We start from the raw sequence: 56,629 nt of genomic DNA on the forward strand, positions 1-56,629 counted from the left end.
ATTTAAGTATATAATTGGTCAAAATCCCTTTAATCTAATTCTTCAGTGTATTTTTATGACTAATATCTCTTCGTTTCGCCAAAAGCAAAGCGTTATTTTTGTTGCTTTTTTAGTCACTACATTTGTTGTTGGAATTGCTGGTGCTTTACAAGCCCCCACATTAAGTCGGTTTTTAACTTTCGATGTTAATGTTAATTCACGTCTGGTTGGGCTTTTTTTCTCGATTAATGCCTTAGCCAGTATTGTTGGGAGTTTTCTATTGGCTAAATATTCCGACACAAAAGGCGATAGGCGTTATATTGTTATCTTCTGCTGTTTAATGGGCGTAGCTAACAGTATCACTTTTGCGTTTACGCGCCATTATTTGATATTAATTACCTTGGGCGTTTTATTTGCGGCGTTATCGTCGGCTGCTATGCCACAAATTTTTGCATTAGCGCGCGAATATGCTGTTAAAACAGGGCGTAATGTTGTGGTATTTAATTCGCTTATTCGGGCTCAACTTTCACTGGCTTGGGTATTTGGTCCACCAATCTCATTTGGTTTGGCTATTAATTTTGGTTTTACGGCAATGTATTTAGCTGCCATGGGTATGTTTATGGTGGCGATGCTATTTGTTGCTGTATTTTTACCTTCAGTTGAAAAAAATCCTACCTCATCAATAAATAACAACCTAGATCTAAAAGTAGCAAATCAACCACTTTGGCAGAACAGAAATGTGCTATGTTTACTGTTATCTACTGTATTTATGTGGGCTGCGAATATGATGTATATCATCGATATGCCACTTTATGTTGATGAAGTCTTACATTTGCCTGATTCTTTACCTGGCGTATTAATGGGGCTAGCTGCGGGTATTGAAATTCCAGTAATGCTCATCGCTGGATATTTAGTGCCTTATTTAGGTAAACGAAATCTGTTTTTTATTGCGATTACTTGTGGGCTAATTTTTTATACTGGTTTGATTCTTTGCACTGATAAATATGCTTTATTAATACTACAACTTTTTAACGCATTATTTATTGGGATTGTTGCAAATATTGGTATTATTTACTTTCAGGATCTATTGCCAACTCGAATGGGGGTCGCATCGACTTTATTTAATAATGGTGTTATTTTTGGCGTCATTATAGCTGGAATGTTGCAAGGGGTGTTATCTGATATTTATGGGCATAAGATTATTTATTGGGTTGCATTGATTATGGTGGCAATATCGTTGTTATTTTGCATGTTGGTTAAAAAAGACACTGCTAGCCAAGTCAATTAAAGGCGAATGAGTAGCCAAAGTTAATAAGTAATCATTAACGCATAGCCTATTCGCCTTTTATTATCTATTTCGTAAAGGTATTGCATTGGTTTATTGCACCACTATCAAACCCACGTTTAAACCACGTGTAACGTTGTTCAGATGTGCCATGTGTAAAGCTATCGGGTACAATGCGCCCCTCGCTTTGCTGTTGTAAGCGGTCATCGCCAATGGCTTTTGCAGTGTTTAACGCTTGTTCAATATCGCCAACTTCAAGAATATTCTCTTTTTGCATGGCATTCCCCCACATCCCCGCATAGCAATCGGCTTGCAATTCTAACTTAACGGATAATTTATTATCGATATTTGCTTGGCCTTGTTTTAACCGCTCCACTTGGTCAAATGTTCCAAGCAAATTTTGCACATGATGGCCAATTTCGTGAGCGATTACGTAACCCTGTGCAAAATCACCTCCACCGCCCAGCCGTAGTTTTAACTCTTGATAGAACGAAGTATCAAGGTAAACAGTTTTATCAATACTACAATAAAATGGTCCCATAAAAGCTTTACCCATACCGCAAGATGTTTGGGTTGCGCCATTATAAAGCACTAATTTAGGAGGAGTGTAGGTTTTACCTAAATGTTGAAATTCTTGATGCCAATAATCTTCAGTGCTTGCTAAAATGATTGATGTAAATTTGGCAGCATCTTCATCAGTAATTGAATATTGGTTTAAGCTTTGTTCAGTGCTATTTGTGTCAATAAGATCTGAATTTAGTAGCCCTGTTAAATCAACACCATAATAGCCAGCAACTAATACCACCAGCAATAACGCAACTTTACCTTTACCACCAATAGGGATTCGAGCACCTGAATCACCAATCGATTGTGAGCGACGATCTTCAATATTATCGCTTTCTCTTTGGCCTCTCCAACGCATAGTCATTACCTTTGTCAGTTTTTATCCATTTTAGATGATAACAAGCAAGGATTCTAGATTAAACTGATGTTATCGTTGCAATTTGAAAAACTTAATAATAAATAACCTGCTTTACAATGAGTAAAGCGTTTGTTCTCAAAAAAGTTATTTCTTATTATTTTTAGGTATATAATATTACTATCACAGTTTTGTTTAACATTCAAAGGTATTATCATGCCATATTTATTGCTGACATTAGCGGCTTGTTTTTGGGGCGGTAATTATGTGGTGGGGCGAGTTTTAGTTACCCAAGCCGATCCCATGGTGATATCTGAAGGACGTTGGGTTATTACTGCGCTGTTACTATTGTGCCTTTATCATAGCCAAGTGCGTAGCGACTTATCCAAAATTAAAAAGTCAATCTGGCCAATATGTTTGCTGGCTATTTTTGGTCAAATTATATTTCCATTAGCGCTATATATTGGGCTTCAATATACCTCATCGCTCAATGCGTCAATTTATTTATCAGCCACACCTGGAATGGTTTTAGTAATGAATAAATTACTATTTAATGATGCAATTTCAAAAAATAATATTTTAGGTGTTTTGTTCAGTACTATGGGGGTTATTTATCTTATTCTGCAAGGAAATGTCGCCAATTTAAGTGAGCTCAGCAATATTAATAAAGGTGATTTATGGGCGATGGCATCAGCAATAAGCTGGGCTTGCTATAGCGCATTTTTACGGTTAAAAGATAAATCGATATCAGGTAATGCCTTTGTGACTGTGAGTGCCGTATTAGGCTCGGTTATGTTGTTGCCTATTGCGTTAGTCTATTTTTATTTTCATCCTATTGAGAACCTTGCTCATTATACGGATACGAGTTTTTTGCTTGGCTTATTGTATATTGCTGTTTTTGCATCTTGGCTTTCTTATTTATTTTGGAATAGAGGTATTGTGGCTATTGGCGCAACACGAGGGCAAATATATACTCACATTATTCCTTTGTCAGCAGGTATTTTCAGTATTGTCTTTTTACATACACAAGTTGCATATTTCCATATTGTTTCGATCATATTCATTGTAATTGGGATCTATTTTTGCTCAAAAAGATAAATCGCTAACTCAGCATAAAATAATGTGTGAAATATTTAGTATTGGCTGGCTAATTAGCCGAATATTTACAATATCGTGTTATTTTGCTATAATTAGTGCTCAATTTTCACGAAAAGGAATTGTTTTGTTGCTATTTAGTAGAAATCAAGATAGACAATAAAACATCGGTTTTTGCTTTTTTATTATCCTCATTTTTTATCTTTGCTGTATTTTTGCTTCAATTTTAATTAGCTGATAAGCACATTTCTTAATGTGTAATCTAAAAAGTACGTTCTTTGTGTATTAAAAGGTAACCGTTTACCTTGTTGCATCATTCCTTTTTTTATTCTTTGTATGTAAACAGGCGGTATTCTATGAAAAAGACAAAAAAATCCAAAAACAAACCATTAAATATTAACGATATTACCATAATTGATGATAACAAGTTAAAAAAAGCCATTACTGCAGCAGCGCTCGGTAATGCGATGGAGTGGTTCGATTTTGGTGTGTATGGCTTTTTAGCTTATGTGTTAGGGCAAGTGTTTTTTCCTGATGCATCGCCTAGTGTTCAAATGGTGGCGGCATTAGCCACATTTTCGGTACCGTTTTTGGTTAGACCGTTAGGCGGGGTGGTTTTTGGTATGCTTGGTGATAAATTTGGACGCCAAAAAGTACTATCCATCACTATCATCATTATGTCGTTAAGTACTTTTTGTATTGGCTTAATTCCTTCTTACGCTTCAATTGGCATTGTTGCACCGGTGTTATTACTGTTAGCTAAATTTGCGCAAGGCTTTTCAATTGGTGGAGAATATTCTGGCGCAGCGATATTTGTTGCCGAGTATTCGCCAGATCGCAAACGTGGTTTTATGGGGAGTTGGTTAGATTTTGGTTCTATTGCTGGTTTTTTAGTGGGTGCGGGTTTAGTGGTATTGTTATCAAGTATTCTTGGTAAAGAAGTGTTTCATGAATGGGGATGGCGAATTCCATTTTTATTTGCCCTACCATTAGGGTTGATTGGGCTTTATTTACGTCATGCATTAGATGAAACGCCTGCATTTCAACAACATACTGATTTAATGGATCACAATGATCGCAATCATATTGAAAATCAACCTAAAATGACATTTAAACAGATCATTACAAAATACTGGCGGAGTTTACTTATTTGTGTAGGGCTAGTGATTGTGACCAATGTGACTTATTACATGCTGTTAACCTATATGCCTAGTTATTTATCTCACAATTTAAATTATGATACAGATCATGGCGTGTTAATTATTATAACCATCATGATTGGTATGTTATTTGTGCAACCATTGATTGGTTTTATTAGCGACAAAATCGGTCGAAAGCCATTTATTATTGGCGGTAGCTTGGGGTTATTAATTCTTGCTTATCCTGCATTTGTTATGATCAACAGCGATATTATTGGGCTTATTTTTTTAGGGTTGTTGATTTTGGCTATATTACTTAACTGTTTTACTGGCGTTATGGCCTCTATTTTACCTGCTATCTTTCCAACCAGTATTCGTTACAGTGCGTTGGCTATATCTTTTAATATTTCGGTATTGGTGGCTGGTGCTACACCAACAGTTATCGCTTGGTTAGTTGCAGAAAGTCATAATTTATATATGCCAGCTTATTATCTAATGGCTGTGGCATTAGTTGGTTTACTTACTGGCATAAAAATGAAAGAAACCGCTAATCGACCATTGCGTGGCGGTACGCCTGCTGCATCTGATCGGTCAGAAGCAAAAGAAATTTTATCAGAACATTTTGATTCGATTGAACATAAGGTCGAAGATATTGATGAACAGATTGAAACATTGCAAGAACAGCGTCAGAATTTAGTCGATCAGCATCCTAAGTTAGATTGATTTTTGTTGCGTAATTTTAGTGCATCCGAGTTAGGACATTTTCAATAACTAACTCGGATTTTTTATAATGAGATTATTTAAGCATAACAAACCTAACACTTTACTCAATGATAACGACAAAATAGAGATAACAAAATAAATGGGTAAGCGTAAGATAAGATAGAAAATTAAATAAAATCAATGGCTTTTCTGAACGACTTTTATAAGTTTAAAACCTATTTTTTAAGTGTGAAAACGAGTATAAATTTAGTCTAAAAATAGCTATTTGCGGTGTTTTGTGTTGTGTCATTTTTGGCACTATCGTTGAATATCAAAAGTTTGGAAGTTAACAACAAATAGCTTATTCAATACTAATTTTATGCCAGCTTACTTCATCATTAGTTTACTATGATACTGCCGCCGATACTCAGTTGGGGTTCGCTCTGTCTTTTTTTTAAAAATCCGACAAAAATAATTACTATCTTTAAACCCCGATGCTAGAGCAATTTCTTTTATATTTAGCTCATAATCCTTTAATAGCAATTTGGCATATTCTAAGCGAATTTGATTAAGATATTCATTTAATCCTATTTTACCTTCGTGTTGAAATAGATGTGATAAGTAATTGGGCGAAATGTAAAACTTATCGGCTAAAAAATCACGCGTAACATCTTCACGAAAATGCGTATCAATGTATTGGCGAATCGCCTCAAAAAGACTGGTAGTTTTGGATGATGTTTTAATATCGACATTTAGCAAATCAAGGGTGTTGCTAAGTAAACTGTGAATAAGGTGATAAGCTGTTTTATTTTGTTTGCTCGGTTGGTTATACCGAGTTAACTCGGTCAATGCTTGAATAATAAATGAGCCAACCCGAGGACCGCGCCTTGGGATATTGACTTGCTCATGGGGAATCAATTGTCTGCCATCCCAATGTAATAGTGTTATAGCAATTTGCTGTTTGCCAAATAAAATAGTTAATAAGGTAGATGGGGCTTGCCAAATGGGTTTGTTCCAACTGTGAGCTGTGACATAAAGTAAATCGTTGGTTGAAAGTACTTTTTCAAGTACGTTACCGTCGTTATTAGCCCATAGCATTTTTTGTTTACCATCTAAGATGATCTCAATTCTAGGAAAATCGACTTGATAGGCATGTAAAGGGGCACAATTGCTGTTATTAGCGAAATAGATGTGATTGATTGTTAGCGGGTGATTGACTAACTTAGTTAATTTGTTGTTAATGAAATCTGTCATAAGATTAAATTGATGATAAATCAAGTTGTGCGCAATTGTTGAGATTATATACAGATATAAAAAATATGAAATCAACATAAATTATTTTTTATTTAATAGGGTATTTTTTAATTTATGATTGTGTGATCTAAGTCTAAATTTTTCATCTAGCGTATATAAATCCAGTAAATGGCAAAAACGTCTTCTAGGCGGTTGGGTGATTTTTTTTTACTATGTTTAGTATAAAAATGATGTTTAGTATAAAAATGTTGTTCTAAGTTAATAGATGATGATTGATCTGAATTAGGAGTGAACCATGGAACTATATCTAGATACCGCTGATGTTACGGCCATTAAGCGTTTAGCTAAAGTGTTGCCAATTAATGGTGTAACCACCAATCCTAGTATTGTGGCAAAAGCAGGTAAGTCTATTTTTTCATTATTGGCTGAATTACAAGACGTGCTGGGTGCTGATAAACTGTTATTTGCGCAAGTATTATCAAGCAATGCTAAAGAGATGATAAAAGAAGCGCATCAGCTAAGAAAAGCAGTGCCATCGATTGTGACAAAAATTCCCGTTAATGCGCAAGGGTTGATGGCAATCAAAGAACTCACCCTGCAAGGTATTCCAACCTTAGGTACTGCTGTTTATGGCGCAGGGCAGGGGTTTTTAGCAGCATTAGCGGGCGCTAAATATATTGCGCCTTATGTTAATCGTATTGATGCTCAAGGTGGAAGTAGCAAAGATACTGTACAAGAATTACAAAAATTGTTAGATTTGCATTGCCCACAGTCAATGGTATTAGCTGCCAGTTTTAGAACACCGAGACAAGCGTTAGATTGTATGCTGGCTGGATGCCAATCGATTACTTTGCCCATAGATGTGGCTGAACTGTTTATTTCTGATCCAGCAGTCGATGCGGCAATCACTAAGTTTGATGACGATTGGTGTAGTGCTTTTGGTGCACTAACGTTTTAACTTTGTTTACCTATTTTTGTTTACCTATTTTTTGACTTGAGCTTGTTTTGCTGCTTTGGCGTGGAACAAGCTGATCTGCCTTTTTCAATTGTAAAAATAGCATAACTCTAACATTTTTTATTGTATGATGATTCTTAATATTAATCACTATAAGGTGCAATGCTATGGATGAAAAAAATAATAAAATCAAAGTAAATAAAAAAGCTATTGTTAATGCATTACTCACAGTATTAAATGTTGAAAAAATCTCGCCTAGTTTTATTCGTGTCCAATTTAGTTGTAATAAGCAAGTTGATATTAATCCTTTATGGATTTGTCCTTACTTAAAATTGTTATTTCCTGATCCTTTAACTGGTAAAATAGACTTTCCCAAGTTTGATGATAATAATAAAATCGTTGTTGACGATAAATTACGCCGACTTATTCGTAGTTATAGTGTGCGTGAGTTTGAATGTGCTAATAATGAGTTTTTTGTCGATTTTGCTATTCATCAGACTGGTTTAGCGTCGGTTTGGTCACAAAAAGCTAAGATTGGGGATCAAATTGGTTTGATTGGTGCTGCCAGTAAATTGCAGTTTACTGATGATTGTTTGGTGTTAATGGGGGATGTTTCAGCCATGCCAGCGATCTGTTATACGCTTGAGCATCTACCTAAAAAGCATAAAGCTTTTGCCTTCATTGAAGTAAATCATAAAAATGATATTGTTTCATTATCAGACAATAAAAATATTGAAGTTTGTTGGCTAGTACAAAATCCAGATAATCCCCATCAATTAATTAATGCGGTAATCAACGCTAATTTATCAAGGCAAGGTAAACTGCTGTTTTGGGGAGGAATGGAGCGCTCGCTAGCACAAGCTCTTCGCCATGCGGTTAAGGATAAATATATACATTTACCGCCGGATGCTTTTCATATTACTAGCTATTGGCGAGAAGGTTTTGCCGAAGGTGAATTTAAACATCGTGAATAATTAGCGGTTTCTTTTTTATGAATATTCTTGCTCATTTACATTTGGCCACGTTAGCACATAGCTCATTAATTGGTAATACTGTGGCCGATTTTGTTAAAGGTGATCCGTATTTAATTTATGATACTGATATTGCTGATGGCATTATGTTGCACCGAAAAATTGATAGCTTGACTGATAACCTGCTTGAAGTTAAACAAGCTAAATTACTGTTCCGTCAATCGTATCAGCGCGTTGCTGCCATTACATTGGATATTGTATGGGATCATTTCTTGTCAAAGCATTGGGATAGTTATGGGCTGTTGCCTAGTGTAGCTCAATTTAATGAAGTAACCAAAGCGCATATCCAACCATATATTAGCGCTTATCCAGTTGATTATCAGCACTTTATGAATGCGATGTGGCGTGGATTGTGGCTCGAAAATTATGCATCTCTCGATTTTGTTGGCGACGTGTTAGCTGGTATGGCACAGCGGCGACCGAAATTATATTTGCTAGAAGAAACGATTATTGATATCAAACAACATTATGGCCAATTAGAGGCGCTGTTTTTTTTGTTATATCCTAAAATTTGTTTAACAGTAAAACAAGGCATTAACTAAGTTGGATTTAGTGCTATCGGTTTAAGTTTTATACACTGTAGCTTAAGCCGATAGCGGTGAGTATTTTTCGATTAATTAGGTAATATTAGTTTACCATCGTTTATTTGGATAACATCCTTACGATTTGGCAATTGGCTAATCGGTTTTAGATTTTTGTTTGTTACTTGTGGGGCATAGCCACTTTTACCACCTCGAGGTTTTGTGCGCACAACTTGGCTTACAGGTAATGTTGCTTTGTTGGTTAAGTTAGCCCATAACCATTCAATGGCGTCTTCACCATAATAATCAATCGGTAATAAGGTATTGTCAAACGGTGGCCTACCATCTAAGTAACTAGCGTTTTCAACTTCAATATATCGCAGTTGTGACTGACTTCCTTCAACTAAACTATTTAATGCCACATAAGGGCGCGATGTGTAGTTTGATAGTTGTTTAACATTATTACGTCCATGTATAATAAAGGTTTTTATGCCATGTAAGTTGCCAGAAGCGCTAACTTGTTTTATACCTTGTTCAACGCGTGGCTCTTGTGATTTTTTATAAACACAAATAGATCCTTTAGTACCATAATCAACTATCCCCTTCGTTTGAGAGCTAGAATAGAACTCTCGCCTTGGTGTATTGAGATCCTCGTTTTCAACAAGATCCAAAATAGTTGCATTCGGTCCATTCCACAGCGGTAAATGCCCGTTGGCCATTCCCCATATTTGCTGAAACGATATTTCCTCTAATGGTGCAACCTTACCTGTATAATTAATTGGATTTTGCTGAGTGCTTGCCACTGAAAAGTTACACATATTTTCGGTGACATCGTATTTACCATATGCGCTAATATATTGGTAAGGCAGTCCGATAGATTCAGTATAGTAAAAATACGGTAGCTGGATATCCATTTCTGGTGTCCAACCATATTTGTGTAGTTTTTCTAGTGCTTCTTTGGGCGTGCCTGTGGTGAGTAATTTTGCTTTTTTAAGGGCGTTACAGCGTTCTTGTGAATAAAGAAAGTAATCGGCATACGGCACGTAAGAATCATTTTTATGTGCTTTTATTGCTGGGATTGCACATGGTATATATAATGCGCCATAAGCACTGTAATTGGCAATGGATCTGGCTTGTAGTTTGTGTGATTTGCTATCGCCTATCTTGATCGAGACAGGGGTATTATCAAGTTTTGGTTGAATTTGTGGATTGACCGCAACAATACCATCAATCATATTTTGGTCATCTAATTCGCCGGCTTTTAATGCTGCTCCACCACCATCGCTTGCGCCATAGACTAAAACAAGGGTGTTATCTTTGTTAAAGATAGCTTGATCATTAGGTGAAAACATACTATTGAGTTCATAAAAGGCAAATTCTATGGATTTTAATACATGCTCACCCCAGCGGGCTTCGGCATTTAGTTTTGAGTGCAACTGTTTTACCGCATAGCGATGCGGGTATTTTTTTATGTATTTTTCTTTATTATCAATTGAAGTATAAAATAAGATATTACCAGTTTGTACTTCTCCCCATACGGTAAAGCCAACTTTGTGTTCCATATCATAAATACCGTTGCCTAATCCTTTGTCATTATAGACCACTGCGCAGTTGTGACGAAGTCCCCATAATCCACGAATTTGGACATCTTTGGCATTTAATATCCCGTCCGAATCACTAGCTGGAACTGCAACAATGCAGGGCTTATGTTTATTAAAATCAATTGGGATTTGTAATAACATACCTACGCCATCATTTCTTTGTACGGCTGTTATTTCGGTGCCTGCAAATTTGCCGTCAAATAAAGGTGTTAATTCTTGCTTCCTAAAACCAAATAGTGATCCTTCCCCAATTTTAGTATCAATATAGCGATTTAGCTTGGCTTGACGGCGTTCTTGAAAGTGTGGTTTGGTCGGAATTTCAACGTCAGGCGTGATACTACTGGTTGATAATGGCGTAAAACCGAGCCCAGCAGTAACAAGATCGTTGCTATCGCCATCATAATATGCCAAGGTACTGCGAACTAGCCATTTAGGTTTTACTATTGTATTGTCAATTTTTTTTGTGTTATGGCTCTGAGCATCTACATTCTCATTTACTACTTTCTCATTTACTGCTGATTCCATGCTCGCAACGGTATTGCTTGAATCAGGAGTTGTTTTATTGTCAGTATTGGTGATTTTGCTAGTATTTTCTTGAACTGTGTTCGTTTTTGCTGTTTCGCCCAATGAAGTTGATTTTGTTGGTTTTCCTTGTGCAATTAATGGCATGGCGACAAGGGCAAAAAATACCAATTTGACTAATGTTTTTATTTTTTTCTGTTTCATTTTTAATTCCGTTGCAATCACGTTTTAGCAGATATAATTATTATGGTTTATTGCAAAAATTAGATGGTTATTTATTGATTAATATACCTATTATGATAGTTTTAGTCTTTTACTATGTAATTATACACGAATTTTTGTTATTCGTTATTGAGTAAATTTAAATTACAAATTTTCCAAAAAGCGGCAATGATTTTTTCAGATAAGCGTCTTTTTTGCACACAAATCCCTACATCAAATGGCTCCATTAAATTGGTGGACCATTCTGTAATTCGTTCTCGGACTCTTTCTGGACTGTTGTCCATCACGACTTTTGGCAATAAGGCGACACCACAACCCAAAGCAACCATCGACACAATCGCTTCATGCCCTGCGACAGTAGCATAAATTTTGGGATTGGTTATTTTCTTTTGTTTAAACCATAAATCAATGCGGTGACGGCTTGGACCATGTTCTGGCAATATAAAAGGGATATTGTGCCAATCAGGTTTTTTTTGATGCAATTTATCGCTAAATGAGCTATTTAGTTTGGGAATCAACAAAACCATGTCAATTTCACCAAATTTTAAAAACTCAATGCCCGTAGGTAGCTGTTTAGGTTTTCCTGCAATGGCTAAATCGGCGGCATTGGATTGTATTTTTCCAACCGCATCGGCGGCATCGCCCGTTGATAGTTTGATTTCAACTAATGGGTAGTGGATCCTAAAACGATCAAGTATTTCAGGCAAATGGCTGTAGGCTGCAGTAACAGAGCAAAATAGAGTTAACTCCCCAACTAATTGTTGTTCTGATTGATCTAAATCCTGCCGTACTTGTTGGTGTAAATTGATCACTTGCTGGGCAAAACGCTTTACTTTTTCCCCTTCATGAGTTATTTGTACTTGCCGATTATCACGAATAAACAGTGCATGGCCAAAGTGTTCTTCTAAACGTTGAATTTGTCTCGATAACGTTGATGGGCTGACATGCATGGCATTAGCTGTCATGCCAAAATGACAAGTTTCACACAAATGTAAATACAATTTTAGATCTCGAATATTCATAACTAGTTCCGTTTTTATACTGAAAAGTTAGGTTTAGCCTGAAACTTTTTGGCAAAAAGACAAACAGTATTTAGCAATATTAAAGTCAAATATTATGCATAGATAAGCCAATAAGGCAAATAACAGCAATAATAACATCAATGGCAAAATAGATAGATACCTGCTAAAATAAATGATTATTTTGTGTGGATTAAAAAGTTAATTTTATGACAGAACAAGCGTATTTAGACGAAGTCAAAGCTCGTCGCACTTTTGCGATTATTTCTCATCCTGATGCGGGTAAAACAACGATTACCGAAAAGGTGCTATTATTTGGTCATGCTATACAAACTGCGGGTACCGTAAAAGGTCGTGGTGCCAATGCTCAACATGCTAAATCTGACTGGATGGAGATGGAAAAGCAACGTGGTATCTCAATAACAACCTCGGTCATGCAATTCCCATATAATGACTGTTTAGTCAATTTGCTTGATACCCCTGGACATGAGGATTTCTCAGAAGATACTTATCGCACGTTAACTGCGGTTGATAGTTGTTTGATGGTGATTGATGCGGCAAAAGGGGTTGAGGATCGCACACGTAAATTAATGGAAGTGACAAGGCTACGCAATACACCAATTTTAACGTTTATGAATAAATTAGATCGTGATATTCGCGATCCTATGGAACTGCTTGACGAAGTTGAAAACGAGCTAAATATTATGTGCGCACCCATTACTTGGCCTATCGGTTGTGGCAAGTTATTTAAAGGAGTTTATCATTTAGCGAAAGACGAGACTTACCTTTATCAAACAGGTCAAGGCCATACTATCCAAGAGATTCAAATTATTAAAGGGTTAACTAACCCCGATTTGGATTTAGCTGTTGGCGATGATTTAGCGCAACAACTACGTGAAGAACTTGAATTAGTACAAGGCGCGTCAAATGAATTTGATCTAGAGGCCTTTTTATCAGGTGATTTAACGCCCGTTTTTTTTGGTACGGCATTAGGCAATTTTGGTGTTGATCATATGCTTGATGGTCTAACAGCATGGGCACCAACGCCACAACCACGGCAAAGTGATAAGCGAGAAGTCAAATCTTCGGAAGAAAAATTCAGCGGTTTTGTGTTTAAAATTCAAGCCAATATGGATCCTAAGCATCGTGACCGAGTTGCATTTATGCGTATTGTGTCAGGTAAATATGAAAAAGGCATGAAGTTACGCCATGTTCGTATTGCTAAAGATATTAATATTTCTGACGCCTTAACGTTTATGGCTGGTGATCGTGAACATGTTGAAGAAGCCTATGCTGGCGATATTATTGGACTACACAATCATGGTACTATTCAAATCGGTGATACTTTTACTCAAGGGGAAGATTTGAAATTCACAGGTATCCCTAACTTTGCACCAGAATTGTTCCGCCGAATCCGCTTAAAAGATCCACTTAAACAAAAACAGTTATTAAAAGGACTAGTGCAATTGTCTGAAGAAGGCGCTGTACAAGTATTTCGCCCACTAGCTAATAATGACTTAATTGTGGGCGCTGTTGGGGTTCTTCAGTTTGATGTGGTTGTTGCACGTTTAAAATCAGAATATAACGTTGAGGCGATTTACGAATCAGTTAATGTCACAACCGCTCGCTGGGTAGAGTGTAGTGATGTAAAAAAACTAGAAGAGTTTAAACGTAAATGCGAGCAGAACCTTGCTTTAGATGGCGGAGATAACCTTTCTTATATTGCGCCAAGTATGGTTAATTTGAATTTGACTCAAGAACGGTATCCTGATGTTAAATTTAGGAAAACTCGTGAGCATTAATTTAGTCATCTACCAAATCACAGAGTTTATCAAGATGCTGTAGTATTATTGATAAATTTGTTGTTTTTATTTTTTGTTATTGCTATTAAAACTGAGTTGAGCGAGCAGAAATTATGATTTATAAGAATAGAAGAAAATTAGTTAATTTTATTATTAGTGGATTTATTGGGGCTTTACTTACCACTTCATATTCATCTTTTGCCATCGAAAACAAGCTTGCTAAACCAGTTTTGTTAGAAAAGGTACAACAAAGTGAGCGCGACAAGCGTCAATATGAAGTTATTGAACTGGCGAATAAAATGCGCGTTTTATTGGTTTCAGATCCTAAAGCGGTTAAATCGTTGGCGTCATTAGCATTACCTGTTGGTTCGTTGCAAGATCCCAAAGATCAGCAAGGTTTAGCTCATTATACTGAACATATGGTATTAGTGGGATCGAAAAAATACCCTGAACCAGCGAGTTTTTCGCAGTTTTTAAGCCGTCATGCTGGTAGTTATAATGCTAGCACTGCTGCGCATCGTACTGCGTTTTATTTTGAGGTCGAAAATAGCGCATTTGAAACAGCATTAGACCATTTGGCTAATGCTATTGCTCAGCCAAATTTAGATCCTAAATTTGCCGATAAAGAACGTAATGCGGTAAATGCAGAACTGACCATGGCGAGATCAAATGATGGTTTTCGTATTGGACAAATTGATTCGGAAACTATTAATCAAAACCACCCAGCTTCTCAATTTTCGGGCGGTAATTTACAGACATTGAGTGACAAAGAAAGCAGTAAACTACAAGATGCTTTAGTTAATTTCCATCAAGGCTATTATTCTGCCAACATTATGGTAGGAGTAATTTATAGTAATCAGTCTATTAATAAATTGGCAAAGTTAGCAGAAAGCACTTTTGGTCAAATTGTTAATAAAAATATTGATGCACCTAAAATTGATAAGCAAGCGCTGACCGCTGAGACATTAGGTAAACAAATTACGATGGTACCAGCGCAACCCAAAAAATTGTTATTATTGCAATTCCCTATTGAAAATAATGTGGCTAAGTTTGCTGACAAGAGTGATGAATATATTGGCTATTTAATTGGTAACCGTAGCAAAAATACATTAGTTGATCAGCTTCAAAAGCAAGGTTTGATTGAGAGCATTCAAGCGTCAAGTAATCCAATTAAATATGGCAATAGTGGGTTATTTAGTATTTACGTTAATTTAACAGAAGATGGTCTTGCCCAAAAAGATAAGGTTATTGCAGCTATTTTTAATTATTTACAATTAATTCAACACGAAGGGCTTTCTGACGCTTATTATAAAGAAATGCAAAAAGTGCTAGCGTTAGAGTTTAAATATCAAAATGTTGAACGTGATATGTCTTATGTGGAATGGCTGTCTGATCAAATGTTGTTATACCCTATTAAAAATGTGTTGAATTCTGATTATGTTGCTACGCATTTTGACAAAACAACGGTAGTTAATCGTTTAAAAAGTTTCACCGTTAATAATGCAAGGGTTTGGGTTATTTCTCCTAATCAATTGACGAATAAAACCGCTTATTTTGTTGATGCCCCGTATAAAATTGATAATATTACTAATGAAGAAAAAGTAAATTGGCTAAATTTAAGTAAAAGTTTTTCGTTTAGCTTGCCTGAACTCAACCCTTATATTCCAGATGATTTTACGATTTTGGGCCAAAACAGCAATCAATCACAACCAGCGGGATTCAGCAAGCGCGGAAACCATTTCCATTTCGTTAGTCAGTATTTTCGTCAAGAACCGAAAGCTGAAATTGTAGTTTCGTTACGAAATAATGAAGCTTTTATTGATGCGAAATCCAAAGTGGCGTTTGATTTACTCGATTACATTGTTAGCCGTCAATTAGCGCAATTACAATTTCAAGCAAGTATTGCTGGTATAGCCTTATCTACGGGTAGCGATGATGGTTTGATGATTACGGCTAGTGGCTTTAATCAACACTTACCTGAAATGATATTAGAAATACTTAATAGTTATCGCCAAGTAACGATTGATGAACAAAGCTTAGCTTTAGCCAAGTCATGGTATTTGCAAAAACTTGATGCAGCGGAACATACAAATAGTTACCAATTAGCTGTTAATCCTGTGAGTGCATTATCTTCTGTTCCTCATTATTATGAGCGAAGTGTCAGGCGTCAAATCACAGAAGATATGAGTATTAATGATATTTTAACTTATCGTGATAATCTAATGACTAATTCTGTACCTTATATGCTAAGCTTGGGAAATTTATCTAATGAGAATTCATTAGATCTTTATCATGCTATTCAAAAAATGCTTGCACGCAAAGCTGAATTTACCCCAATGAAAAGCATCAAAATTAAATCACCTTTATTGGCACAAATTACTCAGCAGGCCAAAAGTACTGATAACGCCTTGATGATGAGCTATATCCCAACGAATTATGATCGTATTACAAGTAGTATGTTAAGTTATACACTTTATAAAATAATCTCGCCATGGTTCTTCGATCAGTTGCGAACTAATGAGCAACTTGGTTATGCTGTATTTACAACACCGATTACGGTTGGGGATTCTACGGGGATGAGTTTTATTATCCAAAGTAATCAATATGATCCAGCTTATTTGCTTAAGCGTTATCAAGAATTTTACCCAATTATGTTAAGTAAGTTAGAAGCTTTATCAGAAAATGATATTGAGCAATACAAAAAGGCGATACTTGAGGAGCTGACAATGCCACCTCAAACATTGGATGAAGAATTAAGCCGTTATATGCCAGATTATCGTTTATCACGATTTGCCTTTGATTCACGCAGTAAAAAAATAGCGAAGGTAAAAAACATCAATAAACAAGATTTGATCGATTTTTATCGTTATTCAATAATCAATCAAAAAGGTTTAGTGCTTGCTTCGCAAGTGCTTGGTAAGCGTTCAGATGATATTAAACAGCCTAGTGCAATTTCAGAATTTACTGAATTTGAAAATGCATCAGCACTACAAGATATTTTATTAAAATAATATACTAAAATGTATATATTACCTGAAATATTTTTATAGAAAATTGGCAATGTAACTACCTTATGATACACTGCCAAAATTCGAATAATTTGAGTTAATTATGGTGAATGGAACAGTCGATTATTTGGCTATAGGACAGCGGTTACGTGCTTATCGCATCGCTGCTTCGCTTAAAGCTGAAGATGTAGCTCAAAGCCTGAAAATATCAAGAGCAGCGGTTTATCGTTTAGAAAAAGGCGAAATCGTTAAAATTGAGACATTAGCTCGTTTAGCCCTATTGTTGGATACTTCTTTAGCTAGTTTACTTGGTATAGATACTGAATATTACTCTAGTGGTGAAGGCTTTTTTGAGCGAATGCGTCAGCTAGAAGAGCAATCAACCCACATCTATTCCCATTTTGATCCATTTTCTTTTTTATTAACTTCTCCAAACTATCTATCTCATTTAGCCATGATGCTTGAAGAATCAAGTGAATCGGCTGAGATGAAAAAATACGCAGTCATTTTATCAATTTTAAAATATCGTAAAACACAGTTTTACCAATCAGTTCCTAAAGTAATTAATTTGATTAGTTTGCGGAATATAGAGCGGTTTTTGCACCTTGGCTTAGTCGGCGATTTAACCATTTCGCCGGGTAAAAAATCTGAAAGAATGTTGTTGGCACGCAAAGAGATTTACCATTTAATTGAACTATTAGAACAACAATCTTATGTGCCAACTATTGCAATTACGCAACAAGCAATTCCATCGATTGCTTTCCAAATTTTTTATCAAAGCGAGACTCCAATTTCGCTAGCAATTAGCCCATTTCGATTAGGTGAGTTACCAAATGTAACAACGGGCATTGCATCGATTACCTCATCGCCTGACGCAATTAAACGTTATCGTTCATTATTTGATAAACTATGGCAAAATAGCGCTAAAGAGCAACAAGCCATTGATTTGCTAAAAGCAACGTTAGATAAATTTTAAAGAATATTAAAGAGAGTCATTATGTTATCCTTAACAATACAACCCATAAAAAGATTTAATGGCACCATTAACTTGCCAGGATCAAAAAGTGTTTCTAATCGAGCACTATTACTATCCGCTTTGAGCCAAGGCGATACTCGCTTAACAAATTTACTCGATAGTGACGATGTTCGTTACATGCTTGATGCATTGACGGCTCTCGGTGTGAAATATCAATTATCCCATGATCGTACTATTTGTGATATTGAAGGTGTAGGCGGCAAACTATGCTCTTCACATGCATTAGAACTATTTTTAGGTAATGCAGGCACGGCAATGCGTCCTTTAGCAGCTGCGCTATGCCTTGGCCACAATAACATTGTATTAACTGGCGAGCCACGTATGAAAGAGCGCCCAATTGGTCATTTAGTGGATGCATTGCGTCAAGGAGGGGCTAAAATTGATTATCTTGAAAATGATGGTTATCCTCCGTTACATATTCATGGTGGTTTCATCGGAGGGAAAATTCAAGTTGATGGTTCTGTATCAAGCCAATTTCTAACAGCACTATTAATGGCTGCACCATTAGCTGAACAAGATACCGAGATAACTATTATTGGTGATTTGGTATCTAAACCTTATATCGATATTACTTTAAAAATGATGACGATATTTGGTGTTACAGTTGTTAATCAAAACTACCAAACTTTCATGATTAAAGCGAATCAAAGTTACCAATCCCCGAAAAATTACTTGGTTGAAGGCGACGCTTCTTCTGCATCTTATTTTCTAGCCGCAGCCGCCATTAAAGGTGGTACTGTAAGAGTAACAGGGATAGGTAAAGAAAGTTTACAAGGAGATACACAATTCGCTCATGTTTTAGAAAAAATGGGTGCTAAAGTGACTTGGGCTGATGATTATATAGAATGTTCGCATGGTCAATTAAATGGTATTGATATGGATATGAATCATATTCCTGATGCGGCAATGACGATTGCAACCACCGCTTTATTCGCTAAAGGGAAAACCACTATTCGTAATATTTATAATTGGCGAGTTAAAGAAACTGATCGTTTATACGCTATGGCAACAGAATTACGTAAGGTCGGAGCAATGGTTGAAGAGGGTCGAGATTATATTACTATTGAGCCACCGGCAAAATTAGCCCACGCTGAAATTGAAACTTATAATGATCACCGTATTGCCATGTGTTTTTCACTTGTTTCGCTATCCGATACACCTGTGACAATTTTGGATCCTAAATGCACCATGAAAACATTTCCAGATTACTTTGAACAATTTAAAAGATTAAGTGAATAATAGTATGAATAACACTATCCCAGTTATAGCCGTTGATGGACCCAGTGGAGTAGGAAAGGGTACACTTTGCCAAGCGTTAGCGAATCATTTTAATTGGCACCTTTTGGACTCGGGGGCAATTTATCGTGTACTGGCATTATCGGCGTTGGAAAAAAATATTGCACTAGATGATGAGAATCAGTTAGCTAACTTAGCATTAAATTTACCTTTATCTTTTGACACAAGTGATATTGAAGTTAAAGTGCGATTAAATGGGATTGATGTGTCTAAAAATATTCGCACAGAGCAAACAGGCGGGGCAGCATCAAAAGTGGCTTCGCTTAATCAAGTTAGAGTTGCGTTATTACAACGCCAGCGTGATTTTAGACAGGCTCCAGGATTGATTGCTGATGGTCGAGATATGGGTACGGTTGTTTTTGCTGATGCGCCAGTCAAAATCTTCCTTGATGCAAGCGCCCAGTCTCGTGCAGAAAGAAGGATGAAACAGTTGCAAGATAAGCAGAATCATGCTAAATTTGCCAACATTTTGCAGGAAATAACTGCGCGTGATGAACGCGATCGTAATCGAGCCATTGCACCGTTAAAGCCTGCTGTTGATGCGCTAATAATTGATACCACATCGCTGTCTATTCAAGATGTTTTTAATCAATCTATTACGTATATAAACGAAAAACTTGCGTTGTAAGCTAGCTTACGGCGTGAACTAAGCTCCATTATATGGATGAGTGGAGTATCGTAAACAACCCCACAAGACATGATGTAATGTGGACGTTAATATTAATTTAAGTATATAAATATGACTGAATCTTTTGCTCAACTCTTTGAAGAGTCTTTAAATCAGCTAGACACTCGTTCTGGTAATATGATCCGTGGTACTGTCGTTGCAATCGACAAAGATGTTGTTTTAGTTGATGCTGGATTAAAATCTGAATCAGCAATCCCAGTAGAGCAGTTTAAAAATGCCCAAGGCGAATTAGAAGTTCAAGTTGGCGACGTTGTTGACGTTGTACTTGACTCAATTGAAGATGGCTTTGGTGAAACCATCTTATCTCGTGAAAAAGCTAAACGCCATGAAGCGTGGTTAGTATTAGAAAAAGCAGTTGAAGATGCTGCAACAGTTTTAGGTGTTATCAATGGTAAAGTTAAAGGTGGCTTTACGGTTGATCTTAATGGCGTACGTGCGTTCCTTCCTGGTTCACTTGTTGATGTTCGTCCATTACGCGATACTTCTCATATCGAAAACAGAGAAATTGAATTAAAAGTTATTAAGTTAGATCAAAAACGCAACAACGTTGTTGTATCACGTCGTGCGGTTATTGAATCTGAAAATAGCGCAGAAAGAGAACAACTTCTTGAAAATCTACAAGAAGGTTCAGAAGTTAAAGGTATTATCAAAAATCTTACTGATTACGGTGCATTTGTTGATCTTGGTGGAGTTGACGGTTTACTTCATATCACTGATATGGCTTGGAAACGTGTTAAACACCCAAGTGAAGTGGTTGAAGTAGGACAAGAATTACTTGTTAAAGTACTTAAATTTGATAAAGACCGCTCACGTGTTTCTCTTGGCTTAAAACAATTAGGCGAAGATCCATGGGTTTCAATCGCTAAACGTTACCCAGAAGGTACTAAAGTAACAGGTAAAGTAACCAACTTAACTGATTATGGTTGCTTTGTTGAAATTGAAACTGGCGTTGAAGGTTTAGTACACGTTTCTGAAATGGATTGGACAAACAAAAACATTCATCCTTCTAAAGTTGTTAGCCTTGGTGATGAAGTTGAAGTTGTGGTACTTGAAATTGATGAAGAACGTCGTCGTATTTCTCTTGGCCTTAAACAATGTAAACCAAACCCATGGTTACAATTTGCTGATTCGCATAGCAAAGGCGATAAAGTTAGTGGTAAGATCAAATCAATCACTGATTTTGGTATCTTCATCGGCTTAGAAGGTGGTATTGATGGTTTAGTTCATCTTTCTGATATTTCTTGGAATATGCCAGGTGAAGAAGCCGTTAAAGCTTATAAGAAAGGCGATGATATCGAAGCTGTTGTACTACAAGTTGATGCAGAACGTGAGCGTATCTCTTTAGGTATTAAGCAACTAGAAGACGATCCATTTAGCAGTTTTGCTTCTAACTTCAAAAAAGGTGCAATTGTTAAAGGAAATGTGACTGCAGTTGATGCTAAAGGCGCAACCGTTGAAATTGCAGATGGTATTGAAGGTTATTTAAAAGCACAAGATATTGCTCGTGAGCGTATTGAAGATGCAACAACTGCATTAAAAGTTGGTGATGAAGTTGAAGCTAAAATTATCAATATCGATCGTAAAACTCGTGCAATTTCGTTATCAGTGCGTGCAAAAGATGAAGCTGACGAAAAAGAAGCACTTGCGGCTGTAAATAATTCTTCAACTCAAGAAGATGCATCATTTACTAATGCAATGGCTGAAGCATTCAAAGCTGCGTCAAAAACTGAGTAAAAAATGTTTATGTAAAGAGTAAAGAGGGCTTGCCCTCTTTTTCTTTTGTGGTATAGAATGGGTAAATTCCATGCCACATAAAAAATTAGGAGTGATCATGAACAGATCAGATTTAGTAGAACGAATTGTAAACTGGCGGACACACCTTCCTGTGCAACTAGTTGACGATTCGGTTAGAGATATCATCGAGCAGATCGCTTTAGCCATGGAAGGTAACGATCGTGTAGAAATTCGAGGCTTTGGTAGTTTTAGTTTAAATTATCGAGCTCCACGCAAAGCTAGAAATCCAAGAACTGGCGGTAATGTTGAAGTCAAACATAAGTACATTCCTCATTTCAAACCAGGTAAAGAGTTGCGTGAAAGAGTAAACAACGCTGCAAAAGCATAATCTCTAAATTCTATATTTAACTAAAAGCCTTTGAGTAAAATCAATGGCTTTTTTATTTTAAGTAATGCCATTACTGTTATTTAATTACACTCATCAGTTTAGTAAATTCATTTACTCCTATTGATTAACTAAGATCTTCTCATATTTTGCTCTTCATCATTATGAATTTTTTATAATTTTTAAAATTTGAAAGACCATTAACAATTTTAGTAAATTGTATCTGGTTTAATGATCAAATTGGAAGACTTCTCAAAAATTTCAAAACCATTTATTTTTTTATGATAGTAAGTGATAGGCTAGTTGTTAGTTTAGACTAACAATAGTAGGCACTAATGAGACAATGTTGTTCCCTTGATTTAATGGCTATTATGTTTTCATTAGGTTGCCTACCATTACTATTTTTACCACATTTATTCTCTGATTTTCAGTGGTATTTTATTGCTATTATCTTAGTTATTTTGTTGTTAGTGACCCCAGATAAATTTCGTTGGCTTTTATCTATTTTTATTATATTTTGTTTAGGTTTTTTATGGTCTATTGCTTATTCTAAACAATACTTAACCAATATCACGCCTTATATTGACAAAATATTAGTTGTTAAAGCCAAAGCAGTAAGTATCAATACACGCCAAATAACAACAAATGAGCCTTATCATTTGTCGTTTTCTATTTTTTCTGTTTCAGACCATATGCTTCCTAATAATATTCCAATCACGGTTTATTGGGATAAGTTAGCACTTCCTAAATCTGGCCAAATTTGGCAATTAACATTAAAAGTTAAAGTAGCACATGGTTACTTAAATGAGGGAGGATTTGATAGCCAACGTTTTTCTATTGTCAATCGAAGTTTATTATCAGCTAAATTAGTTGATGCAGAATTATTGGTAGATGAATCTAATGTAAAGCAAGCAATTACTGATTCGGCATTACCCTATATCAATTTGTTTCGTTATAAAGGCATTTTACTTGCTCTTGCTTTTGGCGATCGTTCCCAATTAGATAATTCACATCGTATAGTGATGATGCAAACTGGTATTGCCCATTTAATGGCAATATCGGGTATGCATATCTTAATAGTTTTTGGGATGAGTTGTTTTTTTATCAAAGTTTGCTTGTTTTTTATTCCAAAGCGTTTTATGCATTTTTTCTTTCCGATTATAGCAGGCTGGTTATGTGCATTTTTTTATGCATGGTTAACAGGCTTAAATCCGCCAGCTTTGCGCGCCATATTTGCTTTATCTATCTGGATTTATTTGCGTTATAAAAAAAAACAAATAAGTGCATGGCAAAAAGTCAATCGAATTATTGCGTTATTATTGTTATTTGATCCGTTAATGATTTTATCTGAAAGTTTTTGGTTATCTTGCTATGCGGTAATAAGCTTGATTTTTTGGTTTGACTGGTTACCACTCCCTAAAATAATGAAGTATAAAAAACGTTGGTATGTAATAAGGCTATTGCATTTGCAGTTTGGGTTAACCTTATTATTGCTACCTATTCAATTTTTTGTTTTTCAAGGAGTGAGTGCCGTCTCGATCTTAACTAATTTAATTGCGATTCCCATTATTTCACTATTTACATTTCCAATTATTTTAATTGCGTTAATATGTAGTGCAGTTGACTGTTTTTATATTGCATTATGGTTTTGGTTTATTGCTGATAAGTCTTTGGAATGGTTGTTTTTAAGTTTAGATTGGCTTAATTGGTTATGGATTAAAATTCCTTCCGACTTTTATTTATTAAGTTTTTTCAGCTGGATAATTATAGTTATAATACGCACCGGTGTTTGGCGCCGGTTTAGTATGACTTTGCTGGTAATTTTGCTGATGTTACTGTTGCCATTTTTTAAAGATCAGAACTATCGTTGGCGGCTAGATATGTTAGATGTTGGGCATGGATTGGCTATGGTTATTCATAATGGCAAATCAGCAATTTTATACGATACAGGTGCAAAATGGGATAAAGGTTCGGCTATGGAAAGGGTCATTATTCCTTTTCTACAGTGGCATAATTTGAACGTGGAAGGCATTATCATCAGTCATCAACATAATGATCATGCAGGCGGTTTGACTATGCTTCAACGTGTTTATCCAAAGGCATGGTTGATGAGCTCATCTTCTGATTACAATAATACTTATCCATGCTTAGCGGGTAATCGTATTATTTGGCATGATTTGACGTTTAATGTGCTGTGGCCGAAAAAATTGGTTGGTTATGCACAAAATGACGATTCCTGTGTGGTACAAGTTACTGATGGGCGATTTTCTGTATTATTAACTGGAGATTTAGAACGAAATCAGGAGTATCAATTAGTCACAACATATCGAAACCAGTTGGCATCTACCATCTTGCAAATTCCACATCATGGTAGTAGCACTTCATCAAGCTATGCATTTTTAAATCATGTTAAACCCGTAGTCTCGTTGGTATCAACGTCCCGTTATAATCCTTGGAAACTGCCATCTCATAAAGTAATGAAAAAATATCAAGATCTAAAGCTAAATCATTATATTACCGCAAGGACTGGGCAAATAAGCCTGTTTTTTGATAAACAAAAATGGAGCTTAAAAACCATGCGAAAAGAAATTACTCCTCGTTGGTATCATGATTGGTTTGGTAGTTTACCAATTTATGAGTAAAATAGGTTATCTTTCGCTATAGATAGCCGTTTTAATAATTGTTATATCGATATTAAGATATAAAACAATTTTACTAAATGTAATTGAGTGATGTTAAAGTTATGATTGAAAAACTATGGTATGGTAAAAATCGTTTATTTTGGTTATTCATACCATTTGCCTTGTTATATGGTTTGATTGCATTTATTCGTCGCTTTTTATATCGAGTTGGCGTGCTTAAGTCTTGGCACTCTCCAGTCCCGATTATCGTTGTTGGCAATTTATCCGTGGGTGGCAATGGTAAAACACCACTGGTTGTTGGTTTAATTGAAGCACTAAAACAAAAAGGATTACAAGTTGGCGTTGTTTCACGGGGTTATGGTGGTAAGTCTGATAACTATCCGCTTATATTGAATGATACCACCACAACGACGCAAGCGGGTGACGAACCTGTACTTATTTATCAACGCACTAATGTGCCTGTCGCGGTGGCTCCACATCGTTCGCAAGCTGTTCAAGCATTATTAAACCAGTACCAATTAGATGTTATTTTAACAGATGATGGATTGCAACATTATGCATTAGAGCGCGATATTGAAGTCGTCGTGGTTGATGGAAAGCACTTATTTGGTAATGGATGGTGGATGCCAGCAGGGCCAATGAGAGAGCGAGAAGGCCGTTTAAAATCAGTTGATTTAATTATCATAAATGGTGATAGCATAAATAATTTAGCAACGAAATATGCCCATAAAACCTATACAATGCAATTAGCGCCATTATATGCTGTGAACTTGCTTACTCAAGAAAAAAAGCCATTATCATCCTTGCAAAATATTTGTGCTATTGCGGGTATTAGCCATCCGAAACGCTTTTTTGATATGTTGGAAAAAATGCAAGCTAATGTGACTAAAACCGTTTCTTTTGCTGATCATCAAAAATTTACTTTGTCGTTATTAAATGATGTGGCAAGTTGTCAGCAAACCCTTTTAATGACAGAAAAAGATGCAGTTAAATGCAGGCAGTTTGCCCAACAAAATTGGTGGTACTTACCTATTGATGCACAGATACCAGCGCCAGCTATTGAGCAAATCTGTTTGCTATTAACGAAGATAGAATCCCAAAGAGAATAAAATATGAAAGAAATCCTTTTAAATGCACTTGCTTGTCCTAAATGCCATGGTCAGTTGCAATATGATGCCCATAATCAACAGTTAATCTGCTATGCTGATAATTTAATCTATTCAATCAAAGATAGCATTCCAGTATTGCTTGAATGTGAAGCCAAACCGCTTAACCGACCACAGCCTAACCAAGAATAAAAAATAAGGTATTAATTATGAATTTTTCGGTTATTATTCCCGCTAGATACGCATCAAGCCGCCTACCAGCTAAACCACTAGCGGATATTCATGGTAAACCTATGATTGTACGAGTAATGGAACAAGCAAAAAAATCATCAGCCAATCGTGTCATTATTGCAACCGATCACCAGCAAGTCTTTGATGTGGTCAAGGCGTATGGTGGTGAGGTCATACTTACTAGCGATAAACATAACTCTGGTACTGAACGGTTGGCCGAGGTGATAAATAGCTATCAGTTTGCTGATGATGAAATTATTGTCAATGTGCAAGGCGATGAACCTTTAATCCCGCCTATTGTTATTGATCAAGTGGCTGAGAATTTAGTGCAATATAAAACAGGAATGGCTACGTTAGCCGTGCCGATCCATTCTGCTCAGGAAGCGTTTGATACTGGTGCTGTTAAAGTTGTGACCGATAAAGATGGCTATGCGCTTTATTTTTCACGTGCTACAATTCCTTGGGAACGCGATCGTTTTGCTAAATCGACTGATCTATTAAAACAATCCAGTATTGGTGATTTTTATCTTCGTCATATTGGTATTTATGCTTATCGTGCAGGTTTTATTCGCCAGTATATTAATTGGATGCCAACTTCACTTGAACAAATTGAGATGTTAGAACAACTTAGAGTGCTTTGGTATGGCGAAAAAATTCATGTTGCTGTGGCAAAACAGCCTCCTGCAATTGGCGTTGATACGCTAGAAGATTTAGAAAAAGTAAGAACGTTATTTAAGGAATAAGCAATGGCAAACTTTACGGGGTTTACACCAGCTGGACTTAATTTTTTACAAGATGCTTGGATCAACAATAGCAAATCATGGTTTGAAGAACATCGTGCGATTTATGATAACGATTTAATTAGACCGTTTAGGCTATTGGTGGAACAGTTAACCCCCGAAATGCTCAAAATTGATGAATGGTTTGAAACTAAACCCTCTATAGGTAAAACCATTTCACGCATTCATCGAGATACACGTTTTTCAAATGACAAATCACTTTATCGTAGCCGCTTATGGTTAACCTTTAAACGACCTAATCAAGGTTGGAAAGAAGCACCAGCCTATTTTTTTGAAATCAGCCCAAGTAGTTATCAATATGGACTTGGCTATTACTGTTCATCCAAAAAAACGATGGATATTTTTCGAGAAGAAATTCTTAATGATACTAAAAAGTTTTTATCGATGACACGTTGTATTAAAAGACCATTTGAGCTTGTAGGTGAGAGCTATAAACGACCGTTAATCAAAGAACAAGATGCCCAAATAGCGACATGGTACAACCGTAAAAATCTTGCTGTTATGGTGACAAGCAATCATATTGAGGATATATTAAATGCTGATTTACCACAAAAATTGGTTAAAGGATTTAAGCAATTAGTTCCGCTTTATGATTATTTAATGCGGGTTGAGCTAATTAAAAACATACCCACATTTTAGTTTTGTAACATGAGCTTTAATATTAGATATTAGGAAAGTTTAATATTAATTCTTTAACACCATTGATAATAAATTGCGTTCCAACGCAAACCAATAAAAATCCTAAGATTCTTGTCGTGGCTTCAATGCCACTTTTCCCCATAAAACGCATGATGTTACCTGCGCTGCGCATACAGAACCAAAGAATAATACATAGCAGTAAAGGTACTAATATTGAAGCAGAGTAAATAACCCAAGTTGCAACATCATAACCACCGCTTTTTACTGTTGATGACATACTGATTATCATGGCAATGGTTCCTGGTCCTGCGGTACTTGGCATGGCGAGCGGAACAAAAGCAATATTATTTGACACTTCTTTCTTTTTGGCATCGGCTTCCAGCGTTTTATGCGCAGGCTGCTGAGGAAATAACATTCTAAAGCCAATAACGCCAACAATCATACCGCCTGCAATGCGTAATCCTGGAATTGATATACCAAATGTATTCATGACCAGTTGTCCACAATAAAACGATACCACCATAATCATAAACACATAAATACACGTGAGTTTCGATTGGTAATTGCGCTCCTCATTGGTCATATCGCCCGATAAACCTAACAACAGTACCACAGTGGTTAATGGGTTAGTTAATGGAATAAATAAAATTAAACCAAAACCGACAGTTTGTAAAAGTTCTAACATAAATTTGCTTGGTATCTAACAAAAACTGTAGCTAAGTATAATTGAAATATATAAAAAATGCTCGAAATAAAGTTATTTAAAAATAACTAAAAAATAGGATAAAGCAGTATTGGTTTTTATAAGGCATTGAAATAAAATTAAATAAAATCAATATCTTTTCTGACTGGTTTTTAGGGCGTAATCGCAGGTTGAAATGCTTTAGAAAAACAATTTATATAAATAAGAGGTAACAAAATGAGAAAGTGATCCTCGCAAAAAAATGGACAAATGTTACCTCTATGATATAACTAACAATCATAGGAGAACACATTATGGTCAAAAAATTCAGTGCAGGATTCAAACAACCAGCGGTGGATTATGCTTTATCTAATGTTCACTTTTCATTAGCTGAAATCGCTAACCATTTAGGAATAGGCAAATCAACACTGGATAAGTGGGGGTAGACAACTTAATCCTAACAAAACCAATAAAATTGAGCTAACTAGTGAGCAACAAAAAATTATTGCACTAAAAAGGAAAAAAAGAATTAAAAATGGCCAATGAAATTCTAAAAAAGGCGCATGTGTGCTTCATCAACAATCGGAGTCGGAGTTATTTTATAATTAAAAAAGGCGTGGCAGAAATGCATCAAACAGTTAGGAAATGTGCGACAGGCCTGTAAAGTGATGTAGTATAGTGGGGATAGCTATTATCGCTTCAAAAAAGTTTATAAGCAAAGCGGAGTGTTAGCGCTTCAGAAAATAATTCGTAAAAACTAATTTATAAACTTTATTTTAACTTCGAAGATGCAAAATACACCAAAACCAAAGTATACAGCTAACAGATAGATGAGATTGATGAACAATTTTATAAAACGATGAAAACCGAATGTTATGATGTGATGTTCAGATGTAAGATTTATAATGAATTATCTAAAATTCAATAGGATATTAAACAAAAGCTGAAATTTTATAATAAAGAAAGAGCGCATTTAGGCAAGTATTTTTGTGGCAAAACACTGTGGTAAACTTGGCTAAACACAAAGGCGTTAGTTAAAGAAAAGTAACTGGAGAATTTATTTTGTGCATTAGACATACATTTTGTTAAAATAAATTCTGGTGAATAATTGGTGTTCGTTAGTTTAAGTTTGAGCTACTATACGTAATTTATATGCCAAACGATTACAAGTAATATAAAAATATTATTCGGGTGAAATCCGACAATAAACTGTACGACTCGTGAAAAATACATGAAGATGAGCTAGATCAACTTTACATACACGGCAAGGTAATGTTAAGCCAATCAATGCTATTAAGAAAACACGGCTAGCAGCTTGAGTTTTTTGAATATAATAAAATAGATAATATAACCAGTTAGAAAGTAAGGAGAAAACAATGTTTCATATAGTAAATTTAAGATTAGGAATGAATGATATCAATGCATTAGTTAACACGTATGACAGCGATAAAAATCAAATTCTGCCGTTTATAAATACAAGAGGAGAATTAAAGGCGGATTACTTATTCAATAATTTTCTCCCGAATTGGGGTAATTATCCATTTATGATTGACGCTTCTTTTATTACTCCTGATATGTATGATGAGTATAATCAAGTTAATGGTTTATTAGATCATACTAATGCTTTTCAACATAAATACGAATTTTATGAAAGAATTGTTAATGTTAATAACAATTTAATCCCAGTTATCAGTATATTACCGTCTAGAACGAGAGATAATCTTCAATTTTTATTTAAACTTGAAAATAGACAATACAAAAAAATTGCATTAAGAATAACGGATTTGTCACAAAGCTCAATTAATAACTTATTTGCATTATTAGCGGCATCATATGATGTTAAGAAGATGCTAGTATTATGCGATATAGGATCAATAGTTGGTGAAAATATCAATGTAATTCAAAATAGATTGGACTATATTTTACAGAGGCTTTCAATTGAATATGAGGGTATTGATGTTTCAATAATCTCAACATCATTTCCATCACAAAAAACACCCAATCGAGATGTTGGGGAAGCAATGCCTCACTCTGAAACACCCAATCGAGATGTTTGGGATGTAATACCTAATCTTGACTTACTTCTATATTTTAACTTAAAAAGTTCATTTCAAGGAATAAACCTAATTTATGGAGACTATGGTGCAACTAACCCAACATCTCCAATTGAATATGTTTCTGGAATGCAAATAATACCATGTGTAACTTACTACGATAATTATAATTGGTATCAAATGAAAACGGGCAATAACCATGAATTTAGTAAATTTATTGATTTAGCTAATTGCCTTGTTTCTGAAAATTTTTATCACGGTAATTATTTTAGTTGGGGAGACACTCAAATTTATAACATTGCAAATAAAACCATTAATAATGGTCATTCAGGAACATGGGATGGCATAAGGATTAATCAACATATTACTTCTATTGCCAGAATGCCTTAAGCTTGATCCTGTAAATAAATTTGTGTATTTGCCTATTTTTAACTTATTCTAATGTACAAAAAATAGGTGAATAAAAATGGATGAAAAAATCAAGAGAGTTAGTGACTGAACTAGCCAAAAACATGGAAACTCAAGACGATTTAGGCGTAAAAAATGCATAATTCAGTATAAATATTACGACTGAACATTACATTGTAATATTCGGTGTTTATTGTCTTATGAAATCGTTCACAAATCCTATTCGTCTGCGGGCTATAAGCTTTGGTTTTGGTGTGTTCAATCTCTGCTGGTTAGGATAAAGTTCATAAGCATGGCTTTCCTTTATGTCCATTATATTCTGTGCCTAGGTTGGTATGCGTAATAGTGGTATCTGTTCACTATCAAAAAAAGGAAGTGTTTTATCAGTTACAATTAAACTATTTTTTCAGTATAGACTTTGGCAAAAGCCAGCCTTGAATAGGTATCAATAAACGTTTGTTAGCCTATTTTGAGTGAGTTACAAACTAAATACTTATCAATATACTTTATGTATTAGTCAGCACATCATAATGATAGGCTTGTAGCAAAAAGATTAATGTTATTATTTTTCATTATGTTATAAAATAAAAAATTGAATAAAATCAATAGCTTTTCTGAATGATTTTTATCATGCTCAGCTAATCTAATCTTTTATTATGATACATCCTAGCCCTTGTCCCTAATATTATGTACTAAGCTTGGTGCATCTAAACGAGCTTTATGTTGCCAATAAAGTGCTTTGATATTCTCAAATAGTTCATTTGATTTTGGTTCACGCTTTAGCCAAACATAATAACCTGATACGCTAACTTTTAACTGACGGCAGACTAGCGGTAATAGGTATGGCAACAAATGTTGCTTCATATATTGGTAATTCATCGACTTGGATGGTTGATAAAGTACACATGCGCCTTTTTTAGCATTTCATTGGCCATTTTTAGTGCTTTGTGTTTTTTCTAGCGCAATCATTTTTTGTTGCTCACAAGTTAGTTCAAGTTTACTAGTTTTGTTAGGATTAAGTTGCCTAAGCCATTTATCCAGCGTTGATTTATAAATACCTAAATAGTTAGCGGTTTTAGCCAATGAAAAATGCGCATTAGCTAATGCATAATCAACCGTTTGTTATTTGAACTCTGCGCTGAATTTTTTGACCACAATGTGTCCTCTTATGATTGTTAGTTATATCATAGAGGTGGCATTTACTCATCTTTTTGTGAGGATCATACCGGTTTCAGCTACTTTTAAAGGTTTAGCTACTTTTAAAATAGTTACGATTTGATGTTCAGTCATTTTTTTATCATTAAATCCCCTTTTACTTTTATCATAGAGAATTTTCTACTTTTTTGTTGCACTATTTTAGGAAGTTGTTACATAAAGCATGACCAAACAAATGTAAAAAAAGAGATGCACATTGATATTAAATGCATCTCTTGGTTTCTTTGTGTTTTATGTATAGTATTTAAAATGGAATATCGTCATCAAAATCCATTGGAGGCTCAGGTATAGCTGCGGGTTGAGGGGCTGAAGTTGGTGCACCTTGCATTGTTGGGCGAGATTGTGCTTCTGGCGCAGATGAATAATTATTGGCACTTTGTCCCCACGAACCGTTACTTGCTCCTTCGTTGTTATTGCGAGAACCTAAAATTTGTAATGTACCGCCTATTGGGTTAATAACAACTTCTGTTGTATAACGATCGTTACCTGATTGATCTTGCCACTTTCTTGTTTGTAATTGACCTTCAATATACACTTGAGTGCCTTTTTTTATGTACTCACCTGCAATTTCGGCTAATTTACCAAAAACAACAACTCGATGCCATTCAGTGCGCTCACGAGTTTCGCCAGTTTGTTTATCTTTCCAGGATTCTGATGTCGCTAAACTAAGATTAGCAACCGCGTTACCATTCGGCATGTAACGAACTTCTGGGTCTTGACCTAGGTTACCAACTAAAATGACTTTATTTATTCCTCGATTGGCCATTATTAACTCCTAAAAATTGCATAAGTATTTTAAACTATGTATTGTAGCATGAGACTATAGTAATATCAGCGAATTTAATTCTATTAATGGAATTTTGTTCACATTTTGTAAAGATATAGAAACATTAGTCTAATCATAGGAATTTGTTACTATAACGAGTATAATACCCGACATTTGTTGATGTATTGTTCTAAACATATTCCCCCTACTGGAGACCTTATGATTAATGCGTTTGGGTTGAAAAACAAACAATTAGTAAAAATTAATGAAGACGATATAAATAATGCGACTTGGATTGATTTAATAGAGCCAGAAGAGGCCGATCGTGATTTTGTTTTAACACATTTAGGACAAAACTTAGCAACGAGTATTGAATTAGATGATATTGAAGCGTCAGCTCGTTTTTTTGAGGATAATGAAGGATTACATGTTCACTCTTTCTTTTTTTATGCTGATGCAGAAGATCGAGCAGGCAATTCAACAGTAGCATTTACTGTGCATAATGGGCGACTATTTACATTGCGAGAACGTGATCTTCCCGCATTTCGTTTGTACCGAATGCGCTCACGTTATCAAACTATGATTGATGGTAATCCCTATGAAGTATTGCTTGATTTATTTGAAGTTAAAGTGGAACAATTAGCTGATCAAATCGAAAATATTTATAGTGAATTAGAAGAGCTAAGCTCAATTATTATGGATCGTTCTGCACAAGAACATTATGATGAAGCAATTACCTCATTGGCAGAGCTTGAAGATACTGCATGGAAAGTACGCTTATGTTTAATGGATAGCCAACGTGCGGTTAACTATTTAGTTCGTCGTGCCAAAATGCCGACCGATCAGCTTGAACAAGCACGTGAAGTTATTCGAGATATTGAGTCGCTTGTTCCTCATAATGAATCGTTATTTCAAAAAGTAAACTTTTTAATGCAAGCTGCGACTAGCTTCATCAATATAGAACAAAGCCGAATTATTAAGATTTTCTCGGTGGTGTCGGTTGTATTTTTACCGCCAACTGTGGTTGCCTCTGCTTATGGTATGAACTTTGAATTTATGCCCGAATTAAAATGGGAATATGGTTATCCATTTTCGTTACTATTAATGTTGTTAGCGGGGGTTGCACCTTATATTTATTTTAAACTAAAAAAATGGTTGTAGTTCTTGGTTATTTTAAATAATCTTTAAGACTTTTTCTCCGCTAAGCTAACTTAGCTTAGCGGAGCCTCGCCTAAGTAATATCATTAAGGTAAATTAGTTAAATGGTGATAAATAGTTCATAATATTACCTGTTGCACTTTGTGTAGCGGATAATATAAATACTGTTATTTGAATTAGTATAATTAATTTGTCACAGGAGGGAACAACATGAGTCAATATGCACTAGTTACTGATATTGGTGGAACCAATGCGCGATTTGCACTGTATGATTTAACAACTAATAAGTTATCGGCAATCACTAAAATTCTTATCTCAAAAAATGATGTTTTATTAACATTAATCAAAGATTATTTAGCATCCCAATCAGTAACTGTTAAAATGGCTTGTATTGCTATTGCTTGCCCAATTGATAGCGAGGATGTGATCAATCTGACAAACAATGATTTGTCATTTTCACGTTCTGAGTTGGTTCGAGTATTAAACCTTACAAAACTGGAAGTAATCAATGATTTTACCGCTGTGTCAATGTCGATTCCTCAATTATCGAAAAATGAATTAGTTAAAATTGAGGGGGGGGAGCCTGATTTAAATTATCCAATTGCAATTTATGGCGCTGGCACAGGGCTTGGTGTTTCTCATTTAATCAAAGTTAACCAACGCTGGGTTAGTTTATCTGGTGAGGGTGGGCATACAGAGCTACCGATGATTAGTGATGAAGAGGATCGTATTTTAGCTCAACTAAGAAAAAAATTTGGGCGAGTTTCGACCGAACGGTTTCTTTCAGGCAGTGGTATTGTTAATATTTATCAAGCTTTGTTACATATTAATAATAAACCTATAGAAGAGGTGACACCTGACATTATTGTCAACAAAGCTTTATCAAATAGTTGCCCACTTTGTTTGCAAACTTTAACTTATTTTTGTACCTTTATGGGTCGGTTTGGTGGTAATTTGGCTTTAACACTTAATACACAAGGTGGGGTTTATATTGCTGGAGGGATTGTACCGCGTTTTATTGAGTTTTTTAAAGCATCACCATTTAGAGAGGCATTTGAGCGTAAAGGCCGAATGTCATATTTAGTCAAAAAAATCCCCGTTTATGTAATAACTCATGAGGATCCTGGGTTATTGGGTGCAGGTGTTTATTTGCAAAATAGTCTTAAATAAAGATTTATTGATAAGGTTTTATTTTATGATGTGGTGTTATATTTATCGAAGTACCAAAAAAGAAAACTGTTATTTATATATGGAACATGAAAATAACTTTTCAAGCATTCCAGATAAGATACTTTCGATTTTTGGTACACCAGTATTTGTGATGAAAGTATTACTTGATGGCAAACGACGTTTTGTTGTTGGCACTTCAGATGAAATCGAACAAAAAATAAAAACAGATGGCTTTTTCTTGCAGATGTTAAAAGAAGATGATTTTAAAGTATGATTGAACCATTTTGGGAATATAAAACGTTAGAGCAAATGAGCGACGAAGAGTGGGAACAACTTTGTGATGGTTGTGGTCAGTGTTGCCTGAATAAACTTATGGATGAAGATACGGACGAAATCTTATACACCAACGTAGCTTGTAATTTGCTTGATTCTAATACTTGTCAGTGTAAACATTATTATAATCGCTTTGATTATGAACCAGATTGTATTAAGTTAACACGTGAAAATTTACTTACTATCGAATGGTTACCTGTTACTTGCACGTATCGTTATTTTTCTGAAAAAGGCACGCTACCTGATTGGCACCCACTTATTACAGGCAATAAGAAGCTTATGCATAAGCTAAAAATATCGGTTAAAAATCGCATTGTTTACGAAAAAGATGTGATCTGTTGGGAAGATCACATTATCTAATACAGACCAGCATTATTGCCTTCTTAAAACTGTGGTTAAACCTGCGTTTTTAATAGGTATTTCTATACTCAATTTGGTATGGATTGTTAATAACCTAAAGTGATTTCTTGTTGTTAAAAATCAGACAGATAGTCTCAATAAGAAGTAATTAATTTAGTCCTCAGTAGAAATAAAGGCATCAATAAATAGACCTCGAATTATATCGAGGTCTATTAACAATGAGCTAAGGCGCAATAAATGCCTTTTCTTATATATTTTTCTTATATATGAGGTTTATTTTTTAGCTTGCTCAGCGGCTTTAACAATTGCTGCAAAAGCATCTGCTTTTAGTGATGCCCCACCAACTAATGCTCCATCAATATCTGGTTGAGTAAATAGTTCAGCGGCATTTTTGTCATTAACAGAACCACCATATTGAATGATTACTTGCTCAGCAACTTTAGCATCTTGTTTAGCTATATGGTCACGAATAAATTTATGAACAGCTTGTGCTTGTGCTGGAGTTGCTGATTTGCCAGTTCCAATTGCCCAAACGGGTTCATAAGCAATAACCGCGCCGTTAAATGCTTGAACTCCAAGCGCTTTAATTACCGCATCAATTTGGCGAGCGCAAACAGCTTGTGTTTGTCCAGCTTCGTTTTCTGCTTCTGTTTCACCAATGCATAAAACAGGGACTAAACCAGCTTCTTTTATTACACCAAATTTTTTAGCAATAAATTCATCAGATTCTTTGTGGTAAGTTCGACGTTCTGAATGCCCAATAATTATATGACTAACGCCGATATCTTTTAGCATTTCAACAGAGACTTCACCTGTATAAGCACCAGACAGATTAATGCCGACATCTTGAGCTCCCAAAATAATATTAGAGCCATCTAACTGATGTTTTACCAAATCAAGGTAGACTACCGGTGGTGCAATTGCAATATTGCAAGCCGTGTTATTTGATAGCTCATTTCGTAGCCCTGCGACTAAGCTTTTAGCCATGTCGGTACTGCCATTGAGCTTCCAATTTCCCATAACAAGTGGTTTACGCATAATTTTCTCCAACTTAAAGTTTAAAATAGTGTTGATTTTAGAATGAATTCGGTATAATGATTAGCATTATACACCAAATAATTTGAGCTTGAGGAAAAATATGTCATTAGAAATATTGAATCAATTAGAGAGTAAAATCCAACATACTGTTAATACTATCACTACATTACAACAAGAGATTGCTACTTTAAAACAAGGCAATCAGGAGTTGGAACAGCTGATTAATGATAGTTCTGATGAAATGAAAGCGTTACGTGACGAAAACGACAAACTAAAACAAGATCAACAAATGTGGCAACAACGCATTCAGACTTTACTAACTAAAATAGGTGAAATTACCCAATAAGTTAGCTACGTTACCTGTAAACGCGACTTATGTCGCGTTTGTTTTATTTTTTACTAAATGCTATGACGAAACTTAAGTTTAATGCGAGAAGAGCTAAAATCATTATGGATCACTCAGACTATTCATTTAATTGAAAACGAATCTGGGCGGTTTGCAGATCAAGATATTAATAGACAAGTAAGAGCGATGCAGACATCACTTACTAATCGTATTGTGATGCGTGCTGTCATGTTGTCTAAAGAAAATGGTTTGCTTTCAGCGCAAAAAACATTATTACGTGCAGCAAAACTTTCTTTTATTATATTACTTTTTTTATCCACTATATTTGGGGCAACCTTGGCTTTTGGCGCTTTAAGCCAAGATCCGGTTAATTTGAATTGGGCTATTTTTAGCTTATTAGGCATGCATTTAGTTACCTTATTAGTTTGGTTACTTTCTTTTTTCTTTTTTTCAAATCTTGGTGGTAGTTTACTTGTTTATTGTTGGCTATGGCTGACTAAAAAATTTTCTCAGAAAAAGACAGTACAACAGCTTATTCCCGCTTTTGTTGAGTTATTTGGTGTACGTATCCGTTGGTTAATTGGTTTTGTTCTCAATCTTTTTTGGACCCTTATATTAAGTAGTGCGCTATTAGTATTAGTTGTTTTATTTTCAACTCAACATTATCGATTTGAATGGAAAACAACATTACTGAGTTCGGATGCTATTATTAATTTAACTCATTATTTAGGTTGGTTGCCTTCTTTAATCGGTTTTACCATTCCAAACAATGATATTATAAGACTCAGTGAACAAGCATTAAATACCAGTGACGCACGTTCAGCATGGGCAATTTGGCTACTTGGGGTTTTTTGTGTTTATGGGCTAATCATTCGATTGCTCTGTATGGTGATTTGTGGGCTTAACTGGGTAATAAGTTGTCGGCAAATTAAATTAAATACTCAAACTGCCTGTTACCAATTATTAGCTAATGACTTACAACCATTGTTAGTTAATGTTGAAGATGCGGATAGTAAAGGAAAAGATAAGGTATCTCACTTAACCAACCACTTTATAGAAGATGGGCAAGGCGCTTTTTTGGTCGCCATTGACATACAGGAAGATTGGTCTCCACCAGATTCAGTTACTTTTTTAGGTTTTTTAAATACACGCGAGCAACGCCGTAACATTTTAGATTATTTACAATTATCGCCAGCTAAAAAATTATTAATTGCTATTGATACTGATAGGGCTCCTGATAGGGGAATGTTAAATTTAATTGATCAATTGATGAATAAATCACAACAAAACCGAATTTGGTTTATTAATCAAGGTAAGCAACTTAATAATTGGCAGGATTTATCACTACAATCAGCTACACCAACATGGTTAAACGAGGAATTTTAACATGTTAACAACATTAAAATTAGCTGTGGTAGGGCATTCAAATGTAGGTAAAACTTCGTTATTACGAACTTTAACTCGGAATAGTCGCTTTGGTGATGTTTCTGATAAACCTGGAACAACTCGACATGTTGAGTCTATTAAAGTGCCTTTAGATAAGCAAAAGTCAATCATTTTCTATGATACGCCTGGATTAGAAGACAGCTTGGCATTATATGATTACATTAATCAAATAACGCCAGCAAATAGTAGGCTTGATGGCGTTGATAAATTAACAAATTTTTTACAAAGTCCTGAAGCAGAAAATTCTTTTGATCAAGAAGCCAAGGTCATTAGGCAGTTATTAAAAAGTGATGCAGCTATATATGTTATTGATGTGCGAGAACCTATTCTTGCTAAATATCATGATGAATTGGCTATTTTAGCAAGCGGTGATAAACCATTGTTAGCCGTGCTAAATTTTACTGCCCATGAGGAAAAAAATGAAAAGGAATGGAAAAAATTGCTTTCACGTGTGGGGATTCATGCTATCATAAAGTTTGATGCTATAGTGTCCCCCATAGACGGTGAGGAGCGGCTGTACAAAAGCCTAGCTTTATTAATTGAACCTGCAAAGGTTATTTTAGAACAATGGCTAGATCACATTGTGCAAATGCGCGAATCTCGCAATCACAGTGCCAATTTGATTATCGCAGAAGCATTAGTTGATGTCACTGCTTTTTATAAAATGGTAAAATCAGATGACAAACAAGCTATTGTAGATATGCAAAATCAAGTAAGAAAACGGGAACAATTAGCAATAAACGAATTGTTAAAACTTTATCAATTCAATTCTGTACTAGAGAGTGAAGAGCATTTACCTTTAATAAAAGGTCGTTATAATGCCGATCTATTTAATATAGATGCGCTAAAAACGATGAGCAAACATCTGACAAAAGGTTTTGTGTCAGGTGCAACTATTGGGGCAAGCATCGATTTAGCTACAGGCGGAATTACACTTGGCTCAGCAGCTTTAATTGGAGGCGCTGTTGGTAGTTTAATGCAAACAGCTAAACATTATGGCTCTAGAATGCGATATCAGCTTTCTGGGTATAGAAAATTAAGTATTGATGATGTGATTATTTGTTTTTTTTCTTTAAGGCTTATGAATCTTAAAGAAAGTTTAAATTATCGAAGCCATGCGAACACATCTCCTATTAAGTTATCAAAATTAGACAAGCAAGAATGGGAAAAAGGTGTGTTGCCTAAAAGTTTAAAGGTAGCTAGACGTTATTCGCATTGGTCGACTTTAAATAAAGGAACAAAAAGAAATGATAAAAAATGGCAATCGACTATTAGGAACGTTGCTGAGCAGTTGCATTAGCACGCAGAAATGTTTTTTAATAATTACATTTGTTTTGTCTATTTTTATGCTATTTGGCTGTAGTTCTAGCCAACCTCAGGTTTCAGGCAAGAAAACTAAATCTGATTCGATTATGTTAGCTAAAATAGACTCCCATTATAAAAAATGGCAAAATACACCCTATCGTTATGGAGGCACCACGTTAGCAGGTAGTGATTGTTCTGCATTGGTAATGAATTTTTTCAAAAACAAACTGTCAAAAAACTTACCAAGAAGTGCTGCTGAGCAAGCTCGATTAGGTGTTAAAGTTAATAAGCCTAAAGCAGGTGATTTGGTATTCTTTAAGACAGGCCGTAGCCGCAGTGGTTTACATGTTGGGATTTATTATGCTAATGGTAAATTTTTACATGCTTCAACATCAAAAGGTGTGATTTATTCAAGCTTGAATGATAGTTACTGGAAGAAGCATTATTGGATGGCACGCCGTTTAATAACTAGCAAAAGCTAAATCTATATGAAATTAAAGCACTCTAAATTCAATCTATTTAGAGTGCTTTAATGTTATTTTATTCTTTTCCTCTATAATTAAATCATTGATTTTTGTCTTAATTCACGCATTACTTTTGCTACATAAAGCATTTCTTCTGGAGTGCCAAGTGATATACGACACCAATCAGTGGCAGGGAAAAAATCTCGGCCAACTAATATAAATTTTTGTTTCATTAATTCCCGATAATCATTTAATGCAATAGGGGTTTTATGAAATATAAAATTGGTTTCTGATTTAAGATAATGAAATCCAAGCTCGGACAATACTTTTTCCATGATTTCACGTGATACATCAATTACTTTTTTACAATAAGCCAAATATTGAGTATCTTTTAGTGATGACAATGCCGCACAAACTCCACAATAATTAAGCTTTTCGCCTGCTACATACTGGGCTATGTTTTTAGTGTTTTCTTCTGTACTGACAATGTAACCTACTCGTAATCCAGCCATTGCATGAATTTTAGAAAATGTTTTAAGTAGTATAATATTTTCATACCCTTGGGTAATAAATTTGTCTGCTGATTCAAAAGCTGGATCATTGACAAACTCGGCATAAGCTTCATCGAAAATAAAAATGGTGTTTTTAGGTTTACTTTTTATCCATGATTCAATTTCATTTATGCCAAATACAGTAGAAGTAGGATTATTGGGATTAACTAAATAAACAATAGAAAATCCTTGATAATTTTCAACCGCTTTTCTTAAACCATTTATATCAATTTTCCAATCGGTTAAACATGGCACTTTAGTGATTTTTAAATGAAATATTTTGGCAAAATGTTCACCATCACTATAGGTGAGTTCGGGTATCACTAATTGAGCATCAGGTTTTACAAAAGCAGAAATAGTGCTACGGATCCCTTCTGATGAACCTGCTGTCAAAAGAATTTGTGTATCACTTACTTGATGGTATTGAGCTAATGCTTTATTTAAAAGTGGCATTTCAGCTTTTGCATATCTATTTGCTTTCCAAACGGCATCAATGGCTGCTTGTTTGGCTGATGATGACATGCCCAGCGCATTTTCGTTAAAATTGAGCCGAACAGGGCTAGTTGCATCTGGCACTACTGCTTTATCAAGCATCGGTAGTGAGAATGAAATCGAATTTTGTGCTTGTTGAGCATACGCTTTAGATAATAGCTGATTAACGGATAATCCTGCAATTGCTGCACTTGAAAATGTTAATAGTTTTCTTCTACTGATATGTAAGTTAGACACCATGATTCACCTCATTTTTAATTGTTTTTTATGTGGTCAATAATGAATTATGCAAAAATAATACCAAGTTTATAACAAGCACGAGAAAGGAAGCACTTTGTGAGATAAAAATAATAAAATAATGATTATTCTTGTTTAACATCTACATTATGTGCATCATGATGATTTAAGCGTGCACTAATCTGGCGCTTTATTGCGCAAAAAAGAGCGAGGGAAAGAACCGTTATCATCAACGGTTCTTTGAGGGATATGTTACCAACTATTCGTGGATAATAACGCTTAACTCTCTGCGGGTGTTTCTATGTCTGAATAGGTTGCCAGCATCTGTAAGAATTTATATTTAGAATTCACCATTTTAGTTGAACGTTCATGTAAGGTATTAGCAATTGTTGGTTCAAGTGTTTCTAAACGACGGAAACGCTGTTCTTTCAATAATATCCCAGATAATAAATCGCTATTCGGTGCTTTTGAGTCAAGTAATAAACCTGGCTTGCCTTCAGCCATGCGACGTGGATCGTAACGATACAGCGGCCAGAATCCTGACTTAACTAAATCTTTCATTTGTTCGTGTGATTTAGCAAGATCATAACCATGCTCTTCACACGGGCTATAAGCAATAACTAGCGATGGTCCATTATAGGCTTCGGCTTCTTGCAAAGCTTTAAGTGTTTGATTAAGTTGCGAGCCTAACGCAATTTGTGCGACATAGACATGACCATACATCATTATATTAACACCAAGATCTTTACGGGCTTTATGCTTACCTAAATCTGCAAATTTTGATACAGCGCCCATAGGGGTAGCTTTTGACTGTTGGCCACCAGTATTAGAATAACACTGAGTATCTAATACTAATATATTGACGTTATCCGTTAAGCTCATCACATGATCAAGCCCACCAAAACCAATATCGTAAGCCCAGCCATCGCCACCAATGGCCCAAACTGATTTATCAATCAAATAATTGGCATCTTCGATCAATTCTTGTGCTTGCGCAGAACCTAAATGGGCAAGCTGTTCACGTAACAAGGCGACTTGTTGGCGTTTTTCAGCAATTGATGTTTCTGATGATTTTAAAGCGATAACAATTTCAGGTGAAATGTCGCCTGCAACATAATCAAGCAAACGCAATGCTCGTTTTTTATGTTGATCATAAGTAATGCGATAACCTAATGCAAACTCAGCATTATCTTCAAATAGCGAATTTGCCCAAGCGGGCCCACGACCAGCATTATCAGTAGTGTAAGGTGATGATGGAAGATTACCGCCATAAATGGATGAACACCCAGTGGCATTAGCAATCGCTAAATGGTCGCCATAAAGTTGCGTTAACAATTTAATGTATGGTGTTTCACCACAACCAGCACAAGCACCAGAATATTCAAATAGTGGTGTAAGTAATTGTGATGTACGTACATCAATGCGTTCAAGCGTGTTGATATCACGATCTGGCAATGCGGTAAAGTATTCAAAATTAGCTCGCTGAGTATCAATATTGTCGATACGTGATTGCATATTGATGGCTTTAATTGCAAAATTATTGCGATCACGGGCAGGGCAAACTTCGACACACAAGTTACAGCCTGTACAATCTTCTGGTGCAACTTGCAACACATAGCGTTGACCTTTCATATCACGGGCTTTGACTTCAAGCGAGCTTAATGAGTCTGGTGCATTAGCCATATCATCGGGCGCAACAACTTTTGCACGAATGGCAGCATGTGGGCAAGCAACAGCACAATGATTACATTGGGTACACAGTTCGGGTTGCCAAATAGGAATTTCTTCAGCAATGTTACGTTTTTCCCATTTAGTTGTGCCGATCGGCCATGTGCCATCAGGTGGAAATGCTGATACAGGTAAGCTATCGCCCAAACCAGCTAACATAGCGGCAGTGACTGTTTTAACAAAATTAGGCGCGTTAGCTGGCACAATTGGTGGCATCATGGCACTGCTTTGATCAACGCAACTAAGAGGAATTTGCTCAAGTGAGGCTATAGCTAAATCCAGTGCTTTCCAGTTATTTTCGACCAAATTTTGCCCTTTACTACTATAACTTTTAGCAATGACTTCTTTTAATTGGCTGATATTAAAATCATTTTTGAAAATTTCAGCAAGGTGAAAAAATGCTGCCTGCATGACGGTATTTATTCTGGCACCTAAGTTACATTCACGAGCAATTTTGGCCGCATTTATGATATAAAAATGTACGCGTTTTTGAATTAATTGTACTTGCACTTCTTTGGGTAGGCGATGCCAAATCTCATCTTTACTATAGGGTGTGTTAAGCAAAAAGATGCCATCATCTTTTAGTTTATCCACAATCTGATATTTATCGATAAACTGATCTTGATGGCAACCAATAAAATGGGCGCTGGTAATTAAATAAGGTGAATCGATTGGATCTAAACTGACACGTAAGTGAGATGTAGTTAAACCGCCAGCCTTTTTAGAGTCATACACAAAATACCCTTGTACATAAAAAGGTGAGCTATCGCCAATAATTTTAATATTATTTTTGGTTGCTGAAACGGTGCCATCACTACCGAGCCCATAAAAAAGAGCTTCAAGTGCAGATTTTTGTGGGATAGAGCAGTTTGGTAATGGTAAAGAAAGACCTGTTATATCGTCATAAATACCAACGGTAAAACGAGGTTTTGGCTTATTCGCTCTTAACTCAGTAAAAATCGCAAGTACACAGCGAGGATCGAACTCTTTTGACGATAACCCATAACGCCCCCCGATAATCAGTGGCATGCATGTGCGCTCTCCACGTGATAAGCTTTCGGCAAAAGCAGTAATAATATCTAAATACAGAGGTTCGGCTTGCGCTCCTGGTTCTTTAGTTCTATCAAGAACTGCGATTTTTTGGGCAGTATTTGGGATCACTGCAAGTAAATGTTCGGCAGAAAAAGGGCGAAATAATCTAACGATCACAACACCAACTTTTTCATTTTGTTTAAGTAGCACATCAACCACTTCTTTGGCGGTGCTAGCTCCCGATCCCATAATCACAATAATGCGTTCGGCATCACTAGCGCCGTAATATTCAAAAGGCTGATATCTTCTGCCTGTTTCTATTGCAAAAGCATCCATAGCATTAACAACATGCTGATAAGCATTATCATAATAGGTATTTATTGCTTCTCGGCATTGAAAATAGGTATCAGGATTAGCTGATGTACCGCGTGTTACTGGTTTGTCAGGCGTTAAAGCTTGTGCTCGATAAGCTTTAATAGCCTTATGCGGTAATAAGTTATGGATCTGTTCATCACTCAGTGGATAGATTTTATTAACTTCGTGCGATGTTCTAAATCCATCAAAAAAGTGAGTAAAAGGAACACGACTATTTAAACTGGCCATTTGTGCAATTAAGGCAAAATCTTGTGCTTCTTGCACCGAACTTGAACAAAGCATGGCAAAACCAGTTTGCCTAATTGCCATGACATCAGAATGATCGCCAAAAATTGAAAGGGCATGCGTTGCAACTGTTCGTGCAGCAACATGCAAAACAAAAGGTGTAAGTTCACCAGCTATTTTATATAGCGATGGGATCATTAAAAGTAAGCCTTGTGACGAAGTAAACGAAGTCGCAAGCGCACCTGTCATTAATGCACCATGAACAGTAGCAATTGCGCCTGCTTCGGATTGCATTTCAATTACTCGTGGCGTATCACCAAATACATTGGGCTTATTAAATTCCGCCCATGTGCTAGCTTGTTCTGCCATTGTTGAGCTTGGCGTAATTGGATAAATAGCGATGACTTCGTTTGCACGATAAGCAACAGATGACACTGCACTATTAGCATCTGATATGATCATTAAAAAACCTTTAATTTTATAGCGTTATGACATTACTAACTTTTTAATTATTAATATATTGTAACAGAAACTAAGATAGCTTTTAGTTATTTTTATGTTAAACATTTTGCTATTGCCTTACAAAATAAAAACATAAAAAGACAAAATTAATTAATTCAATTAATTAAATTAATATATAACTAAATAACGATTATAAAAATGATATCAGCAAGCTAAAAAACTAAAATAAGAATAGAAAATAATGAGCATAAAAGCGCAAGGTAATCATTAATAGAATGACGTTGATATGTTTTAGATATGTTATGCTAAAATTCATCAATATGTTATGGGTAGATATATAGATTTTTAAAAACAAAAGCAATAGCCAAATTGATTGACAAAATATCAGATAAGCAAGTAACCGATATACTACAAGCTGGTGATACCTATTTCCAAGAGTGTTCAATATTCTGTGTCATTTCCTTTTTTACACCTAGTTAACCGAAATGACACAGAATTTTGAATACTCTCATCCTATGTGTAACTACTCAACTGCCATTTTCTTAGGCTTTTTTATCCATTTTGTATCTACTTATTTTTACTCATTCGCTTAGTTCAAAAATAGGCAAATACATAAATTTATTTACAGCGTCATTTTTCTCGTTGCTTAGCAAGGTCAATAAGTTTGTCTAGGCTAATTAAAGAATTCATTACATCATTTTGACAAACACTTTCATCATTTTGATAGATATCTTCATCATCTTGATATGTATCTTCTCTTGTAATCCATATTAGCCAAGCTTTAACTGCTAAATATTCTTCAATGGTTAATGTTGCCCAGCGTTCAAATAGATGGCTCTCAGACAGTATTTTTTCAAAATCCATAATCCAAAATACGATTTTATCTATAAGATCTTTAATTCTTGCTTTTTTATCCCATATAACTCTTGCTTTAGCTAAAGCCTCAGCTCTAGCCATAGCTCTTGCTTTAGCTCTTACTTTAGCTCTAGTTCTACCTAAAGCTATATCTATAGCTTTAGCCTCAGCTTCAGCCTCAGCTCTAACTATAGCTTCATCTTCAGCTATAGCTATATCCATAGCTTTAGCTGAAGTAATAAGTAACCCAGGTAAATAATAAGCATAGGCTGATGGAGTAAATAAAAATAAAGCATCATCATAGTTTACGTATATATCAAGAGTAATATCTTGCCAATTCTTACCCAAAAATTGTTTTAGCGCTATTTCATCATCTGGCATCATTATTGGACCTAATTCCCACATCTCTTTCGGACGCTCTCGCCAAGAAAATGCCTCCGTTATTTTATTGAATAATATTTTTTCATATATAACATCATATTTTTCCTGTTCAGGAGCTATTACCTTTTTCACCACCCAAAAAGCCTCCTTTCTAAGTCATTTTTATTTACATAACATCTTTTTATTTCACTATCTATCTGATTGATCCTCACCAAAATATTTGGACAGGCTATACTAATTAGTACCCGTTTTATCAGGTTATTGTTACGATAAACAAAAAAACAAAAGAAATCACCCATGACAAATCGCATTTCAAGAAGAAAAAAACGCCGTTTTACTTACCAATAAAAAAACAAATGATGATTCTATATCAACATGCTAAAAAATAAACAAATATTATTACTGAATATGACATCACTAAATCCGCATTAGATAAGTGGATAAAGCAATATCAAACCACTGCCTATTGTTTAAACTCTGCGCTAAATTTTTTGACACATAATATGTTCTTCTATGATTGTTAGTTATATCATAGAAGTGGCATTTGCCCATTTTTTGGCTAGAATTAAACCTATTTCGCTTTCCAACAGAATTCAATTTAATTTGAAATAATAGCCATTACAATTAATTGAGATGGCCTCCAATTTTCTCCAATTCAATATAAAAATGATTAATGATATTTTCTTCCAATTCATCATAATTAATTAAACAACGATTAAAATTATTATCTAGAGTAAATAGATTTTTATCGATACCTATAAAATTTTCATCACAATGAGCTAACATTCTATAGCAATCTTTTCTATAAATAATTCCTTTAAATCCGTTATTTCCTTTATAGACTTCTAATTTATATTCTGCGTAATCATCTTTGGTATCAACTTTGTAAATTATTGTTTTTATTAATTCATATTGTTTTAGTTCTGCCATTGAGTTTTCCCATTATTTATTAGTACTCTTAATTCTATTTTATATCAATTTATATAGATACTTGTCCAAAGATATTATGGTTATCTATCTTAGCAAAGCTAGGCTGGTACTGAATAAGCTACATTAGTTTAATTAATTTTAAGAATAATGATAATTATAACAAATTGAGTGGCCCAAATATTTTCTCTAGCTTAATATAAAAATTATTAATGATATCTTCTTCCGACTTGTTGTAATAAAAATAAAAATCTTCAATAAATAAAGATACATCGCTATTTACAAATCTTTTAACATCATAACGACGTTTCAATCTATATGAGTCTAACCGATAACCAATACCTCTAAAATCTTTGTCTCCTTTATAAATTTCTAATTTAAATTCTTCGTAATGCTCATCTTTACTTAATTCATAAATGATCGTTTTTATTAATTCATATTTTTTTATCTTTGCCATTTTAATTTTTTCCAGTGTTTATTTGAGTATTACAGGATACTAAGCAACACGACTCAACTTTTCTTTAACCTATATCAATTTATATAGTAATTATAATTAATTGAGAGAGCTAAAATTTTTCTCTAATTCATTATAAAAAATATTAATGATATCTTCTTCTGATTCATTATAATTAATAAAATTAAGACTGAAATTATTATCTGGACTAAAAATAAATTCATCGCACTTTGCAAGACCTCCTTTATAATTAGCTCGCATTCGATATAGCTCCTTTCTATAGACGATGCCTTTAAATACGTTTTCCCTTCTATATATTTCTAATCGATATTCTATGGAACCTTCATCGGTATCTACCTCATATATCATCGTTTTTATTAATTTATATTTTTTTAGTTCTGCCATTGGATTTCCCCATTATTTATTAAGGCTATTAATTCTCTTTTACATCAATGTATATCTTCCCCCAACCTTATTTTTTACTGAAGGAGGGGCGGATATGTAACTACCCCCTAAAATAGTACAGCAAAAAAGTAGAAAATTCTCTATGATAAAAGTAAAGGGGATTCAATTATGAAAAAAATGACTGAACATCAAATCGTAGCTATTTTAAAAGAAGCTGAAGCGGGTATTCCTGTCAAGGAGCTCTGTCGTAAATAGGGCATGGGTAATTCAACTTTCTATAAATGGCGGGAAAAATACGGTGGTATGGAAACGTCGGATATTAAACGCTTAAAGGAGCTGGAGGCTGAAAACCGTAAGCTTAAACAGATGTTTGCTGAGCTAAGTTTAAAATCACAGCTCCAGGAAGAAATCATAAAAAAGCTTTAGTGCCCACAAAGGTACGTAAAACGTGGGCATAGGCGCTACAAAAAAATCATTCAGTTACTATTGCTATGAGTTGTGCCATTGTTGGTTTAAGTCGTTGAGCTTACTATTATCAACCTAAGTTACTGGATGATTCGGTGATTGTTTCGGTGTTGAATGCTATCACAGACCGACATTTACGCTGGGGCTTTCCTAAGTGTTTTAATCGAATCAGAAAGCTGGGATATCGTTGGAATCATAAACGTGTTTATCGGGTGTATTGTGAGTTAAAACTGAATCTTAAAACCAAACGAAAACAATGAATTCCACCTCGGGAGCCAGAAAAGTTATTGGTTCCCAATAAACAAGGTGAATGTTGGTCAATGGATTTTACGAGTGATAGTCGTTGCAATCAACGTCGTTTTAGAGCCTTCTGTAAATACCCCAAACTTAGTACACAACTCACGTAGAAAATTAAGCTGCCTGTTTTAGTGTTTTATACTCAAGCGGTGTCATGTTATTTCATGCCTCATGTGGTCTTTCGGTGTTATAAATCGTTAACCCTTCTTCGGTTATTCTCCTTGCTTGCGCTAAGTTGTTAAAAAGATATAAATCGAGTACTTCAGTACGATAGGTACGATTAAATCGTTCAATATAGCCATTTTGATAAGGTGTTGCTTATACAGATAAGCATACCAAAGATCGATCTATTGGTATGCTTATTTTTAAGCTTTTTATTTTATAACTTTAATGCTTGAACGCTTTGTACTAGATCAGCAAGTTGTGTAACAATTTGAGCTCCTGTATTAGCTTCATCGCCACCAAGTGCTTTATTGCGCACAAAGTCGGTTTTAATTTGCTGCCAGCGTTTTGTCTGTTCTTCGGTAAGTACATTACGGATTTCTGCCAATTTTAATAAATTTTCTTCTGCTCCATTAGTAAGCAATTGTGCTTCTCCAAGGTAGTGATCTTCAATAATCTGATTAAGTTCTTCATCATTCATCACTGAGGATATTTTTTCCGCAAGTTTATTCATATTACGGTAACTACCTTGCAACTTAAATGGAGGTTCGGTTCGATATTTATCAGATTGTGCCGCACTAATAATGTATTGTTGATTAACTTTAAATACTACTTCACGAACTTTTAATAGATGACGAAGTACGGCAACAATTTCATTAATTTCGGCTTGGCTATAAGCATAACTAAGCTCGTTAGTGTTAAGTGGCTTTCCTTGCGCATGATCGATTAATAGATAAAGATCATTAAGATCGCGTAAGGCAAGAGGGGAAAGGATAGGATTGGATGTTAAGCAGTTTTCAATATAGCTTGATGCAAATACTTCATCCATTCCGCCAAGCACTTCCCCTAAATTATAAATATCTGCACGGTTAGCCAACATGTCAGGAATTTTAAAAACTTCACCAGATTCGGTATAGGGGTTACCAGCCATAATTACGCAGAATTTTTTGCCACGAAGATCATACGTTTTGGTTTTTCCTTTCCAAACCCCTTCAATGCGCCTAGAGCCGTCACATAGTGAAATAAATTTTTGTAAAAACTCAGGGTTGGTGTGTTGGATATCATCAAGATAAAGCATAACGTTGTTACCCATTTCAAGTGCTAAGTTAAGCTTTTCAAGTTCTTGACGGGCGGTTGCATTTGGTGCTTGCTCAGGATCAAAAGATAACACACTATGCCCTAACGCAGGTCCATTAATTTTCATAAAAATTAAACCAAGTCGGTTGGCAATATATTCCATTAAGGTTGTTTTACCATAACCTGGAGGGGATATGAGTAATAATAATCCCATTAAATCGGTACGACGGCTTTCTCCTACAGTTCCCATTTGTTTTGCCAAGTTATCACCAATAATTGGTAGGTAAACTTGATTAATGAGTTTATTACGTACAAATGAACTTAATGGTTTTGCTTTAAATTCCTCAAGATGTAAAAAATGACGTTGTTCTTCTAAAACTTCTTGGCGAAGCATTTGGTAATGCTTAAATTCTGGAATTACTACACGCGATTGTTTACGCATACGACTGAAGAAGTCATCTAGATTTATATTTAATTGCCCTTGCTTAATGCTTGGGTGTTCGCCTAATAGATCGTTAACGGTAATATCAAGGTCAATTTCGCTAATTGTTGTGGTGATGCCATTTTCTCTATCTAAAATACATAGCATAGCTGCTTCAGCAATATAAGCTACAAATTTTTGATACTGGGGTAGGGTGCATAGACCTTTAAACCAACTTTCGATTAGATTCCAACGATCTGCTAGTCGTGTCATCAGGCTTATTTGTGATTGATTAAAGTCCACCCACATGTGAGATTGCTCTAGTTGCGTTTTTAATCCTTCAAACAATATTTGGCTATATTTACTTAATGTAAATTGTTGCGGTGTTTCGGCTAATATATAGCTTAAATATTCGGATGCTTGTTTAACATGATAATTATCATGTTGTATTGGATATTTTTGTAGAAATAAACTGAGTTCTTCAAATATCTCTGTACGAAGATTTTTTAAGCCTTCTTCATGCCCAAACAGTGAGTAAATATCTAGACAGGTTTTAGCGCGTTCAGGCCATAACTTAGCGATGTCATTTTTTTGATTATAATGCCAATAAAGCATAGCTAGACTGCGTGCTAAAGGATTATAACGTAGTAAGCCTGCTATCTCACCTAGTGGAATAATTTTTAATAATATTTTTACAGCATCATGATCGTGAATGCCTTTTTCATAGCCTTCTCGATATCGTATTGCTGCATAATCACGAACAGTTTTATTCAATAGTTCAGGTTGATTTAATTGCGTAGTTAGTTTTTCATAAGTTAATTCATCATCTTTTTTTAATGCAGAATTAATGATTGAATAAGCAAGATATTCTGCACGATAGACTGTAGGTGATTCTGATTCTAATGAAATTGTCCAAAATGGTTTGTAGCTTTCTAGTTTAGGATGTTCTATTTTTTCTTGATAATCGGTACCAGTTAATTGTAAATATAGGTGGCCTGCTTTAGGTACGACTGTTAGATCAAGTTCCTGTGTATTGACACTAAACTTATGTCTTGGCCCAAGCTTTATGATATTACCGCCTGATTCAAAAATCTCTGATTTATCACGTAAAGCGCGGATTGCTTGATCTTGTGCGCTTTTGAATCGGGATTCAATATCGTCTGCTTTAACATTATCAAATAGTGCTCTTAGTTTTTCGACGATTTCACGAATTTTTTGGGCTAAAGGATCTGCAACAAAAAAAGCATTGAGTTCTGTTTGGTCTGAAAACTTTGCGGTTCTTCTTGGTATGCTATCTAAAATTCGTTGCGCTGCGGTCTGTAGTGCTTCACTGCGTCTAGCTCTGTCTTCTAGAAGCGCTTGCTTATGTGTTTCAAACGATTCTAATATTTCTTCACGTTTTGCTAAGATATCATTTAAAAACTCTTCACTTTCGCTAAATTGATTTTCCAGTTCTTCTAATTGAACTAACAGCCTAGAAAGCTCATCTTCACATTTTTCAGGCGTTGTAGCAAGTCCTAGTGCATTAGCTATACTTTGACTAAATAGTTTGAATTGAGCGCCAAATTGGGCGATCATTTCAGTACTCGAAAAATTTTTTCGGTTTTGATTTATTCTTGCTTTGGTTTGATTAAGTTTTGAATAAACTTCTGCAATTGATTCAATGATTTTTGTTTGCAATGTAACATCATCAAACTTTAATGATGCCATTAATTGCGATAGCATATCTAAATCATTAGACATATCATCAGCCATTTTTGTTGGCTTACTGAGTTTTGCGACAGAATCTGCTTTCGCAATGTCATTTTCAATGTCATCAATTTTTGATATGAATGGCTCTAAGGCTTGTTCACTACCTAGAAATTCTGCTGTGGCTAAATAAACGATAGATTGGCGTTTTTTAAGTTCATCTTCCATTATATCGATTTGATCTAAATCGATATAACGGTAAGTTCTTAAAGTGACAAGACTACCCAATTGCATTTTGATTGCATTCAGGGCATCGACATATTCTTGGGTTTCTTTCCAACTATCAGGATATAATTTTGCTAATAGATCTTGTTGATTTGAAATCGCTTCGCGCATGGCGCTATTTGATTGGCGGCGTATACTTTCAACTTTTTCATATTCATCAAGCACTAATTCGCTTGTTTGCGAAATATTACGAAGAATTGGTGTAAAAGGTAAATTTTTCTCGTCATTTAGCCAAAAGTAGGTATCAAAAAGTTTTTTAGTGTCTTCACTTAATTTGCCGTATAGCTGGGATGATACTGATTGGTTGTCAATTTCGCGAGCAATAAAATAAAGATCTGATATGCCTCGAACTAGTTCAGCATTACCTATTCTACCTAAAAAGCTATTATTTGTTGGTTGTTTTGCAGCAAATTCATCACTATAAAATGGTGTTTGCCATATTTGCATTGGATGGACCCGAGTTGGTTCATTACTTTCTCCCTCAAACACAACCATTCTACCATCTTCAAAAACTGCATAACCATGACCTAAAATAGGGCTATTGAGTTTACGCTCAATCATATTATAGTTAAATAATGCTAATCGACCAGATGTTGGATCATAAAATATATATAAAACATCTTCGCCATTAGGTGAACGTCTGATACGTCTAAAACGCATTCCTGACATTGATTGATCAAATGTTTTATATTCGCCATTTTGTAAATAGTAGCCACCAGGGAAAATAATTCCATGATCTTCTGGGAGTTGGATACAAGCTTGACCAATAAAATCAATTCGTTGGACTTGTTGTGTTAGCGTATTATAGACTAAGTACCGCCAATTATCTTCACGATAAGGTAATACTTTTAGTAGAATTAGTGATCCTACTTTAGCATATTCTATTTTAGCGTCATTAATGGATTGATTTTTATCGATGACATCTTCGCGGTAAATTCCAAGCCCATCGTTAGTGTTATTTTCACATTTTATTGTTAAATCACCACCAATGGTTTCAACAAAAATAGTATCTAACACGTTAACATGTGGAAATCGCCCATTAATAATATTTTCACGTGTGGTCTCTTGCCATTCAAAATCATAAGCAGGTGGAAGAGCTATATCTCGTTCACCACGGTTATCTATATAATTAATATTTTTTTTATCGGTTGATATAGACCACCGAAAAACGCGAATATCACTTACCCGTTCACCAATTTGGAAACTAGCTAGTAACTTACCATCACGTTCAACAAGTTGTAATAACTGAGCATTTTTATAATAAGTATAAAGTTCATTAAAATCTTGAACAAATCGATCAATGTTTAAGAAGGTATCAGAAAGAGCAACAGGATCTGCTTCGTAATTACCATCACGGTCGATAAGCTGATAAAGAGAAAAGACATCTTCAATTTTGGTTTCTTTTTTTAACCCTAAAAAAACGTTATAGCCAAATAATAGCCAATCACCAAAACGAACAATATCTCTTGCTATACAGTTATTTTCAGTTCTTATACGAATTCGCGCGGTAATTGACATATCGCTTTTACCGAATTCAGAAAGCCGTTGTTGATTTAATGTTTCTGTTTTTTGGTTAAGCTCTTGCCCTAATGATGTTAGACGTTTACGAAGAATTTCATAAGCACCGCCTTCGGCAACTGCTTTATCTAATGTTGTTTGTTTTTCAATATCTTGTTGTATTTCTGACATTTTTAACTCATTATGATTATACAGAAAAGCTTATTGTTTTCGGTAGAAACGTATTATCTACCGAAAACAGATGATAGCGATAAGCCAAATTAATAACTATCGAAGAACATGTTCATTATTTATTGTCATTTTCTGTAGATAGAAATTGTTTTGCTAGTGCTTTTAAATCAGTATTTTGCAATGTTTCTTTTAGATCAACATGCTTATCGCCTGATAAGCGTGATAACACTGATTGCAACGCCGATTGAAGAACAGGGCTTTGATTAACTGTTCCTTCAATAGCTTTACCAACACTAATTGCTTTAGAGAAGCTGTTAAAGAAGTTATCGTTACCGCCCACAATTTCGATATTGGCTTTACTAAATGCTGCAGCAAGAACATCTGCTTGCTCTCTTGCAATTTCTTTATTGGCAGTAATAGCAGCCATAGCTTGTTCAAATCCTTTTTCCAGTGCCAAACGGAATTCCTCATGGTGTTGAGATTGTTCGCTCATTGTGCCCATAGCTTGGAATTTCTCAACTAAACCACTAGCTTCAGCTGTTAAACGTTCACGTATTACTAGTGCTTCAGCAAGACCTTGCTCTTTTGTTGCCGATGCTTTAGCTAAACCGATTCGTTCATCACCACGAGCTTGTGCTGAAAGTTTTTCTTCAAGTACTTTCGCTTCTGTTAAGCCTTGTTTCTCGATTGCAACAGCTTTAGCTTCAATGACTTTTGCTTCTGATAATCCTTTTTCTTGGTTACCTTTTGCTTCTGCTAATAAAGTTTCTGCTGTGATATTTGCTTTGACTAATCCTTCTTTCTCTTCAGCTTCTGCTCGTGCTTTACGTACTTTTGCTTCAGCAAGACCAATTGCCGCTTCTTCAGCTTCAATACCTTGTGCTAATTGTTTTTTCGCTTCGGCTTGCTTAGCTGCTGCTTCAAGTTCAGCTTGTGCCATTGTGCTAATTTCAATAGCGCGGTGTTTTGATGCTTGTTCGTCAGCTTCTGCTTGCTTAACTTGCTTGACTAACTCTTGTTCAGCTCTTGCTTCTGCTTCAATAATCGTTGTTTGTTTTTCACGATCTGCTTTTGAAACTTCACGTACTTCTTTAATGTTTTCTTCTTCGACTGCAACTGTTTTTTCAACAGCAACACGTTCTCTTATTACATTGGCAATAAGCTTTTTTTCTTCTTCAAGTACTTTATCTTTTTCAATACGTTGCAATTCAACCTCGCGTTCACGAGCAACAATTTCAAGTGAACGTGCTCTTTCAACTCGCTCTTCTTCTATTGCAATAGCTCTTAAGCGGTTTTGTTGTGCAACTTCGACTTCACGTAAACGATTTTCTTCTCGTACTTCAATTTCTTGTTGTGATTGAATTCTAGCTTGTTCTGCTTTCAAACGCTCTTCTTCTTGTACTTTTAGCGTTTCAGCCGCTTCACGTGCTCGAATTGTTTCTATTTCTCTTTTTTGTCTTGCTTCAGCATCTGCTTGTTGTCGTTCAAGTTCAAGTTTTGCTTCAATTGTTTCGGTATCTTTCTTTTTTAATGCGAGTTCAAGATCTCTTTCTCGTTTGTTAGTTTCATCTTTATGAACAGCTGTAATGGATGTAATTTTATTAATCCCTTCAGCATCAAAAATATTATCAGGATCAAGAGATTTTATTGGCGTTTGTTCTAAATAATCGATAGCAACATCTTCTAAAGCATAACCATTTAGATCCTTTCCGATAACATCAATAATGCGTTCACGAAAGTTCATGCGATCTTCAAACAGTTTTGATAACTCGAATTGTTTCCCGACGGTTTTTAGCGCTTCTGAAAATTTTGCACTAAAGAGTGAACTTACTGCTTTTTGATCTGAAGCTCTATCTACACCAATAGATTTAGCTACTTTTAACACATCTTCAGTCGTTTCGTTAACGCGTAAATAAAAAGCAACACAGATATCTGCACGTAAATTATCTTTACAAATTAAACCATCTTTACCACGACGCTCTACATCAAAAGTAATCAATGAAATTTTCATAAATTCTTTTTTATAGATAACAGGGTAAACTAAGGCCCCTGTAAAGTGCACTT

The 56,629-nt window shown here is 35.2% G+C and carries 47 protein-coding genes and 1 pseudogene; 30 read left to right on the plus strand and 18 right to left on the minus strand.

The genetic code is table 11. The features are described 5' to 3' along the window. Window positions 1-55 precede the first annotated feature (55 nt). Complete coding sequence (locus A9G42_RS08450) at window positions 56-1,267, plus strand: MFS transporter (RefSeq protein ID WP_065653210.1); 1,212 nt, start codon at window positions 56-58, stop codon at window positions 1,265-1,267. Between the two features lie 64 nt (window positions 1,268-1,331). Here the strand turns inward: A9G42_RS08450 and ypfJ are convergent, their stop codons facing one another. Further along, window positions 1,332-2,186, minus strand: a complete 855-nt coding sequence (gene ypfJ / locus A9G42_RS08455; protein ID WP_065653186.1) for a KPN_02809 family neutral zinc metallopeptidase — start codon at window positions 2,184-2,186, stop codon at window positions 1,332-1,334. Between the two features lie 213 nt (window positions 2,187-2,399). Here ypfJ and A9G42_RS08460 point away from each other — a divergent pair, with 213 nt between their 5' ends. Continuing rightward, window positions 2,400-3,281: a DMT family transporter gene (locus A9G42_RS08460; RefSeq protein ID WP_065582907.1), complete on the plus strand. Its 882-nt coding sequence runs from the start codon at window positions 2,400-2,402 to the stop codon at window positions 3,279-3,281. A gap of 353 nt (window positions 3,282-3,634) precedes the next feature. Further along, complete coding sequence (gene proP, locus A9G42_RS08465) at window positions 3,635-5,140, plus strand: glycine betaine/L-proline transporter ProP (protein WP_065582906.1); 1,506 nt, start codon at window positions 3,635-3,637, stop codon at window positions 5,138-5,140. A gap of 366 nt (window positions 5,141-5,506) precedes the next feature. Here proP and A9G42_RS08470 read toward each other — a convergent pair whose 3' ends face one another. After that, complete coding sequence (locus tag A9G42_RS08470) at window positions 5,507-6,373, minus strand: helix-turn-helix domain-containing protein (protein ID WP_065653211.1); 867 nt, start codon at window positions 6,371-6,373, stop codon at window positions 5,507-5,509. 295 nt (window positions 6,374-6,668) lie between these two features. Between A9G42_RS08470 and fsa the strand changes: the two genes are divergently transcribed. The 3 genes from fsa to A9G42_RS08485 all read left to right on the plus strand — a co-directional run bounded on the left by fsa (window position 6,669) and on the right by A9G42_RS08485 (window position 8,901). Then, window positions 6,669-7,331 carry a fructose-6-phosphate aldolase gene (fsa, locus tag A9G42_RS08475; RefSeq protein WP_065580358.1) on the plus strand — a complete coding sequence of 221 codons (663 nt, stop codon included), beginning with the start codon at window positions 6,669-6,671 and terminating at the stop codon, window positions 7,329-7,331. Window positions 7,332-7,495: 164 nt separating this feature from the next. Further along, window positions 7,496-8,302 carry a siderophore-interacting protein gene (locus tag A9G42_RS08480; protein ID WP_065653187.1) on the plus strand — a complete coding sequence of 269 codons (807 nt, stop codon included), beginning with the start codon at window positions 7,496-7,498 and terminating at the stop codon, window positions 8,300-8,302. 17 nt (window positions 8,303-8,319) lie between these two features. Beyond that, window positions 8,320-8,901, plus strand: a complete 582-nt coding sequence (locus tag A9G42_RS08485) for an acyl carrier protein phosphodiesterase (protein ID WP_065580360.1) — start codon at window positions 8,320-8,322, stop codon at window positions 8,899-8,901. A gap of 71 nt (window positions 8,902-8,972) precedes the next feature. Here A9G42_RS08485 and A9G42_RS08490 read toward each other — a convergent pair whose 3' ends face one another. Both A9G42_RS08490 and ilvY read right to left on the minus strand, forming a co-directional pair. After that, window positions 8,973-11,207, minus strand: a complete 2,235-nt coding sequence (locus tag A9G42_RS08490) for a 3-hydroxybutyrate oligomer hydrolase family protein (RefSeq protein ID WP_065653188.1) — start codon at window positions 11,205-11,207, stop codon at window positions 8,973-8,975. Window positions 11,208-11,344: 137 nt separating this feature from the next. Beyond that, on the minus strand, window positions 11,345-12,247 hold the full coding sequence (gene ilvY, locus A9G42_RS08495; protein WP_065642137.1) for an HTH-type transcriptional activator IlvY: 903 nt from the start codon (window positions 12,245-12,247) through the stop codon (window positions 11,345-11,347). 206 nt (window positions 12,248-12,453) lie between these two features. On the opposite strand from ilvY, the gene prfC reads away from it, so the two are divergent. The 12 genes from prfC (at window position 12,454) to A9G42_RS08555 (ending at window position 27,611) form a co-directional block, all read left to right on the plus strand. Further along, the gene (prfC, locus tag A9G42_RS08500; protein ID WP_065653189.1) at window positions 12,454-14,046 is read left to right on the plus strand and encodes a peptide chain release factor 3; all 1,593 of its coding nucleotides are present in this window, start codon (window positions 12,454-12,456) and stop codon (window positions 14,044-14,046) included. 113 nt (window positions 14,047-14,159) lie between these two features. Further along, on the plus strand, window positions 14,160-17,057 hold the full coding sequence (gene ptrA, locus A9G42_RS08505) for a pitrilysin (RefSeq protein ID WP_065653190.1): 2,898 nt from the start codon (window positions 14,160-14,162) through the stop codon (window positions 17,055-17,057). A 100-nt stretch (window positions 17,058-17,157) separates the two neighbouring features. Further along, window positions 17,158-18,030: a helix-turn-helix domain-containing protein gene (locus A9G42_RS08510; protein WP_065580363.1), complete on the plus strand. Its 873-nt coding sequence runs from the start codon at window positions 17,158-17,160 to the stop codon at window positions 18,028-18,030. Window positions 18,031-18,048: 18 nt separating this feature from the next. Next, window positions 18,049-19,329, plus strand: coding sequence for a 3-phosphoshikimate 1-carboxyvinyltransferase (aroA, locus tag A9G42_RS08515; protein ID WP_143426135.1), 1,281 nt, complete (start codon window positions 18,049-18,051; stop codon window positions 19,327-19,329). Between the two features lie 4 nt (window positions 19,330-19,333). Continuing rightward, window positions 19,334-20,014, plus strand: a complete 681-nt coding sequence (cmk, locus tag A9G42_RS08520) for a (d)CMP kinase (RefSeq protein WP_065568087.1) — start codon at window positions 19,334-19,336, stop codon at window positions 20,012-20,014. Between the two features lie 111 nt (window positions 20,015-20,125). After that, complete coding sequence (gene rpsA, locus A9G42_RS08525) at window positions 20,126-21,808, plus strand: 30S ribosomal protein S1 (protein ID WP_065568086.1); 1,683 nt, start codon at window positions 20,126-20,128, stop codon at window positions 21,806-21,808. A gap of 97 nt (window positions 21,809-21,905) precedes the next feature. Further along, entirely contained in the window at window positions 21,906-22,196 is a 291-nt protein-coding gene (gene ihfB, locus A9G42_RS08530) for an integration host factor subunit beta (protein ID WP_065568085.1), read from the plus strand. Window positions 22,197-22,528: 332 nt separating this feature from the next. After that, complete coding sequence (locus A9G42_RS08535; protein WP_065653192.1) at window positions 22,529-24,835, plus strand: DNA internalization-related competence protein ComEC/Rec2; 2,307 nt, start codon at window positions 22,529-22,531, stop codon at window positions 24,833-24,835. 101 nt (window positions 24,836-24,936) lie between these two features. Further along, a complete protein-coding gene (lpxK, locus tag A9G42_RS08540; protein ID WP_065653193.1) occupies window positions 24,937-25,944 on the plus strand; it encodes a tetraacyldisaccharide 4'-kinase in 1,008 nt (335 codons plus the stop codon). A gap of 3 nt (window positions 25,945-25,947) precedes the next feature. Continuing rightward, entirely contained in the window at window positions 25,948-26,133 is a 186-nt protein-coding gene (locus A9G42_RS08545; RefSeq protein WP_065653194.1) for a Trm112 family protein, read from the plus strand. 17 nt (window positions 26,134-26,150) lie between these two features. Further along, a complete protein-coding gene (gene kdsB / locus A9G42_RS08550) occupies window positions 26,151-26,915 on the plus strand; it encodes a 3-deoxy-manno-octulosonate cytidylyltransferase (RefSeq protein WP_065568010.1) in 765 nt (254 codons plus the stop codon). Window positions 26,916-26,918: 3 nt separating this feature from the next. After that, on the plus strand, window positions 26,919-27,611 hold the full coding sequence (locus tag A9G42_RS08555; protein WP_065653195.1) for a DUF2461 domain-containing protein: 693 nt from the start codon (window positions 26,919-26,921) through the stop codon (window positions 27,609-27,611). 22 nt (window positions 27,612-27,633) lie between these two features. Here A9G42_RS08555 and A9G42_RS08560 read toward each other — a convergent pair whose 3' ends face one another. Beyond that, the gene (locus tag A9G42_RS08560; RefSeq protein ID WP_065582892.1) at window positions 27,634-28,296 is read right to left on the minus strand and encodes a MarC family NAAT transporter; all 663 of its coding nucleotides are present in this window, start codon (window positions 28,294-28,296) and stop codon (window positions 27,634-27,636) included. 311 nt (window positions 28,297-28,607) lie between these two features. On the opposite strand from A9G42_RS08560, the gene A9G42_RS14335 reads away from it, so the two are divergent. Beyond that, window positions 28,608-28,739, plus strand: a complete 132-nt coding sequence (locus A9G42_RS14335; RefSeq protein WP_065582891.1) for a transposase — start codon at window positions 28,608-28,610, stop codon at window positions 28,737-28,739. Window positions 28,740-29,669: 930 nt separating this feature from the next. Further along, entirely contained in the window at window positions 29,670-30,737 is a 1,068-nt protein-coding gene (locus A9G42_RS08570) for a beta family protein (protein ID WP_065653196.1), read from the plus strand. A gap of 684 nt (window positions 30,738-31,421) precedes the next feature. Here the strand turns inward: A9G42_RS08570 and A9G42_RS08575 are convergent. The 3 genes from A9G42_RS08575 to A9G42_RS08585 all read right to left on the minus strand — a co-directional run bounded on the left by A9G42_RS08575 (window position 31,422) and on the right by A9G42_RS08585 (window position 32,736). Beyond that, window positions 31,422-31,634 (minus strand): hypothetical protein, encoded by a 213-nt coding sequence (locus tag A9G42_RS08575; protein WP_065653197.1) that lies wholly within the window; start codon window positions 31,632-31,634, stop codon window positions 31,422-31,424. Between the two features lie 45 nt (window positions 31,635-31,679). Further along, complete coding sequence (locus A9G42_RS13945) at window positions 31,680-31,838, minus strand: hypothetical protein (protein ID WP_179854635.1); 159 nt, start codon at window positions 31,836-31,838, stop codon at window positions 31,680-31,682. Between the two features lie 376 nt (window positions 31,839-32,214). Next, window positions 32,215-32,736 carry a single-stranded DNA-binding protein gene (locus A9G42_RS08585; protein ID WP_065653198.1) on the minus strand — a complete coding sequence of 174 codons (522 nt, stop codon included), beginning with the start codon at window positions 32,734-32,736 and terminating at the stop codon, window positions 32,215-32,217. Between the two features lie 219 nt (window positions 32,737-32,955). On the opposite strand from A9G42_RS08585, the gene corA reads away from it, so the two are divergent. The 4 genes from corA to A9G42_RS08605 all read left to right on the plus strand — a co-directional run bounded on the left by corA (window position 32,956) and on the right by A9G42_RS08605 (window position 35,757). Then, window positions 32,956-33,897 carry a magnesium/cobalt transporter CorA gene (gene corA, locus A9G42_RS08590; protein ID WP_065568016.1) on the plus strand — a complete coding sequence of 314 codons (942 nt, stop codon included), beginning with the start codon at window positions 32,956-32,958 and terminating at the stop codon, window positions 33,895-33,897. 207 nt (window positions 33,898-34,104) lie between these two features. Further along, window positions 34,105-35,064 (plus strand): glucokinase, encoded by a 960-nt coding sequence (locus A9G42_RS08595; protein ID WP_065653199.1) that lies wholly within the window; start codon window positions 34,105-34,107, stop codon window positions 35,062-35,064. 25 nt (window positions 35,065-35,089) lie between these two features. Then, entirely contained in the window at window positions 35,090-35,338 is a 249-nt protein-coding gene (locus tag A9G42_RS08600; RefSeq protein ID WP_176700479.1) for a YcgL domain-containing protein, read from the plus strand. After that, window positions 35,335-35,757, plus strand: coding sequence for a YcgN family cysteine cluster protein (locus A9G42_RS08605; protein WP_065653200.1), 423 nt, complete (start codon window positions 35,335-35,337; stop codon window positions 35,755-35,757). Before A9G42_RS08600 ends, A9G42_RS08605 begins: the two co-directional genes overlap by 4 nt. A 273-nt stretch (window positions 35,758-36,030) precedes the next feature. Here A9G42_RS08605 and tpiA read toward each other — a convergent pair whose 3' ends face one another. Next, window positions 36,031-36,795 carry a triose-phosphate isomerase gene (tpiA, locus tag A9G42_RS08610; RefSeq protein WP_065582885.1) on the minus strand — a complete coding sequence of 255 codons (765 nt, stop codon included), beginning with the start codon at window positions 36,793-36,795 and terminating at the stop codon, window positions 36,031-36,033. Window positions 36,796-36,895: 100 nt separating this feature from the next. Here tpiA and zapB point away from each other — a divergent pair, with 100 nt between their 5' ends. From zapB to A9G42_RS08630, 4 genes are all read left to right on the plus strand, one after another. Then, the gene (zapB, locus tag A9G42_RS08615) at window positions 36,896-37,141 is read left to right on the plus strand and encodes a cell division protein ZapB (protein WP_065568020.1); all 246 of its coding nucleotides are present in this window, start codon (window positions 36,896-36,898) and stop codon (window positions 37,139-37,141) included. Between the two features lie 81 nt (window positions 37,142-37,222). Beyond that, window positions 37,223-38,527: a DUF2868 domain-containing protein gene (locus A9G42_RS08620; RefSeq protein WP_065653201.1), complete on the plus strand. Its 1,305-nt coding sequence runs from the start codon at window positions 37,223-37,225 to the stop codon at window positions 38,525-38,527. Window position 38,528: 1 nt separating this feature from the next. Continuing rightward, window positions 38,529-39,887, plus strand: a complete 1,359-nt coding sequence (locus tag A9G42_RS08625) for a GTPase/DUF3482 domain-containing protein (protein WP_065653202.1) — start codon at window positions 38,529-38,531, stop codon at window positions 39,885-39,887. Then, window positions 39,835-40,374 carry a C40 family peptidase gene (locus tag A9G42_RS08630; protein ID WP_082212072.1) on the plus strand — a complete coding sequence of 180 codons (540 nt, stop codon included), beginning with the start codon at window positions 39,835-39,837 and terminating at the stop codon, window positions 40,372-40,374. The genes A9G42_RS08625 and A9G42_RS08630 overlap by 53 nt, the downstream gene beginning before the upstream one ends. 77 nt (window positions 40,375-40,451) lie before the next feature. On the opposite strand, the gene A9G42_RS08635 is transcribed toward A9G42_RS08630, so the two are convergent. The 6 genes from A9G42_RS08635 to A9G42_RS08660 all read right to left on the minus strand — a co-directional run bounded on the left by A9G42_RS08635 (window position 40,452) and on the right by A9G42_RS08660 (window position 48,480). Continuing rightward, window positions 40,452-41,639, minus strand: a complete 1,188-nt coding sequence (locus A9G42_RS08635) for a pyridoxal phosphate-dependent aminotransferase (protein ID WP_065582882.1) — start codon at window positions 41,637-41,639, stop codon at window positions 40,452-40,454. Window positions 41,640-41,915: 276 nt separating this feature from the next. After that, entirely contained in the window at window positions 41,916-45,458 is a 3,543-nt protein-coding gene (gene nifJ / locus A9G42_RS08640) for a pyruvate:ferredoxin (flavodoxin) oxidoreductase (protein ID WP_065653203.1), read from the minus strand. A gap of 630 nt (window positions 45,459-46,088) precedes the next feature. Continuing rightward, on the minus strand, window positions 46,089-46,829 hold the full coding sequence (locus A9G42_RS08645; RefSeq protein ID WP_065653204.1) for a hypothetical protein: 741 nt from the start codon (window positions 46,827-46,829) through the stop codon (window positions 46,089-46,091). 489 nt (window positions 46,830-47,318) lie between these two features. Then, entirely contained in the window at window positions 47,319-47,624 is a 306-nt protein-coding gene (locus A9G42_RS08650) for a hypothetical protein (protein WP_065653205.1), read from the minus strand. A 154-nt stretch (window positions 47,625-47,778) separates the two neighbouring features. Beyond that, a complete protein-coding gene (locus A9G42_RS08655) occupies window positions 47,779-48,078 on the minus strand; it encodes a hypothetical protein (protein ID WP_065653206.1) in 300 nt (99 codons plus the stop codon). 96 nt (window positions 48,079-48,174) lie between these two features. Next, window positions 48,175-48,480, minus strand: coding sequence for a hypothetical protein (locus tag A9G42_RS08660; protein ID WP_065653207.1), 306 nt, complete (start codon window positions 48,478-48,480; stop codon window positions 48,175-48,177). A 258-nt stretch (window positions 48,481-48,738) separates the two neighbouring features. On the opposite strand from A9G42_RS08660, the gene A9G42_RS13685 reads away from it, so the two are divergent. Further along, window positions 48,739-48,906: a transposase gene (locus A9G42_RS13685; protein WP_081297217.1), complete on the plus strand. Its 168-nt coding sequence runs from the start codon at window positions 48,739-48,741 to the stop codon at window positions 48,904-48,906. Between the two features lie 134 nt (window positions 48,907-49,040). Next, window positions 49,041-49,205, plus strand: a complete 165-nt coding sequence (locus A9G42_RS13385) for an IS3 family transposase (RefSeq protein WP_176700860.1) — start codon at window positions 49,041-49,043, stop codon at window positions 49,203-49,205. A gap of 199 nt (window positions 49,206-49,404) precedes the next feature. On the opposite strand, the pseudogene A9G42_RS13390 reads toward A9G42_RS13385, so the two are convergent. From A9G42_RS13390 to A9G42_RS08675, 3 genes and pseudogenes are all read right to left on the minus strand, one after another. Next, window positions 49,405-49,554 (minus strand): annotated as a pseudogene (locus tag A9G42_RS13390) (integrase core domain-containing protein); the annotation flags it as partial. A 67-nt stretch (window positions 49,555-49,621) separates the two neighbouring features. Then, window positions 49,622-54,565: a DNA repair ATPase gene (locus A9G42_RS08670; protein WP_065653208.1), complete on the minus strand. Its 4,944-nt coding sequence runs from the start codon at window positions 54,563-54,565 to the stop codon at window positions 49,622-49,624. Window positions 54,566-54,680: 115 nt separating this feature from the next. Then, a partial coding sequence (locus A9G42_RS08675; RefSeq protein WP_065653209.1) for a hypothetical protein occupies window positions 54,681-56,629 on the minus strand: 1,949 nt, incomplete at its 5' end.

It is taken from the genome of Gilliamella sp. Nev6-6 (assembly GCF_001690605.1).
GTDB classification, from domain to species: Bacteria; Pseudomonadota; Gammaproteobacteria; order Enterobacterales; family Orbaceae; genus Gilliamella; species Gilliamella apicola_C.

Bases quoted from the DNA above. Each gene is read 5' to 3' on its own strand.
- A9G42_RS08450 (WP_065653210.1), top strand. From the start codon at position 56: ATGACTAATATCTCTTCGTTTCGCCAAAAGCAAAGCGTTATTTTTGTT.
- ypfJ (WP_065653186.1), bottom strand. From the start codon at position 2,186: ATGCGTTGGAGAGGCCAAAGAGAAAGCGATAATATTGAAGATCGTCGC.
- A9G42_RS08460 (WP_065582907.1), top strand. From the start codon at position 2,400: ATGCCATATTTATTGCTGACATTAGCGGCTTGTTTTTGGGGCGGTAAT.
- proP (WP_065582906.1), top strand. From the start codon at position 3,635: ATGAAAAAGACAAAAAAATCCAAAAACAAACCATTAAATATTAACGAT.
- A9G42_RS08470 (WP_065653211.1), bottom strand. From the start codon at position 6,373: ATGACAGATTTCATTAACAACAAATTAACTAAGTTAGTCAATCACCCG.
- fsa (WP_065580358.1), top strand. From the start codon at position 6,669: ATGGAACTATATCTAGATACCGCTGATGTTACGGCCATTAAGCGTTTA.
- A9G42_RS08480 (WP_065653187.1), top strand. From the start codon at position 7,496: ATGGATGAAAAAAATAATAAAATCAAAGTAAATAAAAAAGCTATTGTT.
- A9G42_RS08485 (WP_065580360.1), top strand. From the start codon at position 8,320: ATGAATATTCTTGCTCATTTACATTTGGCCACGTTAGCACATAGCTCA.
- A9G42_RS08490 (WP_065653188.1), bottom strand. From the start codon at position 11,207: ATGAAACAGAAAAAAATAAAAACATTAGTCAAATTGGTATTTTTTGCC.
- ilvY (WP_065642137.1), bottom strand. From the start codon at position 12,247: ATGAATATTCGAGATCTAAAATTGTATTTACATTTGTGTGAAACTTGT.
- prfC (WP_065653189.1), top strand. From the start codon at position 12,454: ATGACAGAACAAGCGTATTTAGACGAAGTCAAAGCTCGTCGCACTTTT.
- ptrA (WP_065653190.1), top strand. From the start codon at position 14,160: ATGATTTATAAGAATAGAAGAAAATTAGTTAATTTTATTATTAGTGGA.
- A9G42_RS08510 (WP_065580363.1), top strand. From the start codon at position 17,158: ATGGTGAATGGAACAGTCGATTATTTGGCTATAGGACAGCGGTTACGT.
- cmk (WP_065568087.1), top strand. From the start codon at position 19,334: ATGAATAACACTATCCCAGTTATAGCCGTTGATGGACCCAGTGGAGTA.
- rpsA (WP_065568086.1), top strand. From the start codon at position 20,126: ATGACTGAATCTTTTGCTCAACTCTTTGAAGAGTCTTTAAATCAGCTA.
- ihfB (WP_065568085.1), top strand. From the start codon at position 21,906: ATGAACAGATCAGATTTAGTAGAACGAATTGTAAACTGGCGGACACAC.
- A9G42_RS08535 (WP_065653192.1), top strand. From the start codon at position 22,529: ATGAGACAATGTTGTTCCCTTGATTTAATGGCTATTATGTTTTCATTA.
- lpxK (WP_065653193.1), top strand. From the start codon at position 24,937: ATGATTGAAAAACTATGGTATGGTAAAAATCGTTTATTTTGGTTATTC.
- A9G42_RS08545 (WP_065653194.1), top strand. From the start codon at position 25,948: ATGAAAGAAATCCTTTTAAATGCACTTGCTTGTCCTAAATGCCATGGT.
- kdsB (WP_065568010.1), top strand. From the start codon at position 26,151: ATGAATTTTTCGGTTATTATTCCCGCTAGATACGCATCAAGCCGCCTA.
- A9G42_RS08555 (WP_065653195.1), top strand. From the start codon at position 26,919: ATGGCAAACTTTACGGGGTTTACACCAGCTGGACTTAATTTTTTACAA.
- A9G42_RS08560 (WP_065582892.1), bottom strand. From the start codon at position 28,296: ATGTTAGAACTTTTACAAACTGTCGGTTTTGGTTTAATTTTATTTATT.
- A9G42_RS14335 (WP_065582891.1), top strand. From the start codon at position 28,608: ATGGTCAAAAAATTCAGTGCAGGATTCAAACAACCAGCGGTGGATTAT.
- A9G42_RS08570 (WP_065653196.1), top strand. From the start codon at position 29,670: ATGTTTCATATAGTAAATTTAAGATTAGGAATGAATGATATCAATGCA.
- A9G42_RS08575 (WP_065653197.1), bottom strand. From the start codon at position 31,634: ATGAATTACCAATATATGAAGCAACATTTGTTGCCATACCTATTACCG.
- A9G42_RS08585 (WP_065653198.1), bottom strand. From the start codon at position 32,736: ATGGCCAATCGAGGAATAAATAAAGTCATTTTAGTTGGTAACCTAGGT.
- corA (WP_065568016.1), top strand. From the start codon at position 32,956: ATGATTAATGCGTTTGGGTTGAAAAACAAACAATTAGTAAAAATTAAT.
- A9G42_RS08595 (WP_065653199.1), top strand. From the start codon at position 34,105: ATGAGTCAATATGCACTAGTTACTGATATTGGTGGAACCAATGCGCGA.
- A9G42_RS08600 (WP_176700479.1), top strand. From the start codon at position 35,090: ATGATGTGGTGTTATATTTATCGAAGTACCAAAAAAGAAAACTGTTAT.
- A9G42_RS08605 (WP_065653200.1), top strand. From the start codon at position 35,335: ATGATTGAACCATTTTGGGAATATAAAACGTTAGAGCAAATGAGCGAC.
- tpiA (WP_065582885.1), bottom strand. From the start codon at position 36,795: ATGCGTAAACCACTTGTTATGGGAAATTGGAAGCTCAATGGCAGTACC.
- zapB (WP_065568020.1), top strand. From the start codon at position 36,896: ATGTCATTAGAAATATTGAATCAATTAGAGAGTAAAATCCAACATACT.
- A9G42_RS08620 (WP_065653201.1), top strand. From the start codon at position 37,223: ATGCGAGAAGAGCTAAAATCATTATGGATCACTCAGACTATTCATTTA.
- A9G42_RS08625 (WP_065653202.1), top strand. From the start codon at position 38,529: ATGTTAACAACATTAAAATTAGCTGTGGTAGGGCATTCAAATGTAGGT.
- A9G42_RS08630 (WP_082212072.1), top strand. From the start codon at position 39,835: ATGATAAAAAATGGCAATCGACTATTAGGAACGTTGCTGAGCAGTTGC.
- A9G42_RS08635 (WP_065582882.1), bottom strand. From the start codon at position 41,639: ATGGTGTCTAACTTACATATCAGTAGAAGAAAACTATTAACATTTTCA.
- nifJ (WP_065653203.1), bottom strand. From the start codon at position 45,458: ATGATCATATCAGATGCTAATAGTGCAGTGTCATCTGTTGCTTATCGT.
- A9G42_RS08650 (WP_065653205.1), bottom strand. From the start codon at position 47,624: ATGGCAGAACTAAAACAATATGAATTAATAAAAACAATAATTTACAAA.
- A9G42_RS08655 (WP_065653206.1), bottom strand. From the start codon at position 48,078: ATGGCAAAGATAAAAAAATATGAATTAATAAAAACGATCATTTATGAA.
- A9G42_RS08660 (WP_065653207.1), bottom strand. From the start codon at position 48,480: ATGGCAGAACTAAAAAAATATAAATTAATAAAAACGATGATATATGAG.
- A9G42_RS13685 (WP_081297217.1), top strand. From the start codon at position 48,739: ATGGGTAATTCAACTTTCTATAAATGGCGGGAAAAATACGGTGGTATG.
- A9G42_RS08670 (WP_065653208.1), bottom strand. From the start codon at position 54,565: ATGTCAGAAATACAACAAGATATTGAAAAACAAACAACATTAGATAAA.